This window comes from Ignavibacteriales bacterium, from assembly GCA_016709155.1.
Classification (GTDB): Bacteria; Bacteroidota; Ignavibacteria; order Ignavibacteriales; family Ignavibacteriaceae; genus JADJEI01.
Genome location: JADJEI010000001.1, coordinates 1,787,813 through 1,845,483 on the forward strand (window position 1 = coordinate 1,787,813; position 57,671 = coordinate 1,845,483).

Below are 57,671 nucleotides of genomic sequence, written 5' to 3' on the forward strand. Positions count from 1 at the left end.
AACGGAATCAAGTTTAAGCAATTCATTCTTCAGCAGTTCTTTTTGTTCGTTTATTGTTTTAAGCAGTTGTTGAAAAGAGTCTATTTCTGCCTGACGCATTGAGAGAATTCTTTCGCTTTCTTCGAGGGCTGAAATTTTTTCAAATAGCTGCTGATCTTTTTCTGCAACATCCTTATCTTTTTTCGCTGCAATTTGATCCAGGAGAGTTTTCTTTTTCATCAAGTCGTTGTATTCAATATTAAATTTCTGAAAGATTTTGGAAAAGCGGTTTTCAATTGCAGAGTTTGTTTGTTCCAACTCGGATTTTCTTTGCTCAAGCAATTGGACCATCTCGTTGATCTTCGTTTTTTGCTCTACAATTTTATTTAATTCATTTTTTGCAGAATCAAAATTGAGCTGGAAGTCAGCTTGAATATCTTCGATTCTTTTTTTCTCTTCGCGGAGAGCCGTTAGATCAATCTCTGAATTTTTAAGTTCTTCCAGTTGGTGATTCAATTTATTTTGATTGAAATCTAGTTCGGATTTAATTTTCTCAAGCTGTTTTTCAGTTGAGTCAAATTGTGATTGGATCAGTAAATAATTCTTTTCGATATCGGCTAATTGTTTTGCCTTTGTTTCATTATCTCTCATCAGGAAAATATTTTTTGATTCAAGGTTTTTATTTTCAGTTTGCAGATTGTTCAACTGCAGGCTTAAATCGGTAAGAATATTTTTCCTTGCGCGTTCAATTTCTTCAAGATCTTTTATCTTAAGTTCGGTTTCGTTCAGTTTCTGAATAGAAATTGAAAATTGTTGATTTGTATTTTTAATTTCAGATTGAAGTTGTTCAAGTTCTTTCCGTGCAAATTCAGTTTGCTTGTTGAGTTTTTGATATGATTCTTCCGTATCAGAAAAAAGCTTCAGTTTATCCTGAATGTCCCTGTCAAGCGTGCTTCTTTTTAAAGACAATCCCCCCGCCTGTTGGTTTGTAGCATTAAGTTGTCTTTCGAGCTCATCAAGAATTTGTTTTTTTGATTCTTCAGCCAATGTCAATTGGTCAATCTCTTCCTGTGAAGTAAGAAGTTTTTTGTCAAGTTCGGTAAGAATTTGTTTCTTAGATTCTTCGGCTAATTTTAGCGCATCAATTTTTTGATGCGTAGTCCCTAGTTGTTCTTCGAGATCGTCAAGAATTTGTTTTTTTGATTCCTCAGCCCGTGTTAATTGTTCAATTCTTTTTAGAAGATCAGTTTCCTGAGATTTTAACTTTGAAATTTTTAACTCAATATCACTAATAGTTTTTTGGTTTCCCGAAATGTTCTTCTGTTCAATCGAAAGCACTTCTTTATTTCTTAACTCAACACTTTCAATCAGTTCAAGTTCTTGAATGTTTAATTCATTGATTCTTTTAGTTATAAGATCAATTTTATTTTCAAGGGCAGTTTGCTCATCGCGAAGGCGTTCAACTCTTTCTTCATCGGCTTTTAATTCTTCAATATTCGGATTCTTAGTAATAGTTGAATGAGCCGCTTGATCTTTTAATTGGTTTAATTTATTTGAAAGCTCAAGTATGTCATTCTGATGAAGCTCTTTTTGTTTATTGAGTCGGCTAATATCATTTTGCAGGGAAGAGATTTGTTCTTTTTGTTTCTGTATTTTCTTTTGAGAATTATCAATTTCATCTATCAAAACACTTTTAGTTTCGTTCAATTCAGAAACACTATTTCGCAGCTTTTTAAGCACTTCCTCCAAACGGGTTTGATTATCTTCTTTTGTTTTTAAAAGAAATAACCTTGTTTTTAATTCCTCGTTTTCAATCTCGAGTGAACGTACTTTATTAAAATTAAATATTGCCACCTTCTATGACTCCTGATAAAAATTTAGTCAAATAGACTTAATACTCAAATTAAATCATTTTTACATTGTAAAACTTAGTTATTGAGCAGCTAAGATTCAAGAAATTTAATTCACGAATTACACAACGCATTGGTACAAAAATGGAAGAATAGAGGAAGGTTTTAATAAATGTTGTTAAATTTTAAGAGATGAATCCTAAATAAGATTAAAGTATTTCAAACGATTTGGATACAATTAATCAAATAAATTTTTTACATATTTCCGACACTTCGTTTCCCACTAATCTGCCATATTAAATATAGGGTAATTACTGGCAGCTTAAAATATTTTCAATATTTTAATCAGCTATTCCTTAATTTAACCCTAAGAGTAAACAAAATTTATTTGCGAATTAATTAATTCTAATCAAGTCGGAGCAAGAAATGTTTGATTCAAAAATCTACACCAAAAGAAGAAACGAACTGAAAAAGAAAATGGGTTCGGGGTTAGTGTTATTCCCGGCCAACGAAGAACCGGCAATGAACTATCCAGCCAACACATATACTTTCAGACAGGATAGTTCATTCTTATATTATTTCGGTTTGGATATGCCGGATGTTTTCGGATTGATTGACGTTGATAATAATGAAGAAATCATTTTCGGTAATGATTGCACCGTGGACGATGTTGTGTGGATGGGACCGCAAAAAACAATTAAACAAAAAGCTGAACTTGCGGGAGTGAAAAAAACATTGCTGCTCGATAAATTGGGAGAGAAATTATTATCTGCAATTAGAACAGGCAGAAGGATTCATTTCCTCCCCCAATACAGGTGGAAAATTGTTTTTGATCTTTCAAAACTTTTAGGAATCAACGCCGAATCAATTAATAAATATTCGTCGGAAAAATTAATTAAAAATGTAATTGAACAGCGCTCAATAAAAAATAAAGAAGAAATCGCTGAAACAGAATTTGCTCTTGAGATCGCTTATCAAATGCATACCTACGCAATGCGAATGACACGCCCGGGTATTTATGAAAGAGAAATTGCAGGGGCAATCGAGGGCATTGCTCTCTCAATGGGCTGCGGTGTTTCATTCTCAGTTATTTTTTCTATCAATGGACAAACACTGCATAATCATCATCACGATAACCTGATAAAAGACGGCGACCTTGTTGTTAATGATTCCGGTGCAGAATCTCTTCTGCATTATGCAAGCGATATTACAAGGACTTTTCCTGCAAGCGGAAAATTTTCTAATAAACAAAAAGAGATTTATCAAATCGTACTTGATGCGCAGATGGGTGCAATTCAGAAAATAAAACCGGGGGTAAAGTATAAAGATGTTCACTTGCATTCAGCAAAAGTGATTGTCGAAGGATTGAAAAATCTGGGATTGATGAAAGGCAGTGTTGATGAAGCTGTTGCTGCAGGCGCACATGCTTTGTTTTTTCCGCACGGACTCGGACACATGCTCGGGCTTGATGTTCACGATCTCGAAGGGCTGGGGGAAAATTTTGTCGGCTATGATAAATCTATCGAAAGAAGCAATCAATTCGGGCTTGCATATTTAAGATTAGCAAAACCACTTCAGCAAGGTTTTTTACTAACTGTTGAGCCGGGCGTATATTTTATTCCTGAACTTATTGATCAATGGCGATCAAAAAAAATGCACAACGAGTTTATCAATTATGATGCGGTTGCAAAATATAGAACCTTTGGCGGGGTAAGAATTGAAGACAATATTTTAGTTGGGAAAAATGCCGGCAAAGTACTTGGAAGACCTATTCCTAAATCAGTTGAGGAAGTCGAACAACTTTGTTCAAGCATCATTTGATTTTTTAAAGGAAAAAAAATGGAAGCGATTAAAGTACTTAAATTTAATTTTTATTCACTAATCCTTTTTTTAATGCTGCTATCGCTGCCGGCTATTGCACAACAAAATCAAATTGTTGGGAACTGGCAAGGCGCTCTTAAAATTTCATCAATCCAATTGAGAATTGTTTTTAATGTGATTGAAACCGAAAATCAAAAACTTATTGCAACATTAGACAGTCCGGATCAGGGAGCTTTTGGCATCCCCGTAGATACTGTAATTTTTAACCCCCCGTATGTAAAATTCGAAGTAACTTCTATAGTTGGATTCTTCGAGGGAAGTTTGAATGAGACAGCTCAATCTATTTCCGGCAAATGGAATCAGGGCAGACAATCATTTGACCTCGAACTCTCTCGCTCAGATTCTGTCATTACCATCAATAGACCGCAAGAACCCAAGCCGCCTTTTCCATATATTGAAGAAGAAGTTGTGTTTGAAAATAAAAATGCAAATATAACACTTGCAGGTACCTTGACTTATCCGAAGGAAGGGGAAAACTTTCCCGTTGTAATTCTTGTTTCCGGCTCGGGTCCGCAAAACAGAAACGAAGAATTACTCGGTCACAAACCTTTTCTTGTAATCGCTGATTTCCTGACAAGAAATGGTATTGCAGTTTTAAGATATGATGACAGGGGTGTGGGAAAATCTACGGGTGATTTTTCATCTGCAACAACATTAGATTTTGTTGGTGATGCTCTTTCGGCAGTGGGTTTTCTCAAATCAAAAGATCAAATAAATAAAAATCAAATTGGAATCATCGGACACAGCGAAGGTGGATTGATCGCTCCACTTGCTGCTGTCCAATCGGAAGATGTCGCTTTTATTATTATGATGGCTGGACCGGGATTGCGCGGAAAAGAAATTTTAGTTTTACAAACAGAATTAATTTTAAGAGCGAACGGAGAACCAGAAGATGAAATAAAAAAAGGTGCCGGGTTAAATGAACAGCTTTATGGAATACTCCTTTCGGAAAAAGATTCTGCCTCTGTTTCATCGCAACTGCGTGATGTGTTTGAAAGAGCCTATATTGAAATGACTGATAAAGAAAAAACTCAAATCGGTGATAAGGATATTTTTATGGAGAGACAGTTTAGTATGATGCAAAGTCCCTGGTTTAAATATTTTTTGGCTTACGATCCATATGAAACTTTAACAAAAGTTAGCTGCCCCATCCTTGCAATAAATGGAGAAAAAGATTTGCAGGTCCCTCCGAAAGAAAATCTGGCAATGATTCAAAAAGCATTTAAAGAAGCAGGAAAAGAAAATTATAAATTAGTTGAATTGCCCGGCTTGAATCATTTATTTCAAACTGCTAAAACAGGCTCACCCATGGAATATTCAACAATTGAAGAAACAATTTCACCTTCTGCATTGAATGTGATCAAGGATTGGATTCTTGAAACCACAAAATAATTCTGCCTCAAATAAATTTTAATAGCTTTAAAAATTTATTTCTTTGCCCTTTTCAACCGCGAATAATTTCACGGCTGGATTTTGCTTTAAAATATTTGCCCCCATCCAATCAATTGCCGGCACATCACCGTGAACAAGAATTACAGTTGAAGGATTCAGCAATTCAACAATCTGCAAAAGATCTTCCCGTTTTGAATGCGCCGAAAATCTGAAATGTTGAACTTCGCATTTTACCTCCTCCTCTTCAAAAAACTCGCTCAGTTTGATTTTATCTCCCTTTCGGGCATTGGCAATTTGATAACCGGGAGTTTGTGAATCCATATAACCAACTGTAAAAATAGCCGACTTACTTTGCTTCAACCATTGTTGTGCAAATTTGTACGAGGCAGTTTTTTCAATTACCATCCCGCTTGATGCAAGCACAATGCAGGGTGAGTTAAAAAAATCATTATGGTTTTTAACTTCAAAATAATTTATTTGCGGGATTTGACTAAGTTCAAAAGTCGGATCATTCTCATTAATCACGAACCGGTTATAGTCATAAATACGACTGATTTTATTAGCGATTCCACCGGTGTAGATATCAACTTGTGGAATTTTATTACTCCTCATCAGTTTATAAATCATCGAAAGCATTTCCTGCATCTTGCCCAAAGCAAATACAGGAATCAGCACAGAGCCATTATTATTTAAAATTTTATTCAGTGATTTAGCAAGTCTTTCTGCCTCTTTTTGCCATTCAAGAATTTTAGAGGAATCAGTCGAGCCGTAAGTTGATTCTGTGATCAGCAAATCAATTTTCTGTTTTGGTAAATACGCTCCGGAAAGCAGTGATTGTTTTTGAAGATTAATATCGCCCGTATAAAATATTTTTTTTCCGTCATGCTCGATAAAAATTCCTGCTGAACCAATAATATGTCCTGCATCGTGGAAGGAAATATTTATTTCAGATTTACTTTCGTGCTTGTAACCCCGGAGTGAAAATTTTTCTTCATAAGATTTATATTGAATTGACTGAATCAGTAAATCAATCTCTTCATGCGAGTAGAGTTGGTATTTTTCCTCAGAGATTTGTTCTCGCAGAATTGAAATTGTATTTTGAAGCGTCAACTCTGCAACGGCACGCGTTTGGGGAGTGGTAAATATTTGAAGGTAGGGAAATCGCTTAATTAAAAACGGTAATGCATCAAGATGATCCTGATGAGCGTGAGTAATTAATACGAAGTCAATATTTTCGTTTTGAATTAAGTCAAAATCTGGAAGTGCATCCAGCCCTTTCTTTTGAGGGTGCATTCCACAGTCCAAAATTATTCCCGTGCCTGCAATATTCAGATAGAAGCAGCTTGCACCAATTTCACCCGCACCGCCCAATGGAATAAATTTAATCATACGTCATTTCTATTTTCATCATCAGCAATTTAATAATTTGAATCGTTGAAAATAAAAATAGTTTAGTCAATTTTGACTAAAGTCCTATTTTCTGAAAAGCCATTTTGCTATTTTGCGAATGGATATTTCAAGTATGAAAAAAGAAACAAAAAATATTGCAGTTATTGCCGTAAGCGGAGGAATGGATAGCTGTGTTACTGCTGCAATTGCAAATATGGAATACAATCTTGCGTTTGCACATTTTAATTATGGGCAGCGAACAGAGAAGCGGGAGTTGAAAGCCTTCAATGAAATTGCAGATCATTTTAGAGTAAAAGAAAGATTAATAATTGATTACACACACCTTGCAAAAATCGGCGGCTCATCGCTTACTGATAAAAATATTGAAGTGACTAAAGCAGACTTAGAAAATAAAAACATTCCTTCTTCTTACGTTCCATTTAGAAATGCGAACATACTTTCCGCCTGCGTAAGCTGGGCTGAAGTTTTAAACGCAAGTGCTGTTTTTATCGGAGCAGTTTATGAAGATTCTTCCGGATATCCTGATTGCAGACCGGATTTTTTTTCTGCTTACGAAAAAATGATTGATCTTGGAACAAAACCGGAGACAAAAATTAAAATTGTTACTCCTATTATAAATTTATCTAAAGCAGAAATTGTTAAAAAAGGAATTGAACTTGATGCACCGCTTCACTTAACTTGGAGCTGCTATCAAAATGAAGATGAAGCATGCGGAGTTTGTGATAGTTGTGCATTACGTTTACGCGGTTTTCAGCAAGCAGGATTTGAAGACACAATAAAATATAAAGTTAGACCAAAGTATTAGAAATTATTAGTGCGAAAAAGAATATTCAGATTAACTCAGGTTCAGAAAATATAAAGGCCAATATATGAGCACAAAACTAAAACTCGTAAACAACAAACTAAGTTTATTAGAAACATTTGAAAACAAATATCCAAACAGGGATTACGAAATAAAACACATTGCACCGGAGTTTACTTCGCTCTGCCCCAAAACCGGGCAGCCGGATTTTGCTACTATAACTCTTGAATACATTCCTGATAAACTTTGTGTGGAATTAAAATCTTACAAGTTTTATCTTCAATCCTATAGAAATGAAGGGATTTTTTTTGAAAGTGTTACTAATAAAATTCTTGATGATCTTGTTGAAGTTACAAAGCCCCGCTATATGAAAATCACTGCGGAGTTTAACACACGCGGCGGTATTTCATCTGTAATTGAAGCTGAATATGAGGATGAAGATTACAGGAATTTTGATGATGAAGATATTGATGATTTGCTTAAATAATTATTTTTAATATGACCGATTTAACCGAACTAAAAAAAGAATTTCTTACTGCACGCGACCATCTTCTCCGATCCAAGAAAAAACAAGTTGATGCTTTTAAATTCAGTATGGAGCTGAGTCATCTCGTCGAGGAGTACATAAGAAATATCGCCGGCGCAAATAAATTTAACTTTGCTCTGGCTTCTGCAGGAAGTTTCAGCAGACGAGAGCTTTCTCCTTTCTCCGATATTGACATTATGTTTATTGCCTCTTCCGTTGAAGAATCAAAAGATGAAATTGCTTCACTCGTTACAAAATTTTGGGACAGCGGTATGGAAGTTTCGCATACAATCAGAGATTTTTCCGATATACAAAAATTTGCGGTTGAAGACCTTCACACATTTACTCAGTTTTTTGAAACACGATTTTTACTCGGCTCTGCAAAAATTTATGACCAGTGGAATCAAGATCTTATTAATTCTCTAACGGAAAAATTACAAGTTGATATCCTCAAAAAGTTGATTGTTGATGTTCAAATTCGATATGATAAATATGGCGATTCGCCGAAGCTTCTCGAACCGAATGTCAAACTTTCCGCCGGCTCGCTTCGTGATCTTCAGAGCATCGAATGGATGTATATCATTGCTAATAAAGTTTTACTAAATAAACAAACGGAACTTACACAGGTGGAGGCATTCATTTCAATCTTAAAGGAAAATGCTTTAACAACGTGTACAGAATGTTCGAGACTTCTGGAAAGCTATAGACTTATTCTTGGTGTTAGAAACCTGCTTCATTTAATTTCTGATCAGCGCACAGATCGTTTTGAATTCACTTATCAAAATAAAATTTCTAAAATGTTTAGTCATCAGACTAATGCACTTGAAATTTTTATGCAAAGTTATTTTAATGCTTCAAATACAATTTATAGATTTACAAAATCAATGATTAAAAAATTTCAGGATGAAATTACAAATCCTTTGCCCGACTCTCTTTCAATGGATTTGGATGACGATTTTGTTTTGAAAGGTAAAACAATTTTTTATAAAGGAACAAAGTCTCCAACATTATCAATTATCCTTCGGGGATTTTTTTATCGCGGTGAACACAGTGCAAGGTTTGATGAAACCTTTCGCTCGAATATAATTGAGTATGCTGAAAGTCATAACGACTCTGATTCCATTAAAAATGAATCCTCCGTTTTCTTCCGGGAAATTTTAAAAATGCCGAAAAATGTTGGTCAAACTTTATCCGTTATGAATGAACTTGGATTGCTCGGTACATTTCTTCCTGAGTTTAAAGAGCTTAACGGTTTTATGCAGCATGGCGTTTATCATTGTTACACGGCAGATGTTCATACTTTAATAACTATTCAAAATCTTGAAAAACTTGAACGCGATAGTTCTATTCTCGGGAAAATTTATTCTTCATTCAGGACTAAAGAAATTCTTTTTTTAGCAATGCTTTTCCATGACATCGCCAAACCAATTAATATTTCCGGACACGAAATTATTGGATCGGAAATGGCTTCTTCTATTATGCAGCGGCTTGGATACAGTGAGTTAGAGATGAATAAAGTTTGCTTCCTTGTAAAAAATCATTTATTAATGGAACAGGTGGCTTTCAGAAGAAACCTTAATGACCCCGGCACTCTAAATAATTTTGTTTCTAATTTTAATACCGTCGAAGAACTTGACCTGCTTTACCTTGTTACTTATGCAGATCTTTCTGCTGTTAATTCTGCTGTATGGACTGTTTGGAAAAGTGAACTCCTTTCAGAACTTTACCGCAAATCTAAAGAGATGATTGAACAGCAAATTACCGGTGAAGATCTCCTAATCAATAATACCTATGTTGTCCCAAAGCAAATTACAAAGCATTCCTCTGAAATTTCAGAAGAAAATGTAAAAGAACATATTGATGCGTTAAATGATTCGGCTTATATGCAGCAATTTTCTGATGAAGAAATAGCACTGCATATCGAAAAAATTAATCGCGGTGAGCAAGTCTCGGTTATTTTTAAACAACTTGAACATTTTACCAATGTAACAATTATCACTCGGGATTTTCCCTCGCTGCTTTCTAAACTGTGCGGAGTTTTATCTATCAATGATGCAAACATCTATGATGCAAAAATCTTTACACGAAAAGACGGCATCGTGATAGATACTTTTAATGTCGCCGATTTCCGAACGGAGAAGAAAATTGAAGTTGCACGGTTTGCGAAAATTGAAAAGGATTTTGAACGTGTTGTAAACGGATTGCTTCAACTAAATCAGGAAATGACTAAACTAAAATCCCGCTGGTGGCGAATCGAAAGTAAATTTTTTAATCGAAGCGGCAAAGTTAAAATCAGTTTTGAAAAGCATGAACGCTATACTATTATAGATGTGTTCTCGCCGGATAGACTTGGGTTTCTTTATCATCTTACGCACAAAATGAATGAGTTGGGTTTGATGATCTACTTTGCGAAAATCTCTACTAAGGGTGATGATATAGTTGATTCATTTTATGTACTTGATCGAAATAATAAAAAAATTTCTGAGAGTGATCTTAATTTTATTACCGAAGCGCTGCTTGAAACTATTAAACAAATAATCTGAAAGATTTATTTTGAACTTCATGGAAAAAGAAAAACCCATTGGTGTGTTTGATTCCGGTATTGGCGGGCTTACTGTCGTAAAAAGATTGTCATCAATGCTGCCTGCCGAAAATCTAATATACTTTGGAGATACTGCACGCGTACCTTACGGATCAAAATCCAATTCAACGGTGATTGAATATTCTTTACAAAATGCGCACTTCCTGATGGAGAAAAATGTTAAAGCAATTGTGGTCGCATGCAACACTGCCTCATCTGTAGCCATTCAGGAATTGAAGAATAATTTTAAAGTGCCGATCATCGGGATGATTGAGCCGGGGGCAAAATATGCACTTAGTAATTCTTCCTCCGGAAGAATAGGAGTTATTGGAACGCGCGCTACAATTGCCAATCAAGCTTATTCGAAAGAAATCAAAAAATTAAATCCTGACGTGGAAGTATTTGAAAAAGCCTGCCCCCTTTTTGTTCCGCTTGCCGAAGAAGGATGGATTGAACACTCAGCCACTTATGAAATAGCCGAAGAATATCTAAAGGAGCTTCGTGATTTGAAGATTGATACGTTAGTGCTTGGCTGCACCCACTACCCGATACTTGCAAATGTAATTCAGAAAGTAATTGGCGAAAATGTAAAGCTAATTGATTCAGGAATTGCGTCTGCAGAAGTTGTTCGCAGTGAAATTTCCAGAATTGGATTTGAAACAAATTCATTCGGAATGGGTAACCATCAGTTTTATGTGAGTGATATCCCGGCAAAATTTCAGGAGGTGGCAGAATTATTTTTGGGCAGACAAATTAGCCATGTGCAAAAAGTTGATCTCGAATATTTGACCGCGTTTAATATTCACAAGCCTCTTCAATAATTTTTTATTAACCCTTCTTCAGCATTATTTTCCAACAAGCTCATCCTTCGACAAGCTCAGGATGACAGATATGAGTTTTTCAATTCGCAACGAGATTTATTTTCCGCATTTTTTTGCTGGCATTAAAAAAATAACCTATAGCTGTTTTAAGAAAACTTCATTAATAGAAAGACCAGACTTGCGGAATTATTATTATTGAAATAATCCACATCATCAAATTCAGCGGTATTCCTATTTTAAAGTAGTCATTAAATTTATACCCACCCGGTCCATAAACCATAAGATTCGTTTGGTAACCGATTGGAGTTGAGAAGCTTGCTGAGGCAGCCATAGTTATTGCGATTGCAAACGGCATAAAATTCAATCCAAGCGAATTTGCAGTTGCAAAAGCAATTGGAAACATAATTATTGCGGCTGCATTGTTAGTAATCATCTCTGTCATAACCATCGTCAAAAAATAAACGCAGGCTAAAACGAATATGGGATTATCTCCAACAATCGAAAGAAATGATTGAGAAATAACCTGAGCAGCCCCCGTGAGTTCCAATGCTTTGCCAATTCCGAACGATGCCCCAATCACAATGAGTACTTGTAGCTCAATACTCCGTCGGGCAGTATTTGAATTCACACATTTAGTCATCAGCATTGCCCCAACTGCCAGTAATGCTGCTGTTAAAATATTAATTACCTCGAAGCTTGCAAGTAAAATCATTAATAATAGAATTGACCATGCAATCCATCCTTTTTTATGATCGCGCGGTGAAGAATCTTCAATTTGTCTAATCAATAAAAAATCCCTTGTGTTTTTGTACCGGCTGATAAATGAATCGTGTGTTTCAAGCAGCAAGGTATCTGCTATTTTTAATTCTATGTCCCCAATTTTTTCTTTTAACCTTTCGCCATCACGCGCAACACCAATAACAACTGCATTATAAACAGATCTGAACTCACCTTCTTTAATTGTTTTACCTATTAAAGGATTACGCCCCGAAACAACCGCCTCGATTAAACATCTATCCTGTCTTGGCGTATCTAATTTAAATATTTGATCGGTGGATGGAGTTAACCCTTTGATTTTTTGAAGGTCAACAATGGATTCGGTGACACCGGTAAATATTAGCCTGTCATTTTCGAGTAAAATTTCATCCGGGGTAGGGGCAGCAATAATTTTTCCCTTTCGATCAATTTCAATTAAAAATAAACCGGGCAGATGTCTTAACCCGGCAGCTTCAATTGTAGTATTAATTAAAGAGCCTGCCGGTTCAACTATCATTTCTATTGTGTATTCTTTTGGGTTTGAAAATGCTTCAATAGCAGATTTCCTTCCGGGTAAAAGCCATTTGCCAAAGGCAAGTACATACAAGAAACCGGCTGCCGCGCATGGAATTCCTACCCAGGCAATTTCAAAAAAACCAAAGCCTTTTCCTGTTTCTGAAGTAAGTAATCCATTTACAACAAGGTTTGTACTCGTTCCGATTATCGTAATCGTTCCGCCAAGTATGGCTGCATAGCTTAAAGGGATCATCAATTTGGATGGTGAAATTCCATTCTTCTTTGACCAATCAGAAATTGCTGGAATAAATGCAGCAACCAATGGAGTATTATTAAGGAATCCACTCAATGCCATAATAGGCGCCATAATCCTTGCCTGTGCTTTTCTTACAGAGTTTGTGCGCCCGAATAATTTAACACTGAATAACTCCATTGCGCCGGTATCGCGTAAACCTGCGGCGATAATAAACATTACGCCAACCGTTAATAATCCTTCATTAGAAAAACCAGCGACAGCGTCTTTAATGGGGATAACTCCTGCTACAACCAAAACCGTTAACCCTGCCATCATAACAACTTCGGGCGATATCTTTGTAAACATCAGAAAAGCAAGGCATCCGAGGGCAACAAGTACAGCCAGAATTGCAGCAATGGTCATTTATACTCCAGATTAATTCGTCCGATAAAAATTTCAATTTGCAGGCTTAAGATAAAAAAAATATTTATTCGTTTAACTTTTAATTCTTTTGAACGTCTTATCATTAGTATTCATTTCATCTTAAAACAGGATTGCTTATTTTGACAAGCATAAAAAATACTTTTATCAATATTTATTGATGGAGTTTATATGTATTCTTTTAGAGATCAGAAAAAGTTTATCGAAGCTCTTAAGAGATTTGAAAGAAACTTCGATAGAAAAGAATTAGAGGATTATAAAATGTTTGTTAAAATGGATAAGGATGAAGAGGATTTTGATACTGTTTCGATGAGCCGGCTAAAAGAAATTCACGATAAATATGTAAAGCCGGTTGATACAAGCAAGTATGACTCATTTTTTAAAAAGAAAGAATGAGTATTTATTTAACTAATTTTTGTGTAAGACCTCTGTCATAGCTATTTTCGCACACGATTTTTCACTTTGAGGTACATTGATGAACTTTAAATTATATCACAGAATAATTGCAGCATTCGTATTTATAATTACAGCAATTGTTCTTTTCTCAACCTTACAACCATCGGTTTCCTTTTGGGATTGCGGCGAGTTTATCGCATCAAGCTACTATTTACAAGTACCCCACCCACCGGGAACTCCTTTCTTTCTCCTTCTCGGAAGAATCTTTGCAATGATTCCATTTGCAGAGAATATTGGACTAAGAATAAACACTATTTCGGTATTATCAAGTGCGGCGGCAATCCTGCTTTTATATTTGGTTGCTGTCAAACTGATTCAGAATTATCGCGGCAAACAACCGGCAAATCTTTTTGAAGCTTTGGCGATTTATATTTCTTCGGCAATTGGCGCTTTATCTTTTGCTTTTAGTGATACTTTTTGGTTCAACGGTTCCGAAGCAGAAGTTTATGCCTTTAGTACTTTTTTATTTGCAGGAGTTACATATTTAATTATTCGATGGAATGAACGAGCCGATAATGCGGACAGCGGAAAATATTTAATCATGATCGCTTACCTGCTTGGCATTTCTACCGGAGTACATTTGATGAGTGTGCTTGCGATGGTGCCTGTTGTGATGGTTATCCTTTTTAGAAAGTATCTCGAAGATGAAACAATTACAAAACAAACCGGGTATATTTTTCTTGTGCACATTGCTATTATTTTAATTCTTGCTGTTGCCTGGTGGTCGGGTCAAAAAGATACAACCCCGCCCATGCAGGAAGCTTACGAAGCATTCGACAGTAAATTTAAAATGTTCATACTCGGAATCAGTCTTGCTATCTTTTTAATTTTTTGGAAGAAGATTTTTAATAGAAGCTCTTTTTATTTGCCAATTATTATCGGCAGTCTTGCTTTGTTTTTTGTTTATCCCGGCGTTGTAAAATTGCTCCCTGCTATTATGACTTCCATTGCTGGAAATGATTTGACAATTGAAATGTTTTTACTTGCTCTTATTTTTATCGGGCTTGGTTACGGAATGTACTATGCAACGAAGAATAACAAGCCAACAATGCACCTGGTTTTTACTTCAATGCTGTTTGTTATGCTTGGCTTCACCTCTTTTGCAATGGTTATAATCCGCTCCAATCAAAACCCTCCGATGAATGAAAATGAGCCGAATGATTTCACAGAATTAGTCTCATATCTTAACCGCGAACAGTACGGCGACTTTCCAATATTCAAAAGAAGATTTTCCAGCGAACCTCATCAAATGGGTATTTATACAAATTACTCCAGTGATTTTGATTTCTTTTATTCCTTTCAGATGAATCACATGATGACTCGATACTTGTTCTGGAATTATGCCGGACGCGAAGGATGGACTCAGGATGATGGTGCAAACATTGCCCCATTTAATGATATTGGAAATATATTCGGAAAAATACTTGCTATTAATTTTGCCGGTGATATGAAAGATTCACTTTTTGGCATTCCATTGTTAATAGGATTGCTCGGAATTTATTTTCACTTCCGGCGAGATTGGAAAATGGCTTCCATCTTTATGATTATGTTTATAATGATGGGATACCTGACTGCGTTTTATCAAAATCAGCAGCAGCCCCAGCCAAGGGAGAGGGATTATTTTTACGTTGGCGCATTCTTTGTCTTTTCAATATGGATCGCAATAGGAGTGATTGAACTTTTTTATCTTGTTCGCGAAAAGATAAAAAGTGAACAGCTAAAAAATGCTGCAGCAATTACAGTGCTCGCTGTAGCTATTATTTTAATCCCGGTCAAAATGGTAATAGCGAATTATCACACACACGATAGAAGCAACAACTGGGTTCCATGGGATTATTCATATAACCTTCTGCAAAGCTGTGCACCTAATGCTGTTCTTTTTACAAATGGGGACAACGATACATTCCCTCTTTGGTATTTGCAGGATGTTGAAGGAGTTCGCAGGGATGTAAGAATTGTCAATCTCAGTTTGTTGAATACTAATTGGTACATAAAGCAATTAAAAAACAATGACCCTTACAATGTTGGCAAAGTTGAAATGCGGCTGACAGATGTTCAAATAGATCAGATGAGACCGATTGAATGGAAACCAAAAGAAGTTACAATCCCGCTGCCGGGAGATTTGACTTCACATACTTTATCTGGAGATTTTCTGAAGCAGTTCAGCATAACTGATTCATCGGTTGCCAGGATGGGGGCAGTTAAATTTATGATGAACAACACTCTTACTTTCGGCGAAATCAAAGCTATCCGTGTTCAGGATTTAATGGTGAGAGAAATAATTGAAGCTAATAACTGGCGACGTCCGATTTACTTTGCTGTGACTTGCTCGGAGGACAGTAAAATTGGAATTGGTGACTACCTGCGGATGGAAGGAATGGCTTTAAGATTAGTGCCTGAAAAACGTCAGCAAGGTAAAGAGTTTGTTCAGCAGGAACTGCTCGCTGCCCAACTGATCGAGAATAAAGGATACAGCAAAGATTTCAAACCCGGGTTTAAATTCAGAGGTATCAGCGACCCGAATATTTTCTTTGATGATAACCAAACACGGATGATACAAAATTATCGAAATTCATTCCTGCGGCTTGCGATCAGTTATGTTTATTCCAATCAAAACGATAAAGCTCTTGCTACCCTTGATCAGATGGAACGGCAGGTTCCTCGAAAAATACGCGGTATGGATTTCGGATTGAAGTTTGAACTTTCAAATATTTATCTGAATGCAGGTGGAATGAATCAGTATAAAGAAATTGCTGCTGAACTCGAAAAAGAAGCACTCCAAAAGCTTGATGATAATGTTCAGGATACCCAAACATATTACAATCCTTACAGAGTGCTTGTCGAAATTTATCAGAACTTAAAAGAGTACGGAAAGCTGATTGATGTATATCAACGTTTGTCTGCATTATATCCTGACGATCAAAATCTTAAACAGCAAATTGAGAATTATAAAAAATTGGCTGCCGGAAAGAGAAAAGAATCCGAATAGTCTTGGTGTATAAACAAAATTAAAGTAACCTAAACTTAATTTTAATGACTGTCTTTCTCTCATTTATCAATGTTGAAAGACAGTCTTTTTTTTATCAAGAATATTTTTTATGAAGATTTTAGTAATAGCTCTTTCCGGTATTGGCGATGCGTTGATGTTTACTCCCGCCTTGAAGCTGCTAAAAAAATCTTCGCCTGATTCAAGTATTGATGCGCTGGTTATGTTCGGAGCGGTTAAAGAGATATATGATAAAAACCCTTTCATAGATAGTGTTCTTCATTTTAATTTTTTAAGAGAAAATATTTTTGTCTCATTAAAGTTTGTTCTTCATTTGAGGAAAAAATATGATTCAATAATCTCTATTTATCCTTCCAACCGCAAAGAATATAATCTAATCAGCTTTTTAATTGGTGCAAAGAAAAGGGCTGCTGTTGAGTATCTCCGTGACAATAAAATGAATCTCGGCTGGTTAAATAATATTACTGTTAAAGAAGATGATTCTGTCCATAACGTCCAAACAAATATTAAGCTTATCGAAAAGCTTCTTAACAAAAATTTTGATGATGAACCTCCAATGGAAATTTATCTTTCAAATGAAGAAGAAGAGTTTGCTGAAAAATACTTGAATGAATTAAACATTAATAAATCTGATTTAGTAATCGGATTTCACCCCGGCTGTGCAACATTAAAAAATCATATCAAACGAAGGTGGGAAGCAGAAAAGTTTGCTGCGCTTGCAGGGAAATTAATAACTAAGAAATACGCTAAAATATTTTTATTCGGCGGGCCGGAAGAAGAAGAATTAAAATCTTTAATCAATTCAATGATTGATTCAGAGAATTCACTCATAATAAAAACAGAAACGTTTCTTCAAAGCATTGCAGTAATGAAACGATGTAATTTATTTATCACCAATGATTCAGCATTGATGCATGTTGCTTCAGCATTAAAGTTAAAAGTCGTTGCCATTATTGGACCCACAAACACAAACTATATTCATCCGTGGAAAACAGAATACAGAATTGCTTCGCTAAATCTTGAATGCTCGCCGTGTTTTTTTTATTCCCCAAAACCACTGAGTTGTTCGAGAACAGATATTAAGTTTAAATGTATTAAAGAGCTTGAAGTGGATTTAGTTTATGCAAAAGCAGAAGAATTATTAGAACAATAATATTATTTTCCATTTAACTCATTAGAAAGAAACTCTACAATTTCTTCAACTGTGTCAAATGGTTTTATCAATCCGGTCTTACGTTTTTCTTTCAACATTTGCTTGTCCATTGTTGAAGTAATTTCGCTCCAAACACTTGAATGGCAGGCGGCAGGTTTTAAAGGAGACAAATCCTTATTCATAAATTCCCAAACAGCGGCAAGCTCCAGCAAGGTGCCGGTCCCCCCCTGAAGAATAACGTAAGCATCACCGGCAGAAATTAATTTTTCAATTCGTTCGAAGAGAGTATCGCATTCAATTTTTTTTGTAAGATATTTGCTCGGTGTGGAATTCCAGAAATCTACCATAATTCCGATTGCTTCTCCCTGATTTTCATAAGCACCTTTTGAAACTGCGTTCATTATACCTTGATAACCGCCGGTGCAAACATTAAACCCTTTTTGCGCGAGCAAGCTGCCAAGCCGATAAGCTGTCTCAAACTCTACCTCTCCCTCAATCGGAAGAGAACTTCCAAATACTGTAATTGTTTTTTTCATCTATTTTCCATAAAAAACTTTGTAAAGATAATGAAATGAATCGTTTAGTTGAACTCAATCCTGAAAACGGCAAAGCTCTGAACTTTTAAATGAAGGATAATTTGAAAGGTGTAAAAGACGGCAGGGCATTAAGTAAAGGAGATCAGCGGGCTGCGAAAATTATTTTCACAAAGATTCATCCCGGTTAATAGATTGTGTTTGCGTTACTTCTTTTAATGCTTCAACAAGCTCATTTTTAGTGAAAGGCTTAATAAGATATTTATCGGCGCCGGCTTCCATAAATTTAGAAATTCTTTCTTCCATAAATTCGCTTGAAATAATAATCACTGGCCGCCTCATCGGATCGTTGGTTTTAATATCTTTACAAATAATAATTCCCTGCTGCCAGAAGTTTTTGCTTACATTAAAAATCACAACTCCAAAGTTGGTCTCCTTCAGGAAATCTATTTTAAAGTTGCGAAGGTCGTGGGTGACGATTGCGAATTCTTTTTTGAGAAAAGCTTTTATTAAATCGGATATTTCACCGGTTTCATCAAGTATTAAAATATCGGATTGATTAAAAGCAAAATCTGCAGCTATGACAGGCTTTTTCATAGTGGAAGAAAGCGGCAAAGTGAAGGTGAAAGTTGTACCCACCCCTTTAATACTATCAACCAAAAGTGAACCGCCGAGCTTCTCGATGCATTTTTTCGCCAAGGCTAATCCTAAACCATTTCCTTCGTAATTTCTGCCAATGTTCAGATCTTCCTGGGAAAATGGCTGGAAGATATGATCCAGGTATTCAGTTGAAATGCCAATACCGGTATCTCTGATTTTACAAATTGCAAGGTCGCGTTCTTCAAGAACATTTGTTTCAATTTCAACGAAGCCTCTGTTTGTAAACTTCACGGCATTAGCCAGGATATTATTTATTGCATTCTCAAGGCAATGCGTATCAACCTCAACAAGAATAGGCTTTGCGGGGAAATCACTTTTGATGTCTATATTCTTTTCGGAGGCTTGCTTTTTGATTAAGTTGATAGAATTGTGAAGTGTGGAAATTAAATCAAGCACTTCAACATGGAGGGTGTAGCTGCCTGCTTCAATTTGAGCAAATTCAAGCATGTGAGTTATGCTTTTATTAAGACGATCGCTGCCGCTGTAAAGATTATCGAGATATATTTTATCTTCGACACTCATTTTATCGCGCATATTTTCACGAATGATTGAGGTATAACCCAGAATAATATTTAGTGGAGTTCTCAATTCATGTGACAGAACATTTAAGAAAGTATTTTTCAATCGCTCGGCTTCTTTGCCTGCATCTCTTGCTTTCGTAACTTCCTCTTCAGCAAGAATTCTTTCAGTCTGGTCTTCATGAAAAAGCACAGCAAATTTTTCACCCGATAATTGCGAACCAAAAATTCCCGTGCGTAAGAGAGGAACAGCCTCTTCTTTATTCTTCAAAAGAGAATCTGAAAAATTATCGCAGCTTCCGAATTTATTTTCATTCAATGATTTTTTAATAATTAAGTCAAAACTATTCTGTTTAATTTCCGGGTCATCGAAAATGGAGTACTCTTTCAATTCTTCAATAGAATATCCCCACTGAAGCGAGAAGGCTTCGTTGATATATATAATTTTGCCTTGTTCATTTACAACCTCGATTGGAAATCTGAGCTGGTCATAAAGTTGTTGGAAATATTTTAATTCATTTTCAAGCATATTAGTTAACAGGAATTGAAAATTGAATACCGGCACCTTGAGTTAAATTCATTATACCAATTTGACCTCTGTGGCGGTCAATAATACTTTTACAGAGGAACAGTCCATACTGAGTTCGCTTTGAGGAGAAAGGTTCTTCGAAAATATTTTTCTTTTCATCCGGGATGCCGGGGCCATTATCTGTAACCTCTACGAACACGGAATTAAATTTTGAATATGTTTTAATAACTATAGTCGCATCTTTTCTTGCATCTGCAGAATTTGTAAACAACTGCACAAGCAGATGCTGAATTTGTTCGGAGTCATAATTGCAAAGAGGCAGGGGGTTAAGCTCGGTTTTAAATATGACACGTGTAAATTTTTTCATCGGGGATATATATTTAATCACTGATTGGATTGTTCTATTCAGATCACCGCTATCCTTATTCAAATTCATAATAGAAGTTTCAAGTAATACCTGGGCATACTTCTGGATATTACGAATGCTGTCAGTTGCAACTTTTGATTTTAATTTCAATCTGTCAATCAGTAAAGCTTCCTCATTATCTTCTTTGAAGCGAGGATTTTTTTGAAGTATTTCAATGCTGCGCATCATACTTTCATTTTCGAGAAGAGCAAGATGGACAAGTCCTTGCAATGATTGACCAATTTCAGAATCAATACTTGATTTAAGAGCTTTCCTTTCTGCTTGAATTAATTGTGAATTGGCTTCCTGCAGAGCATTAAACGCATTTAACTGGCCGGCATAAAGCTGAGCATTTCGGATTGCAGTTGCAGCCTGCCCGGCAAGAATTTCAAAAGTATCTGTTATTTCGCGGGCGTTAATTTTTTCGAGATGTTTGTTGTCAACATAAATCACTCCTATCTTTTTCTCCTCGGTAATGAGGGGGGAGCAAAGAATAGTGCGAAGGTCTAGTCTTAAAATACTTTTGCTGGGATCAAAATTTGTGTCGCTTTGTGCATCTTCAATAAATTTTGATTGCCCCGTATCAAAAACATCTTTAACAACGGATGTGCTGATATTAAAAAGTTCTTCGGGAAGCGTTTTGCCATTTGAGTCTAAGCCCAACTTGAATTCAAGTTTACCGGTTGAATTTTTTAATACAATAAATCCTCTTTCCGATCTGGTCAGCTTGATTGCATTATTTAAAACAAGCTGCAGAACATCTTCAAGAATAAGCGTGTGATTAATTGATTTTACGATATCTAAAATTATCTCTAAGTTTTTTGCTTTTTCAGACGAGTCAGAAGAAGCAGAAAGTTCTTCATCGATCTTTTTTTTAAATTCAGAGAATTTCATTTTTCAGATGTATAGAATTGTTGGGTCAATTAGATATAAACACAGTTCTAAAATAATAATTAAAAATTATTATTAAAAAGGGTTTATTTCTTAAATCAAAATTAGTTAAAAAGCAGCAGTTAATTTTTTAAAATCTTAAATGATAAAAACCACTCCCAGTCATCAATATTCTTGGACCAGGCTTTTGCTATTCCAGCAGAAAAAGTTGATTCAAGATTATACCAATGTTTAAAAATAAAATTAACCTGTCCACCAATATCAATCCATTGATCAGGCATGGGAGATTTGATCAGCAGCCCTTGGGTGAACAATGAAAAATCAATGTGGTTAAGAAATTGATGTGCGAAAGATGCATCGGCAAACCGAATAGGCGGAAAATTATTTTCAAACATGATTTTCAGAAACTGCTCAGCCACGATGCTGTAAATCGGAACGCCTGGAAATCTATAAACTTTTCTAAACTGTTTTACATCTTCATTTTCTACTTCTCTGTTTCCAAAGCCGCCAAAGAAATATTGTGCCTGGAAAAGATTTTTATTTATGTAGTGATATCCGGCAGAAAATTTGGAGTGAAAAACATTATTTGGGGCGATGTAGGTTGAGAAATGATCCCACTCCCCATGACCTTCCGCAGCAAAATTCGGATTGTTCGGATCAGAGCCAAATGCCATAATAGTAAAATTGAATTCGTTGCCAAATTCAAAATCAGTGCTTCCTATGCTTCTTCGTAAATTTTTTATATTCAGATTGGTTTGTGCAACTGCAAAATCCGGTTCGGTAACTCTAACCTGGTTATCATTAATAAATTCAGTGTTTGTGTAAAGAGCAATTTCGGAGTTTTGTTTAATTTTTATCGGGTTGTCAAACAGCCAATAATTTGAATAGCCTAATCTTAATTTTGTACCAATTGTCGCTCGTTTTCTTTCGTTAAAAAGATCATAAAAATCTGTTGCATTGTGATCAATAGCGAGAGTAATTCTTTGTTTATAATCATATTTAAATCGAAGGTGAAAATTTGGAGCTGCAATTTGTTCGTTAAAAGGGGAGTAGCCGATTTCCAAAGAAAAATCGTGAATTAATAAAGGATCGGCTATTCTTAAGTATAAACCAAGTACTTTCTTTTTTTGAAATCCTGAAATAACAGGGATAATAGTATTAATGGAAAGATTGCCAAGTGCGCTGTAAGATTGCTCATTAGTAAACCGTGATTGATCAATAACTACATCCGAAGGACGAAGCACCCAATCAAAAAGTTTTGATTCTTTGTTAAGAATTTTTTGACCAAAATAATTTATAGCAGGGAGTTTTAGAGCCTCAGAATTTTTTAAGATAACAGGTATAAAACCTGCTGCAGAAAATTCAAATGCGAAGATTGAGTCAGCATTGATTTCAATTGGTTTGAATAACCCTTTCAAAGTATTAGAAAGAGGAGTGATTCGCGAAACTGACCTGGCAAATTTATAAATATTAGAAACTCCATTGGTGAAAGCATTCCAAAAAATAAAATTATCGTCCCAGCTCCAGGATGGATTTTCAGGAGAACCGTTCTCGCTGATTATCTGATAATTAAGCTGTCCGGATTTCAATATTTCTTCGCAGGATGCTGCTGTAAGTAACTGCTGTCCATTTGCTTTATGAATCACTGCTGATAAAAATTTTCCATCGTGACTAACAGCAAGCTGTAAAATATCATTACCCGGGTCCATCAACACCAACGGCACCATTTCGGAATATGGATACGGCGAAAACATAAGAAATGTTTTACCATCATTATGCTGAACGCCCCAAAGATCGTGTGTAGTTGGTGAAACGGTGATTTGCCCCACCCTATAATCTTCAAACAGTAATTTTTTATCATTAGTTTTCGTATCAATCACCCAGATATCTCTATAAAGCAAATTGTTGTTGGTCGTATAAAACAGAAACCCGTTAGATGGGTCATAAGCAGTAGATGAAACTTGCAGCATACTTGGAGTAGGCAGAGAAGTAATTTCTTTAGTGCTTCTGCTTTGAATATTGAAGCTTAAAATTCCTGCTAAATGATGCGAGTTATGATTCCCCCAAAAAAGAGTCTGAGTAATCGGATCATAATGTGGCTGAGTCACCCAGCCGAATGAGTTTGAGGATAGATAATATAATTGTGTAACGGCAGCAGATTTTATTGAGGCTATGTTTTCTTTTTGAAAATTTTTTTCATCCTCAATAAATTTATCCCATTCGTCCAACATTTCAGTTCCAAAAACATTTTCAAATTTAGATTCGAAGTTTGAATAAAATGAACCCGGCGCAGTTTTATACCATTCAATTACCTTAGCAGAGCCAAATCTATAAGCGAGGTGAGCAATGAACCGCGCACCATAGGTATAAAATATTGATTCGACCAGAATTGAATTGTGGCTTGTGAAAGCCTCTAATTCTATCGGTTCAGAAAATTCGACGCTATCAACAACAAGTGAACGGAAATACATTTCGTCAAAGTTTCCTAAAATTCTTCCGTAGCCGCCGGAAAGCCATGTTTCCATGAATACTGCAATTGCTTCCTGATGCCAGCGGGGGGTGTATCTGTTGTAGCTTGTTAATAAACTGTAAAAAACTGTCAACGGCTGAATTTGTTCAGGGGAAACTTTCCCAAACATACTTCGCAGAATTTTTTCAAAATTTCCAGATTGTTCATTAACAACAACATGCAAAAGTTCGTGGCTGATCGTCCATTGAAATTTCTCATTGTGCGGAACCATTTCATAACCAGGTTCAAACGGTTCAATTTCCAATCGTATAAAATTATGCGGAACAGTTGAAGTGGCACCAAAACCGTAATCGCTAGCGTCGTAAGTGTTGATGAAAATTTTTTCGTTTGGAGTAAAGTCAAAAATATTAGATAATACTTTAAGCGCATTTTCAGCGTCACTTAAAATTCCATTTACCAGGTAAGAGTGATCTTCGCGATAAATAATTTTAAAATTATCACTCTCTTTCACCAACCAATCGGATTCACTTCTAGAACTTATTTTTATTATTAATTCTTTGTCCTTAAAGTTTTTTAATGTTTGAATTTTTAAAGAATCCTCGGTGAGGTTAAACTTAATAGCCAAAACAGAGTTTTGTTGTAACGACTCATAATCAATTACAAAGCCTTTCGTAGAATCGCTCTCCAGTTCAACACTTTGATAAGTATTTTTTAGGTATATGGAAAAGGCACCCTTCCAAAGAAAATTATCTACACGGGGAAGTTTCTCACTAAAGTTTAGTCTGATTGTAGTAATATCTTCTGAAGATTCGATCATGATTTTATTAAGCTGAATTTTCTCCTCTGTGTAATCTTTGAATTCATTTAGTAAGATTAACTCATCTTCTACAGGCGGTTCATTCAAAACTATTATTCGGTTAGGATTTTCTCTTACAATTTTTTTGTTTAATGCCTTTCTAAAAATTGGCAAAGAATAGTTAAGTGGAATGAGTAAATCATTAGCAGTTGGAATAGTAGAGGTTGGAAATTGATATGTCTGCTCTTCCCCGGTGGATTTATTCAGTAATATCAAGTATGGATTTTTAGCAGTCAATGATAGGACATAATCAGGGAAATATATTTTTATCTTTTGATTACCCGCTTCAATTATATTTTTTAACCCAAGCAAATTTGAGAATTGATTTACGGCTATATACTCCACACCATTCTGCGTTACAACCTGAATTAAGTCTGTACGATTATTCTGGACCAATGTAAAGTTTGATAACTCCTGTGCGAACAGAGAGGAACCAAAAATAATTATGAAGAAAAATTTGCAAACATTCATTTTTATAATTAAAATATTTTCACAATGCTTAAAATCACGAAGCAAAAATAAGAACTAACCGTAATAAAATTTTGATAAGATTTTTTGAAGATTAATTAAGTATCCCGAAGATTTTTTAATGAAAATAAAAAAGCCTTCAAAATTAATTGAAGGCTTCTTATAGAAGATCTACAAGGGAGAATCGCTGGATTATTTCAACCAACCAAACGGCCGCAACCTGAGAATTAGATTTTAACCAACCATAACGGCTGCCCAATTCGTCAATTTGAGAATTAGATTTCAACCAACCATAACGGCTGCCCAATTCGTCAATTTGAGAATTAGATTTCAGCCAACCATAGCGGCTGCCCAATTCGTCAACCTGAGAATCAGATTTCAACCAACCATAGCGGCTGCCCAATTCGTCAACCTGAGAATTAGATTTCAACCAACCATAACGGCTGCCCAATTCGTCAATTTGAGAATTAGATTTCAGCCAACCATAGACGCTGCCCAATTCGTCAACCTGAGAATTAGATTTCAACCAACCATAGCGGCTGCCCAATTCGTCAATTTGAGAATTAGATTTCAGCCAACCATAGACGCTGCCCAATTCATCAATTTGAGAATTAGATTTCAGCCAACCATAGACGCTGCCCAATTCATCAACCTGAGAATTAGATTTCAACCAACCATAACGGCTGCCGAGCTCTTCCAACTGTGCGTTAGAACGATTCTCGAGAACTGGAGTAACCAATTCTTCCCCTCGTAACACAGAGACATCTGTGTTTTGAACGGTAGAATTAACTGTGGCTTCTGTATTAACACGGAAGCGAACAGCTTGTTCTACATTCTCAGAAACTTGTGCGTAACCAGCAATTACTACACAGCTCAAAAGAACGAAAGATAGAGTTAGTTTGCGCATAACATGCACCTATTTGTGATTAAATGACACTTAAGTGTTATAACAATCACCACTATTTAACAAGTGGAAATAGTTAAGCTTAGGCGTTATTTAGAACAATGAATATGCCATTATTGAGGCTCCTAATTCATGTGTTAAAAGGAAGAATAGATTTTGGGATCGGTATTTTTTACTCGGTTGCCAAATCAAAAATATTGAATTGTAAAGATATATTACAATTAATAATGTTGAAAATGTGTGGATAAAGCGAAAGAAGTAATAAAACTATTTAAACAATCCATCTAATCGTGGACGAGAAATACCGAGAAATTTAGCAGCCCGCGATTTATTGCCATGAGTTTTTTTCATTACTTCCTCTGCAAAAATTCTATTAAGTTTCTTTAAATCAACTGCTGTAAAATTTAAATCAAGTCGAATAATTTGTTGTGGAATTAGTTCGTTGTTATTTGAATTGGAGATATTAACCGAGATACTGTTTAAAAGATTTTGAAAGTCATTCATCGTTAACTTATTATCATCACACAGTAAAACAGCCCTCTCAATTGAATTTTTTAATTCGCGTACATTTCCGGGCCAGTGATAAGCAGTTAAGAATTGTCTGGTTTCCAGGTCAATTTTTTGAATTCGTTTACCAAACTGTTTGCTAAATAATTTTACATAATAATTCGCGATAGTTATAATATCTGCGACTCTTTCTCTAAGCGGAGGTATTTCAATTGCAACAACATTTAGGCGATGATATAAGTCTCTTCTAAAAAGATTTTTTTCAACCATTCCTTCCAAATCACGATTAGTTGCTGAGATAATTCTTGCATGAATTGGTATATCCTTAGTTCCTCCTAATCTTCGAATTATTTTCTTTTCTATTGTGCGTAAAAGTTTTGATTGCATTGTATAGCTTAAATCGCCAATCTCGTCTAAAAATAAAGTGCCCTTTCCTGCAAGTTCAAATAAGCCGTATTTTCTTACGCGAGCATTTGTGAATGCCCCTGGCTCGTATCCGAAAAGTTCTGACTCCAATAAATTTTCCGGAATGGACGTACAAACTATATCAATGAATGGGTAGCCGCCTAATTTACTTTCATTATGAATCGCACGGGCAAGAAGTCCTTTGCCGACACCGGTCTCGCCTAAGATCAGAATATTTGAAGTACTTTTCTCAGCAACTCTTCTGCTTAGAGAGATAGTTCTTTTCATAATTTCAGAATTTCCAATCATCGAATGAAATGAGTGCTCGCTTAATCCAAAGCCCCTATGAAATCTATCTTCAGTGATGTACGAGTTATTTGAAATTATCTCGTTTAAATAGTCAATAAATTTGTAAAGCTCATAGGGAAGTAGATAAATTGAATGAAAACCCAGCTTAATCAACGAGCTGATGACTAAAGCATTAGCGGTTGATGAGCATATAATAATTTTGTTAGTGATAGTGTTTTTAATCTTTAGTAGGCTTCTAAATAAAGTTGATTCTGTCGAGGAAATATTAAATATCAGTATATCGTTTGCTTCCGGTATGAGTGCCCCCGGTACAGAGGAAATGAGTTCAACGCCTGGCAAAGATACTTGCATGATCGCTGAACGCACAGATGAGTAATCATCAGTATCGGAAAATATTTTAATCTTTACTTCTTTATCCGCCATTTTGAAGAATTGATTTTGTTATCTCAAAAGCATTTGACACAGATTTTTTTTGGTAGTAAAAATTTCTTATGCGCTGATTAGAAATGTTTTCGAGTAAATATTTTAAAGTAGAATAAGCATATTTTGAATAATGAATTGCTTTTGAAATCTGTCCTAATTCTTTGTAGCAAAGTGCTATTTCAATAAGGATTTTCCACGTAAGTTCCAAAATTTTTTCATCATTTAATAAACTTAATGCAGATTCAAAATAGTTTAATGCTAATGCTGGTTTTGCCGCATTTAAGTTTTTAGTTATTCTTCCTAAAAAATACTCTTTTTCAGCATTAAAGAAAATATTATTTGCAATTATACCAATATATTTTTGATCCTTTTGCTGGGATAGTGCAGATTCGCTTTGATTACACTTGATTAAGTTTTCAACACTAAAATTCCAGGCTCGCAGATAATTTTTCTTATCTCCATTTTCAAAATACCAGTTGGCAACTTCTGAAAATGCAGGGATTAAATTATTTTCTTCATTGGAAAAACCTTCTAATGCTTTTAGAAATTTTAAATGATTTATACTCCTATTTGAAAAATCTTTATCCTTGATAAAATTCTCGTATTCCAAAATCTTTCTTGAAAGCCCGTTTCGATCGCCAAGAATATAATTCAAATAACCGTCAAGGAATCGGGCCTCACATACCTCTTCCTCCATACTTGCCTCTTTAAATGTAATGATGATTTCATTCAACCACCTATCTATTACGTTAAATTCATTGAGATCGATATATAATTCACTGAGATTAAGTTTCGCAATTGCATCCCCCACGTTATCGCCAAGGCTAAGAAAAATTTTTCGTGCTCCTTCAAATTTTTCAAGAGCATTTTGATGATCAAACATATCGTGATAATAAACGCCATAATTCAACATCTGATTCGCTTCTTGCACTAAACTTCCAATTGATGAATTAATATTTAAAGCTTCATTCCAGGCTAATTCTGCTTCTTTAGTATTTCCCGTGAGATTATGCAAATTGCCAATGTTATTTAATGTATTTGCTAATCGGCTTACAATTTTTGACTTATTAAAATATTTTGCGGCAGATAAGAACTGATTCATTGCCTCTTGAAAATTATTCTTGAAGTTTACATGAATAAGAGCAATTAGATTATGAGCCTTTCCTTTATTTTCATTACTTGTGCTTGGGTCTTGAATTATTTCCTGGCAGATTTCCAGCGAGGACTCAAAATTGTTTAACTCATATTCTGCATTAGCTAGTTCAACATGTATTATTTGCCTCGTTTGTTTTTCGTTGATGATGTTCAACATAGAAAGAAGAACGTCTTTACCTTCTTGAGCTTTATTTGTTTCCGTAAGTGATTTAGCTTTCATTAGCCATAAATACGAGAACTTTGCTTTCTCAGAAATGTCTTTTTCTAATTTCTCAATCGAATCTAATGTAGCAGAATAATTTAGCAGCAAATAATTTTTTTCTGCAAGCAACGAAAAGACATAAAATTGATCTTCATTAGTTAGATGCAATTCGCTCAATTTATTAAGCAACTTTACCTGGTAAGAAAATGCAGAAATAGATTCAGCATTTTCAATTTCATCTTTATAGAGAGAAAAAACAGCGGGGGTATCTCCAGCTAATTCGAAATGGCGGGCTGTTTCCAACTTATTAAAATCCGAAAGTCTTTCTCTGATTTTATTTCCGATATTTTTGTGAAAAGCTTTTTTATCTTGAATGGTCTCATAAACGAATTTTTTTATTCCCGCAGTAGTAAAAGCAATGTAATTGATAACCTGATAATTTTGAATGACGTTTTGATAAAATAATTCTGTAAGGATATTTTCAACCACCTTTTCGGACATCCCGGTTAGTGCCTGCATTGATTGCACATCAAGATTTATTTCAAATGATGCAAGAATCTGTGCGAAGTTTTTTTCCTCCTCACTCAGTGAGGCAATCCTTAATTTAAATATTTCGGATTGAGAGCCATTTAGAATTTTATCAACTTCATCATCTGCCTGAATGCTTATCCCTTCAGCGGAGAACTTTAGTACCCCCAGAAATATTGAATCACTTATAAAATTATTTAAGCTCCCGGGTAATAAATCTGCATATCTGAGAATAATTTTTTCCAGCTCAGTTTTAGGAAATAAACTGAAAAAACTTTGATCTATAAACTCGTGAAGCTGAACTGAAGTAAAAGAAGACAAATCAAGTTCAGTAATATTATAAAGTTTTTTAACTTTTGAATCAATGCCCGAGTTATCAGTGAGAATTATTTTTGCACCATTCACCTGCAAAAATGGAATAACTTCCTGGAAAAATTCTAAGTTGAATTCATCCAGTTGATTATAATCATCAATCACAAGCATCAGTTGAGTTGACTTTGCAATAGATACTAACAAAGTACGCAGTTCAGAAGTATTCTTTCTATTTTCTTTGCCAATGAATTTTGCCAGCTCAGATTTTAATGAATCACCAATAGACGAATAAACATTAGGGCTGTATAAAATTCTATTAAACACAAATCTTAGAAATTCTTCGCCGGTTTTAGTAATACCTGCTCTAATTACAACAGCATTTTCAAATAGATACTCTAATTCACTGACAACAGAACTTTTACCAGCTCCATCAAAACCATGCAAAGAGTATGTCTCCGATATCTGGCTGTTACTTAAAAAATTTCGGATAATATTTATTATATCGCTTCTTCCGGTAAAAATTGATGCCGGTTGAAAATCTTTTGCCATTAAAGAGTCAACCTGAATATTAAGTTTACCCAAAATTTGTAATGAATTTTCGAATCTTTTATCCGGATCTTTTTCAAGTAAACGAGATATTACTTTTGAAAGCCCGGGAATAATTTCTGTTTGTCCAATTGTAAAATCCTCTTCGATATGTGCTTTGTATATTTCAATCTCTGATAACTTGCTAAAGGGAAAATTTTTAAAGACAAGCTTATAAAAAAGCATGCCCAGTGAGTAAAGATCAACCCGGTGATCAAATGGTTTGTTCTGCAGAAGTTCCGGAGCGATATACTCTGCAGAACCCCTGCGTTCCTGCAAATTGACTTCAGACTGTTTTGCAGCGAAGCCCATATCTATTAGTATTATTTTTGCAGTGCGATCTTCAATCCTGCAAAGTATATTTTCAGTTTTCAAATCAAAATAGATATAGTTTGAAAGGTGAAGGTAAAACAATGTTGAACATATTTGCTTTATTATTTCTTTAAGCAGGGTGGGATCATCTGAAAAGTCTATATCACCAATTGTATTCCCGGGAAAATATTCTAATGTAAAAAATATACTTCCTGTTTCGACATCAAAATCTGTCGGGTCGCAGTTCAATATAGTTGAGAATTCAAATGCTTTAATTATTCCCGGATGGTTAAGTTTTTTCAAAGTAAAAAATTCATTTCTAAAAATCCTTCGTTCACCCTCGTCGGCATCTTTTGATAATACTTTTAATGCGATATCTTTTTCAGAAAATTCAAGATCGGTGCAAAGAAATACCCGGCTCCTGCCCCTTCCTAATTCTTGCTTAAGTACATATCGTTGATTGATCATAATTCTAATTTCTTTTTAAGCGATGAATTTATTTTGCCTGCGATATCATTCGCTGAATAAAGTGTCAAGATTAACATTAACGACGGAAAAACTATCATCCACCAGGCGTGAGATAAATAGCCTTGTCCATCTTCTATCATTTTCCCCCATGATGGATAACTGTTCCCCGCACCAAGACCCAAATAGCTAAGCGCCGATTCTGCAAGTATGACATTCCCGAATTGAAAAACAAGATTTACAATCACAGAGGTTAAAATAATTGGAAATATTTCTTCTTTCATTAAGGCAGGGGCAGATAATCCAATCAGCTTTGCAGAAAGAAAGTAATCTTTATTTTTGATTGCAATCACTTCGGATCGAACTATTTTAAAGAGACTCATCCATCCCGAAATACCGAGCACAACTATAACGGACAGGATTGATCCGCCAAACAAAGATAGAATTAATATGATTAAAAAAATTACCGGGAAAGCTAAAAACATATCGGTTGTATGATTTAATATTAAATTAATAACTCCTCCTTTATAACCGGCAATAAAGCCGAGTGTAATCCCCAGTACAAAAGTAATAAGGACGGCGGTTAATCCGATAAATAAAGAAATTCTCGTTCCATAAATTATCCTTGAGAAAATATCCCTCCCATATTCGTCAGTGCCTAATAAAAACAAAGTGGATGAAACAGCACAAAAATCATCTAACTTTTTCCCTGGTATATCAATAACTATTTTACTTGCTGATTGATAGCAAAGAAGCTGTCCTTCGATTTTAATACTGTCGGCGTAAATAATATTCGAATCAAAGGAATTCATAATTGATTTGTTCTTTAGAGAAATAAATTTTTCATTTGGATTTTGCCCGGGTTCTTCCTGATTGAAAATATGAATTTTGATTTTAGATTCTAAAGGTTTTAAAAGTTTGGTGACTGAAATGTTTTTTTGAAAATCAGGATGGAAGGGAGCAATAATGGGAGCGAAAATAAAAAATGAAAGTATCACAACTACAACAACTCTGCTTAATGAAATATTTAGATTCAGCCAAACAAGCTTTTTTCTTTTAATTATAAAAAAGAATAAGATAACAATTATCATAATTGAAGAAATGAAAACATCAACCATTGAAAAGCTTAATTGATTGAATGCAAAATCAACATCATAAAAAAACAGCTCAATAAATTTATAAAAAAGAATCAACCCCGCACCGATTTTTCCAATTGCAAAAAAAATGATTACTGATAAGTATAATATTGTAAAATGATAAAGCTTCAAATTCATTTTAACCAAGCATTTCTTTAATCATACGTTTATCCAGCTTGCCTTTTATCAGGTCAGCTAAAAAATTACTTAGAATAATTAGCACACCCGAAATAAAGACGCAGCCAATTACTAATGGATAATCTCTTTGAAGAATAGCATTTACTGTTAACCTCCCCATTCCCGGAAGAGAAAAAATAACTTCAGTAATTAAAGTGCCTCCAAGCAATATTCCGAGTTCTACACCCGCTGCAGAAATTAATGGTGAAATAGAATTGGGAATGATGTGTTTTAGAATTATTGTTTTTTCCCCAACACCATTTGCACGTAAGTTCGTGATAAAATATTTTGTTGATATTTCCTTCATATTATCCGAGGCATATTTATAAAAAAGCGCTGTGCCTCCTAATGAAATTGTGAACACGGGAAGAACTAAATGATGAAGATAATCAAGCAGCTTTCCTATAAAATTATATTGGTCGAAATCGAATGATTTGATTCCCGAGGAGGGAAATAGTCCTGTTAGGTCTGAAAATATCATCAGTAAAAAAACACCCACCACAAATGAGGGGAGAGCAAAAATGAAAATACTTGCAGAAGAAAAAAACTTATCAAGCTTTACTCTGCTTTTCTTTAATACAAAACTTGCGAGAAGTATTCCGATAAAGATTTGAATTAGAAAGCTTAAAAATGCGATCACCGCTGTTAAGGGGAGATGCCTGAAAATAACAGTTGAAACGGGTTCACGAAAACTGTATGATACTCCGAAATCTCCCCTGATTAAATTCGTTAGGAAATTTTTATACTGCAGCAGGATGGGCTCATTCAATCCAAATGAAGTGTTTACCTGCTCGGCAAGGGCGGGGTTTAGATCGGGGGAAATGAATTTTTGTGTAAAACTTCCGGGCGATATTCTTAAAAGTATGAAGATCATCGTAATCAATAAAAACATTACCGTGATTGATGATAACAATCTTTTAAGCACTAATTTCACCGGAGTGTTTGTCATGTTGATCTACTTTTCAAGATTCCATTCCCAGCATTGATGAATAACGCCGAGCGGATCAATGGAAAGGTTTTTGATCCTTGAATTGTAAACGACAACATTATCAATCCAGTAAAGGAATATAACAGGCTGATCTTCGTGCATTATCATTTCAAATCTGTGAAGTAAATCAATATATTTTTTTTCGCTCATTGAAAAACCAAGAGCGTCTAATATTTGATCTGCCTCCTTATTTGAATAACCGACTATATTTAAAGGACTTTCATCAAGATCAGAATACCAATAGGGCTTTAATTCAATTGGAATTGGAACTGACCAACCCGCCATGAATGCATCAATTTTTCTTGACATAACATTTTCAATGAACACTCCTAATTCCAAAGTTTGAATTTGAACATCTACCCCTGCCTCACGAAGATTATTCTTTATAACAGTTCCCGCGAATTCCCGAAGAGGGTTACCCGCCGGTACAAATAATTTAATTGAAAATTCTTTACCGTTTTTTTCAATGATCCCATTATTATCCGAATCTTTCCATCCCTGTTTTTTCAAAATATTTTTTGCCTCTGATAAATTATATTGGTAGGGTGAAATAGACGAATCGGATGAAGTATTAAAAATATTTGTAACAGGGCTGTAAGCAAGCTGACCATAACCACCAAGAAATTCAGTTAATATTTCCTGCCTGTTTACAGCCATAGTCAAAGCTTTTCGGATTTCTTTATCTCCCCAAAGCGGGTGGGGTTTAATTTTTTTAGTGCGGTTATATTCTTCATTGTCTATGTTGCTTAAACCAATAAAATCATACTGCCTCCCTTTGATTGGTCCAACAGAAAAACCTTTTAACTTTTTAAAATTATTTGCGTCCTCACTTTTTATGTCTTCCAGCAAATCTACTTCTCCGCTGCGTAGCTGACTTATTCTGTTGTTGTAATCAGGGATAATTTTAAAAATAAGATCACTAATATTTTTTTTATCGTATAAAAATGAAGTGGAATCCGAAGTCAGTATTATAGCTGAGTTTCTATCCCAGTTTTTTAACTTAAAGGGTCCATTGCTTACGGGCTTGAAATTAAATTCTGCAGTCGGCAGATCGCCTCTTTTATATTTTTCTAAAATATGTTTTGGAAGAAGAGGAATACCAATGTCAAATAAATTCGGATTTGAATGAGGTTTAAATCTGACAATCATTTTATAGGGAGAAATTATTTCAAATGATTTATTTATATCAATGTGTTGGTTTTCTTCGGTATAAAAATTATCGAACGTTCCGAACAGTCTGCTCTCAACTGCAGGATCGGAATAAAGATCAAAAGAATAAATAACATCTTCAGTTGTGAGCATCTCATTGTCGGTCCACAAGATATCATTGCGTAATTCAATTGTCAGCTCGGTACTGTCGTTATTCCAACTCCAGCTTTCTGCTGCCATCGGATAAGAAACAATATTCGATTTTGAATTATCCCATCGGTGCTGAACTAAGGATAAAAAAAGAAGTTCGACTATATTTGATTCTGTGCCGGAAAATGAATAGAGAGGGTTTAAGGATTCGATGTCTTCTCCAACCGCAATAACTACACGATCGTTTATTACAACAGATTCATTTTGACAAGATGAAAAACCAACCAACAATGCTGCAATAAAAATCAAGATGTATTTCACGGTGGATACAATCCTTTAAAAGTAAAGTTTATATGTTTACTGTTAATTTATTATTTTGTTGAACAAAACCAAAAATCAATTCTATTTTCAGAATGCTTAAAGTCGCTCTTGATAAAATATTTCTAAAGGGCAGCAGCCAAAAAAAACTGCTCCTTCAGAATATTAATTTTACCTTACCTGCAAATCATATTTTTACAATCATTGGTAAGAATGGAAGCGGAAAAACTACTTTAGTAAAGGCATTGACAAAATTACTGGATGAAATATATTTTGAAGTAAACGGTAAAATCATTTTTGAGAATGAAAATCTTTTTTTAGCTGCCGATGATAAAATGAATGTGCTTCGGCTCAGTAAAATAAAATATGTTTTTCAGGATGCTATAAATTGCTTTGACCCGCTGAAAAAATTAGGATATTATTTTTCGTTAATTGATTGCGATAACTTTGAAACTGAAAAAACTTTAGAATACTTTCGACTTCCTTCCCGTAATAAAATTAGTTCAATGTTTCCTTATGAATTAAGCGGCGGAATGGCGCAAAGACTAATGTTTGTGCTGGCTTTAATCGCTAATCCTTCGCTGATAATTATGGACGAACCTACTTCCGGGATAGATGTCGGCGTTGCAAATCTTTTTTTGCTCAAGATGAAGGAGTTCATCTCTCAAGCTGATCATTCGATTTTAATGATTACACAGGATATTGATTTTGCCGTAAAGGCTGGGGGAAAAATTGCGTTATTAAAAGATAACAGTTTATCTGAATTTGTACCGGCAGAATCGTTACTCAATGAAGTAAGTATTAACGAGGACAATTTATTATCAGCATACAGAGAGTTGCTGTGAAAACTATATTATCCGTTAAAGAATTGACTTACACTGTGAATGATATTTCTGAAAAGAAAATTATTCTCGATAATATTTCTTTCACTCTGGACGAAGGAAAAATACTCGGCATCGCCGGAGAATCCGGAAGCGGTAAAACTACGCTTGCTAAAATTTTATGCGGCTTAAATATTCCTGATTCAGGCGAAATTATTTTTAATACTTCTGCAGAAGGAATAAAAAACCGCATTCAGATTTTATTTCAAAATAACGGCGAGTTATTAAATCCTTACCGTAAAGTAGAAAATATTTTAAGCGAGGCATTAGCGATTGGAAGAAAGAAAAACAATCAATCATTAGAATTGAAAGGGCTGATGCAAATAGTGGATATTGAAGAAAACCTTTTGCAGCGCAGATGTTATCAGCTAAGCGGGGGGCAGCAGCAGCGCGTGGCGCTTGCAAGAATACTTGCCGTAAACCCAAAACTCATTATACTCGATGAACCATTCTCCGCACAGGATCCTGAATCTCAATTAAACTTTCTAAATCTCTTTAAAAAGATTAATAAGGAATTAGGCACTACGCTAATTTGCATTGCACACAGTCTTAAAATTTTAAGAAAACTTGCCGACGAAGTAATTATTCTTTACAAAGGCAAAATAGTTGAACAGGGAAAAACAGAAATAGTTTTTTCTTCACCGCAGCATAAGTACACAAAGTTCCTGCTGAAAGCCGAATCCTACGATTTGAAGTATGAAGATATTTTGAATGATACCCTTAAACGGGAACTTCAGTGACTAAATAACGAAAATTATTTTAACACCATCATTTTTTTAACGGTTGTATTAAAAGCCTCAAGCTTGCAGAAATAAACCCCCGAAGCCAAACCTGCAGCGTCAAAATTAACTTCATATAAACCTTTTTCCTGATTTTCATTTACCAAAACTTTTACTTCCTCGCCAAGTATATTTAAAATAGAAAGTTTAACTTGATGATAAGCTAATATTTCATAAACAATTTTTGTCGTTGGATTAAAAGGGTTGGGGAAATTGTTATACAAGAAGTCTGTTTTGGGCGGGGTGAAAAAAAATTCCTCCCCCATATTCAAGGAATCAACTTTTACGATGCTTGACCAGATATCTTCACCGGTGTAACTAACAGCAGTTTCGTAAGACAAAATAAAATTATCGTCATAACAATCAACGCTGATCGGACGTGATTCGAAAGTATAGTTATCTTCAGGATAATTATACAAATGATAAAACTGGTTCTGGCGATAGTTATCATTTGCATAAAATGCGAATGCTTTTGACTCTTCATTAATAGCCAGCAAGGTTTTTTTGTTCTCAAATTTCAGAATGTTGTACTTTAAAAAGGATGAAGTAGAATTTATGGGATCAGTGAATTTATATATGCCGCCGTCATTGTATCTCCTTACCAAATTGTACTGGTTATAATCTTTTTGAAATAAAATAACTGCATTTAATCCATCATTTTTGCAAACAAGGTTTAAATAATATGAATCTAAATAAGAGTAATCAATTGTAAATTGACTTTCAACTAAATCACCATATTTGTTATAAGATTCTCCGTAAATAGCCTTATCTGTAGTTATAAGCGAATCGTAATAGTATTTCCATGTTAATAATATATTTAAAGAAGTGTCTATCGAAACTTTAATGGGATTAAAGGATATATTGCCGGGAGTTTGTTTTATCGTTTTGGAAGAAGAAATAAAAGTTAGTTCTGAGTTAATGCGCCTTATTGCTGCATAATCATTATCATACCAGCAGAATAATAATTCATCGTTATTATTTATACCAAAAGAAAAATCATCTTCCGGATAGGAGGTGTTAGTTTTTACAAATACATTACTTCCTACTTTTTCTCCCGTTGTACTTACACGCTGCAGATAAAAATTTGAAATGTAGCTTTCGTCCTGGCTATTAAAACCAATGACAAAAGTTCCATCTGAAAATGAACCAATAGATTTTTTTATCTCTAAAGTTTCTGTGTTCGTCCCTTCATTTATCCGGATGTTTCCCCCGATTGGATTGAACAATGGATCATAAACCTGTGCATATAAATCTTTGCCGCCGTTGCGCTGATCTTCCCAAACTATAATAGATTCTCCTTTGTTATTGAATTTTACTAAAGAGTTTTTTTGATCGGCGTTTGATGTATCATCATTTATTTTTTCAAATTCATTTGAGGAATAAAAATTACTTGCAAATTTTTGAAAGCCAAGATCATAATTACCCACGTTCGAATAAACTGCTGCAAGATAAAAAGAATCATTTACTACATTGGTTAAACAATGACTGAATGGCAGGATCGGATAATCCGTATTAAAATGAAATATAAAAAAGGAATACTTAAGCTCTCCCAAGATGTTGATCTCTACAGAAAGAGCATTTTGGTAATCCCCAAAAACCATATAGAAAGTACTATCCCGATCCGTAGATATATCTATTACTTTCAATCCAGAACTTGTGTATGTAATATTAGAAATATTAGAAAATGAATTTGTATTTGAATTGAAAATCCTAAATTTTATTTTACTAAAATTTTCTGATGAAAGTCTTTCGAACCAGGCAATTAAATAGTTTCCATTATTTAAAGCTTTTATTTGTAGATCACCAATAAATGAAGTTACACTACCGGCGGTGAAAATAATATTGCTTCCTTCTCTACTGCCATTAGAATTTATCTTCTGAAGAATTATTTGTATAGAATCGCTTTTTGATGAATTCCAGGCAACATAATAATTACCGCCCCCATCCACATCAATTGAGTTTCGCCATTCAAACAAAGGAAATAAAATCGAAGAATCATTAATAATAGTATTATTATATGACAGATTATTTGAGGCACTAACAAACCTCGAATAAATTCTGTAAGAGGATGTACTGTATGCTACCCAGGTGATTACAAATGATCCATCAGAATTAACAGCAACATCGGGTGAAGAGGCTATACTATTTTCACCCAAATTAATATTGATACTTGAACCTATTTTCTGTCCAATGTTGTTAAATCTCTGTACCTCTATATTATAAGCATCCCGAACCCAGGCAATTACAAAATCGCCATTAACATTCGCATCTATTGCCGGAGTGAATAAGGAAGTTTGGGTGCTATCATTAACCTTAATATTATCTCCGATCCTTTCTTTATTTTGGTTATAGAATTGACAGTAAATACTATAATCATTATGGCGTTGATCAATCCACACAAATGCAAAGTTACCCTCTCCATCAATTGCAGTTCTTATTCCGGACTGATCAGCCCCATATTCGCCCTCGGAAGAATTAACCCGGAAAGCATCTTTTACAATTACGGCTTCAGATGTATCGCTTAATATTGTGTCCTGCTTGTTCGTCGGTAAACTTTGAGATAAACTTACATCTGAAAGCGAAATAATTATAAAGGTAATATTCAGTATGATGATAAAATTTATTTTCCTCATAATAAATGTCCCTTTCAATTTATGGACAAGTTAAAAATAAAAATTCAATCCCAGACCAACACGGGTAGCAAATTCCGACATCGAAATATCTGTGACATCTGTAATCGTCTGATACTCGCTGACATATCTATAATCATAGTTAGAACTTAAAGATGAATATATGAACCTGATGTTTGAAGTTAGTGATAAAGATTCGTTAAAGAAGTACTCGGCGCCAAATCCAAAATTAAAATGCCAGGGGGAATTCAATCCCTTGAGGTATTCTTCAATATTATCTTCTGAAGTATAACCCGGATCTACAGGCGGGAAAAAATTTTCAATTTTATCTTCAACTATTGAAAATTGTTTGCCGGCACCTGCAAGTACGAACGCACTGACTTTGCCTTTTATAATATCTTTAAAATAATATTTTAAGCCTATGCTGAAATCAAACAGTTTTAATCCCATTGTAGATATATTTCCATAACTATATGTAGTGTCTGAATAGCCATTGTGTGTCTCATATCTTGATTCAGCAAACGAAGAAGAGTAAGATACATCTAAAGTTACCCGTAAATTTTTTATAAGGAGATAAGTAAGCTGCGCCTCCATATTCGTTTCGTTTCTTGAATTAATATATGTGTATAAATAATCGTCGGGCTGTACTTTTCGAATAACGGTATAGTAATTCCCCGAATAATACGGCACATACAAAACACCAAAAGACCAGTCATTTTCTATCGGACTTATTTTTTTATCAAAGACTTCTTCAATTTCAATTACTCTATCCTTCTGATCAGTATTCTTTTCTTTAATCATTGATAATCTTTTTAATTCATCGCTTGCTTGTCTCTCATTATCTAATCTATCCATCCTTTCAGAAATATAATTTTCTATCTCATTCATATCATTTTTATAACCGCCATCTTTAGAGTAAATATCGCCCATATTCTGCAAACTAATTTTATCTATTGCAAGAAGAATAACAGACTCGGTCTGTTCATTCATATAAATAAATTCAACCTTCGACTCATTAGCTTTTGTGATAAGGCAGGGATAACTTCTCCCATCCATTAAAAAGATTGTATCAGGGTAGGGATTTTGTGCATAGACAAAGAAAGGAAGCAATACCAACAATAATGTTTTCATTAGAGACTCCTCTGAAAAGTGTAGAAATGATTTTTTAGAAATAAATAGATTAAAAGAGAAAACAGGCTGCGTGATGAAGTAAAATGAGGAAAGAAATAACCCGGCGATTTTTTTAACGGAGGCTTAAACCATAACATAGAAACAAACAAAACAAAACTCACATATTCCAAATTACGCCCACAAATAAATTGCCCAATAAATAATTAAACCCGAAAATATCGCAACTGCCAAAAGTTGTTAATTATTTTCCACTTCAAACTTAGACTTATCATTCTAAAATCCAAAAAGCAAATAATAAAAAATTGTGGTAGAAATTAATCCCCATTAGACCGAGCCAAAAACATACTCTTTTATTTTTTACCCGCCCGCAATAGATGATGAAGATGAAACTCCGGTTAAGTTCACACTTGAGCAGAATTATCCCAATCCTTTTAATCCAACTACAAAAATTCGCTATTCAATTCCATCTGTCATCCTGAGCTTGTCGAAGGATGAGCATGCCTGTGGCTTTGCCATCGAAGGATGAGCATGCTTGTGGCTTTGCCATCGAAGGGTGAGCATGCCTGTGGCTTTGCCATCGAAGGGTGAGCATGCCTGTGGCTTTGCCATCGAAGGATGACGCTCTCGTACAACTCAAAGTTTAGTTTTAAATTCAATAGTACGCTGATCAGACTGATTATTTATGATTCATTAAGATCATAAAAAATCATGAGCATCATGGCAATGCCATCAGTGAACCATTGTACTGCTGTGTTTTTCTCCCATTCTTAATTAATAATTTTTTACTGTTAATTAAAAAGGCGATCAGCTTTTTATAACTGACCGCCTTTTAGGTGATTGAACTGTTGTTCATTTTTAACTTAAGTTTTTTTTAGGGGGGTTATTTTATCCGACTATTACTATTAGAGTGGGGGAGACGATACCTATTTCCTGATTCTTAATTACAAGTACATTAAAATACTCGCGTCTTTCAGGAGCGCCATTTAGATTGGCACGTTCATCCAGATACCACGGGGTAACAGATGTAGCAATAAGCACAGGATTTGTTTCAGTGCCGCGTTTACAATAGATATTGTAAGCATCAGCTCCCTGCAGCTTGCAATGGATTTTTACCTTATTAAGAGGCAAGCTTTGTGCTTTTATAGTAGCCTGCAAATCATTAGGATTAGGCTCAGGATTAGAATTTTCGATACCGAGATCCTCACCAATTGCTAATGTGTAATTGGGGCTTGCCTTCATCAAATTCACCATTTTCCTAACACCGCCCGGTTGATTTAATGCGATCGCTCTTTTAGCAATTGCATCTTGAACACTTGAATGAAAGGATGTTTCGGTTGATTTTTGTGTGGCGTAAGCAGTGCGCATATTCGTTATTGCTGTTAATAATGCTGTCTGCTGTGCCGGAGAAAGACCCAGCGCTGCTGAGTGTGAGGGCAGCTTCGTTGCGAAGTTTTCTGCCCATGTATCTTGCCCGTCATAAGTAGGGGGCAAGTAAGTTGAGTGTGACATTTTATAACCTTTTTTTTATTATTAAATTATTTAGTCCCTCAAATTAAATTTCATTGCTAGCATTATGATCTTTAATTGACGAACAATTTAGAAGCACCAATAACTGTGCCAAACCAATTTTTAGTAAAATTTAACTCTTAATAAATCTGTATATTACAATATTAGAAATTAATTAGGGTATAAAAACTGATAAAAATCGAATAATTTCAAAAAATAATACAATTTAATGATCAAGAAATTCAATTAAATACGGCTGAAACCCAAGTAAACACCACTGAAACCCAAGTAAACACCGCTGAAACTTAAATAAATGCTTCTGAAACTCAAATAAACGTGGCTGAAACCCAAATAAAAGCTGCTGAAACTCAAATAAACGCGGCTGAAACCCAAATAAATATTCATAAAATTGCAATAAATCTATTTGCAGCGGGAAAAAACAAAATTATTTCTAAAAAAAACCAGGATTATTTCTTTTAAAAATAATGGCTTGTGCAAAAATTACCTGTAAATATTTAACTAATAGCAATGCCAAAGCAAAAAAATTAGAAAAATATCTTAACCAACCAACAACCACCACAAACAACCCACCACCACCAACCCACCACCACCAACCCACCACCACCAACCCACCACCATCAACCTATAAAATAATCAAATAAGTTTTAAGAATTATTTGACATTGGCAAAAGCAGTTAATAAATTAAACCAAACAAATGAGGATGTTTTTGTGGAATTGGAAAATAGTATAGAAAATTTAGGTAAACTTGTTTTGAAGACAAGAACGGGAGTAAAAAGTCCTCTTGATAACATTCTCTAAATATGGAATGATATCCTGCAAAAAGATTAGAAAACAGAATGAAAATTAAATTTTTAACGGTAGATAACATTCCCCCCGTCGGAATGTTATTAAGCAATTAGGCGGGTTAAGTAAGAATTATATAGCCAGAGGTATTATGGAAACAATTAAAGCATTTATCGGTCATAGTTTTGATGATAGTGACAAAACAATCGTTACAAAATTTCTTGAAATATTTAATACTATAAGAGATCTGAATATATCTTTCAGTTGGGATCATGCAGAAAAAGCTGAAGTTGATATTTTATCAAATAAAGTGTTGCAAAAGATGAAAGAGGCTAACACATTTATTGGTATATGTACTAAAAAAGAAAGAGTGATAAAGAATTTGCAGCTGAAGAAGTCTATTTTTAATCAGAACCATTTTCATTTAAAAAATGAAGACTATGAGTGGAAAACATCTGATTGGATAATACAAGAAATTGGTTGTGCTTTTGGTCGAGAAATGAAAATAATATTATTAGTTGAAACTGGTTTACGGCAACCTGGTGGTCTACAAGGTAATTTAGAATACATCGAATTTGAGAGAGAAAATCCTGAAAAGGTGTTCAAGAAAATTTTGGAAATGATACAAAATTTATTACCCAAAGTAGATAAAGAAATAGTTACTGTTTCTGATAAAAAGGAACAGCCATTAGTTATGAAGGAAACAGAATCCATTGAAGAATCGAAAGAAAAATATCAAATAGAAATAAAAAATGATTGGAGTAAAGATGAATTTTTGAAAGGTTTGATCGGTACAATATTACTCAAGGATGACGATAGAGTAAAAGAAATAATTGAAAAATATACTATCAAATATTGTCAAGATAATAGAGAAGACATGCAAGTTTTTAAAGCTAAATCACTTTATTATTATTATGTCTTGGGGAACAAAAAAGATAGTTTAGAAGAAATGAAACAGATACTTAAAGAATATCCAAATAGTCATGAAATTAATGAAATGATTGGAGAAATATATCAAAGATGTGAACAATATGATTTTGCTTACAATCATTTTTATGCAGCCTATCAAAATTGTGAAGAAACTAAAAAAAAGATTAAAAATTTATCTTCAGCAATAATAAGTTATCAGAAAAGTGAAAAAAAAGATTATAAAGATTTTGTTGCAACTTTGCTTTCTCTAGATGAAAATGGAACATTTAGAGAAATATTCTATAGCACTATTTCTCAACTTGCTAAGTTGCAAAAGGATGATTATTTGTATTTTCTTATTCTGGAAGCCGCTTTAAATGATTTTCCATTAAATAGCACTTTTAGATTTGATCTTGCTTATAGATATTCTGAAGTAAATAATAATGAAATGGCATACTATCATTATAATTTTCTCACAAAACATTTTGATGAAGGATCATCTTATTGGAATAATTATGGCGTAACTGCTTCTCAGTTAAAGTTTCCTAATAAGGCAATCAGTGCCTACCGTAAATCAGAAGAACTTGGCGAGACTCTGGCTATGAGCAATATTGCCTACAAATTTATAACAGAAGGTTTTTTTTCTGAAGCCGAACTAATCTGTAGAAAAGCATTAGAAATTAAAAATTATGACAAACATGTTCTTAGTGCTTTATCACAAATTGAAACTAACAAAACAAATGAAATTGAAAAAGAGAACAAATTGCTTGAAAATGCTAGATTAAAAAGAATTAATATGTTACAAATATCAAAAGGATTATTACTAAAACAAGTTAAAGAAATTAATAAATATTATCAGCATCCAGATTGCATATTAGATGTTATTATAAGGAACGATAGTATAAAATTTAGTGGTACTTATAGTCAAAAAGATCTAATTTCCACTTTAATTTTTCAGAATACTAATCCAAGTATTAATTGGAAATTATATACGAATATAAAATTGAAATTGAGGGGACCATATTTTGCCATTTAATTGATGGTAAGTATTCAAACAGCAAATCCGATGTAAAATCAGAAGACAAAGTTAAAAATATGAAAGATGTAATAATGGTCATTAGTTCAGATATGAAAATAATTGAAGTATTTGAAAAATATAAATATGAAAAATTATTTGAATTGATTCTTAAAGAATAATTATGGCAATATAACCAGACTGTCGAAAAAGTATAGAATCGGTAGTTAAAAGATTGCAATGGTTCGAAAGTTTAAATAATTTCCTGAAGTCAAAATTGTAAATAATTATTAGCGTTCGTTTTCAAAGCTAGATTGCAGTTATGGGCGGCGGCTTAAAAACAACTACGTTAGCCCGCAAATTGTATACTAAAAGGTTATAAAGTTGATAAGTCAAAAGAAAATAGATGACATCGAAACCCAGATTAATCAAAATGGATATTGGGAGATGAAGAATGAATGGCGAATATCAACTGTAACAGTGATGCGAATTGAACAAATAAAAACGAATAACATAATTTAATTACAAAGTATCCGTAAAATGTGATCAGGAATTTATTTGCATTTGCCCTGTCTTATCGCGTGCAATCGAGTTTTTAGAATTGTATGAAGATTTAATCCAAAAGATTTGGGCTTCAAATGGTTGGCCATCGTGGTCAACAAAAAAACAATTATAATTTGGGTTTGCGGGCTAACCCGTGGCTATTGACGACCAATAGATAGTGAATACAAAAGAAAAAAGATTATTTGATGTTTGGTATTTTGGGAAAGAGCATAAAAATCCAATGCTCAAAAAGAGTTATTAAAAAAAAGAAAATGGAAATCTTTCTTCACTAAAGGCGGGGTTAAAAAAATAATTTATTCAGTGGTATTGCCATCAGAAGTCTATTAAAATTACTTTCATTCCTGATCAACTAATTTCTTTACATTACAAATCATTTCTTCGGTTTATATGCAGCACACAATTATTGAAATAAAAGCGCGATCAGATAATCATTCTGAAATCAGAAAAATATTAAAGGACAATCATGCTGATTTTATTGGTACGGATCATCAGATTGATACTTATTTCAAAGTGAACTCCGGAAGACTTAAACTCAGGGAGGGTGAAATAGAAAATCATTTGATCCATTATCAAAGAGAAAACAAATCCGGTCCGAAAGAATCTGATGTAACTCTGTTTAACTCAAATCCCAAATCTTCTTTAAAAGAAATTTTGACTAATGCTTTAGGTATACTTACTGTTGTAGATAAAACAAGAGAAATTTATTTTATTGATAATGTGAAATTTCATTTAGACAGCGTAAAAGATTTAGGAACTTTTGTCGAAATTGAAGCTATCAATAAAGAAGGAACTATTGAGAAAGATAAACTTTTTGAACAGTGTAAATTTTATCTTGATCTTTTTAAAATTGCCGAAGATGAATTGATAAAAGTTTCTTATAGCGATATGTTAATTCAAAAGTAATTTTTTTCATAAAGGATAATCAAAATGGATGATGACATTTTTGAGGATGGTGCAATTTTCGATGAAGAGGGCAACCCGATAAATCCGGATTTAATTCCCAAACCGGGGCTATGCCTGCTTTGCAAATTCAATGATGTTGATGATGCAGAAGAAAATATCCTTTGTAATCTCACCAGATACGATCAAAGAAACGAAGAAGAATTTAACTGCGGCGCATTTGAATCTAAATAAGATGGAGTGAGCTAAATGAACGAACTTAATTTTATGCACGAAAATATTTCCGGCATCTATAATTACTGCGATCGCTGGTGTGAAAAGTGTAAGTACACAAATCGCTGTCTGCTTTTTAAACAGGAAGCCGAAAGGGAAATAAAACACATTTTAAAAGATGAAGATAACCCCGACGTGTGGGTGAAAGATGCTGCAGATGATTTTCAGGAAGCATCCGAACAGGTAAATAAATTTATGGATGAAGAAGATGAGGAATATGAAGAGTTTGGAAAAGATGATTTTGATTTTGATGATGAGAATGACGATGACTTTGAGAGAAACTTTCTTAAAGAAGAAATTGCTGATGATGCGCGACCCTCAACATTTTTGAAGAGTGCTGATAATCCTTTAATCTTACTATCGGAAAATTTGTTTAAAGACTTTTATAATTATTATGATCGTTTAAAATTAAAATTTCCCGATGAGCTTGAAGAAAAAAATCCCCAAAGTCCTTTGCAGCAAAATTTAGATATACTCGGCTGGTACACCCCCCAAATACATGTAAAAATAAGAATGTCTTATTGGAACAAACATAAATTTTTAAAATCAAAAGATCCTGAAATTGCAGAGATAGATAAAGATATATTCAATGTAAGTGCACGAATTGCTTTTATTGGAATTGAAAATTGCATGACAGCTTTACAATTTCTTTATCAACAAAAACCCGAATTTCAATCGGAGACTAAATTCATTCTAAATACTGTTCTTCAAATTAAAAATATTTTCATTGAAGAGTTTCCCGCTGCACAAACTTATAAACGACCTTACTTTGATTGATTAGCTGTTTTGAACAAAGCACATCTGTCCAAAATAATTTTTTTGAAAAAATATTGAATGTTTTTGCCTAATTCTAAATGCCATGGTTTACTAATTGAACTATGAAACCGTTGAAACGGTTAATCATTCTTCGATTTACATTCTCAACGGGATTTCCCAAGGGGATGGCAAGCCAAATCCCGTTGAGAACTTAAAAAATATTTAACTGCCAACCGTTTTAACGGTTTGCTCTTCTGTATAATCAACTTGACCTATGGGTAATAGGGATTGATTTTAGTTATATAAAAATCCTTCTCAATACAATTCGATTTTAATTTATTTTACTGATATTAAAATTATTTTGACAGCAGTGGAACAAAGCATTTTTTTCAATTATTAGAAAAAAATCATTACGTTTGAACTGTTAATCGTCCGAAATATTTTTCCGGAGTATTTGGAAGCATTAAAATCAGGAGAGACAGAATGCCCGCCACAAAAGAAAACCTCAACGAAGCTTTCGCAGGTGAAAGCCAGGCTAACCAAAAATATCGCGCCTTTGCTAAAAAAGCTGAGCGCGATGGCTACCCAAACATCGCAAAACTTTTTAACACAGCCGCAGAGGCAGAAAGGATCCATGCCGAAGGACATTTCACTGCTTTAGATGGAATCGGTTCAACAGTTGAAAATATTAAAGCAGCAATTGACGGCGAAACTTACGAATACACAACTATGTATCCGCCAATGCTTGAGCAAGCCGAAAAAGAAAATCACAAAGCAAAGCGAATGTTTAAATATGCCGTTGGTGCCGAAGATGTTCATGCCCAACTTTACAAACTTGCACTTGTCGCAGCAGAACAAGGCAAAGATTTAGATGTAACAGAATTTTATCTTTGTCCTGTTTGCGGGCATATTGAATTTGGCAAGCCTGAAAAAAACTGTCCGATTTGCGGAACGCTTGCCTCTAAGTACATAAAAGTTGCTTAAGAAATAATAGGAGTTATAAACTTAAAATCTAACCACAATATTTTAATAATTTAAAAGGGGTCCAAGATGAAAAAACTATATTTTGTTTTTTTCTTAATACTTGCTATCGGATTTACACAAACTACTCAAGCCCAATTTTTAGATAAACTTAAAAAAAAGACAGAAGAAAAAATTAAAAGCGAAGGCGAGAAAAGAGTTGATACGAAAATAGATGAAGGGGTAGAAAAAGGATACGATGAGGTTGAAAAAGGAATTGAAAATACTGATGAAGAACAAACACAGGAGGTTGATAATTCTAAAACCGATCAGCAAAATCAAAATGAACAGAAAATTGATAACGTAAAAACTACTGACAACAAAGAACCACAAGAAGATCCAAAGTTCTCAAGCTCAACTCAATATGATTTTGTACCCGGAGACAGAGTAATACTATTTGATGATTTCAGTCAGGATGCAGTTGGAGATTTTCCTGCATTGTGGACGACAAATGCGCCGGGAGAAATAAATACTATAAATATTGCTCCGGGAAACTGGTTTAATCTAAACAGTACTGACGGAAATTATTTTCTTTTAAAGAATATAGAATTCCCAAAGAACTTTATAATTGAGTTTGATATAGTTCCGAAAAAAACTGGTGGAAGAATTGCTGCCGGGCTTTTGCTTTACGGTGAAGATAAGTATAAGGAAATGGACAATGATCCTCATCCCGGGCTAGGCGGTGTTATGCTTTCAATTGAAAGAGAGAACTGGAATACGTGGGGGTACAAAAAAGGTGAAAAGGATATGATAATCGGCAAATCTGCTGTTAAACCGGTTGTCGCTGAAAAAGTGAATCATGTTATAGTTTGGGTTCAGGGAAGAAGACTTAGAGTTTATCATGAGGGAGCCAAAGTTATTGATATGCCTACCAATATTTACGATGGCGTTAAACTAAGCCGACTTTGTTTCAGATTAAGCCGTGGCGCTTCTTCCGGATCGTACATTTCTAATTTAAGAATTACTGATGCCGCACCCGATATTCGAAACAAGCTTCTTACCGAAGGCAAACTGGTTAGTTATGGAATTTACTTTGATGTAAATAAAGATGTTGTAAAATCAGAATCTTATGGAACCATAAAAGAAATAGCAAAAGTTCTTACAGACAACCCCAATGTTAACATTAAAATTGTCGGGCACACTGATTCTGATGGTGATGATAAATCAAATTTAGATTTATCAAAACGCAGATCTGCTGCTGTAAAAAATGTTTTGGTAAAAGAGTTTGGAATTGATGCATCAAGAATTGAAACCGATGGTAAGGGTGAGGGTGAACCTGTTGCTAAAAATGATTCTGCTATAAACAAAGCTCTTAACAGAAGAGTTGAGTTTATCAAATTGTAATACTAATTTATTTGAGGGGGTTGTTTAATAACAGCCTCCTAAATGAATATGAAAAATCTTTACAAACACATTCTTTGGTGGTTCGCTTTTCCTTTTCTCGCAATATTTAATGCAGCTTTACGCGAGCTTATTTATAAAAAGCCACTGGGCGATTTAGCTGCTCATCAAATTTCAACAGTAACAGGAATTCTTTTCTTTGGAATAATTTTTTATTTCATCTTCAAAAAATGGAAAATTGAATCTGTAAAACACGCTATTCTTATTGGGCTAATCTGGTTAGGATTAACTATACTTTTTGAGTTTGGATTTGGGCATTACGTTATGGCCAATTCCTGGCAAAAACTTTTTCACGATTATAATCTTGCAGAAGGAAGAGTTTGGAGTTTGTTTTTGCTGTGGATAACAATAGCTCCTTTAGTTTTTTATTTTCTGCTTAAAAAGGAACCCGAGAAATAATATATTAGCATCATATCATTATAAATCCAACCTGCCTAATTTTATTTTTTAATGTTCATTATAGTTTCGACTTTTAGACTGAAAATAATTTATTTTAATTCATCTGGTCAATAAATGAAAAAATTAATTCTGATTCTGTATTTATTTCTGTTATCGAACATCGCCTTTCCGCAGCAAAAATTTATTGATTTTGTAAATCCCATGATCGGGACTGATGATATGGGGCATACATATCCGGGCGCAACAGTGCCGTTTGGTATGGTGCAGCTTAGTCCTGAAACCGATACAATACCTTATTCACTTGGGCAGGGGTACAACAAAGATGTTTACCGATATTGTTCCGGCTATCAATTCAAAGATAAAACGATTGTTGGATTTAGTCACACACATTTTTCCGGAACCGGGCATTCTGATCTTGGTGATTTTCTTATTATGCCGACCACCGGCGAATTGAAATTAAACCCCGGAACAAAAGACAATCCAGATTCCGGTTATCGAAGCCGGTTCAATCATCAGACTGAAATAAGTACACCGGGTTATTATTCTGTTTTTCTTGATGATTATAAAATTAAAGCTGAATTAACGGCAAGCGAACGAGTCGGTTTTCATAAATATACTTTTTCAGATTCTTCATCTGCAAATATTATTCTTGATATGCTTTCCGGAATTTATAATTACGATGGAAAGGTAATATGGTCGGGTATTCGTGTTGAAAATGATACTCTGGTAACAGGCTTCCGTCAAACACGGGGATGGGCACGTACAAAGTATATTTACTTTGCTATGATTTTTTCAAAGCCAATTAAAAACTACGGCTATAAAAATGATGAGAAAATAATTTACAATGGCTTTTACCGCAAGTGGAATGAGCAGGAAAACTTTCCTGAAATGGCGGGGGCAAAAGTTAGAGCTTATTTTAATTTTGATATGAATAAAGATGAACCCCTTCAAATAAAATTTGCTGTCTCAGGAGTTAGTACGGATGGCGCATTGAATAATTTGCTTACCGAAATACCTCATTGGAGTTTTAATAAAACAAAACTTGAAGCCGAAAATAAGTGGGAAAAAGAATTAAGTAAAATTGAAATCACATCTGATGACAATCAAAAAACTATTTTTTATACGGCTCTTTATCATTCATTCTTAAGTCCAACTTTATATATGGATGTTGATAGTACCTATCGCGGCATTGATCAGAATATCCACAAAGCAAATAACTTCTCTAACTATTCAACTTTTTCTTTGTGGGATACTTATCGGGCACTTCATCCTCTATTTACAATTATTCAACAGCAGCGAACTAATGATATAATTAATTCAATGCTTCAGCATCAACAGCAAAGTGTTCATAAAATTCTTCCCGTGTGGTCGCATCACGCAAACGAAAACTGGTGCATGATCGGTTATCACGCCGTTCCGGTTATTGTTGACGCATTTATGAAAGGCATTAGAAATTTTGATGTCAATAATGCTCTTGATGCGTGCAATCTCAGTGCGACTTACAATAAGTATGATGGTATCGGTGAATACTTAAAATACGGCTATGTCCCATTCGACTTAAATTCAAATTCTGCATCGAAAACTTTAGAGTATGCTTACGACGATTGGACAATTTTTAAAATGGCTGAAAGTCTTGGCAAGAATTCTTTGGCTGCCGAATTTAAAATTCGTGCAAAGTCTTTTGAAAATATTTTTGATCCTAACATTAAATTTATTCGTCCGAAAAATTCCGACGGATCCTGGTTCTCTCCATTCGATCCGCTGAGCACCGAAGGGCAGGGGTTTATAGAAGGTAACTCGTGGAATTATTCTTTATACATTCCCCACGATGTAAAAAAGCTAATCCGGTTTTACGGCGGTAACAATAATTTTATCGGGCATCTTGATTCATTATTCACCTTCGGTTTAGATGAATCACATTTTCAGCATTCCGAGGACATAAGCGCTGCAGGAATTATGGGCAATTATGTTCACGGCAATGAGCCGAGTCATCATGTTGCTTATTTGTATAATTATGCCGGCGCTCCCTGGAAAACTCAGGAAAGAGTTCATCAGATTGTGAAAAGATTTTATAGAAATACCAACGATGGGCTTTGCGGTAATGATGATTGCGGACAAATGTCAGCGTGGTATGTTTTTCAGTGCAATGGGTTTTTATCCTGTTTGCCCCGGCACAAATGAATATGTTATCGGCAGTCCTGTCTTAACTGAAGCAGTTATCAATTTAGAAAATGGAAATATTTTCAAAATTAAATCTGAAAATCTGAACGATAAAAATATTTATATTCAGTCAATGCTATTAAATGGAGAAAAGTATGATAAACTATTCCTCCGGCATGAAGATATAATCAATGGCGGTGAGTTCATTTTTATTATGGGACCGGAACCAAACAAAAAATTAGGACAGGATGAAGAGTCAATGCCTTATTCATTGAGTGATGAATTTTAATATTCTATTCGGCATAAGTAACCGATAGCATACTAAAAGGGGGGTTACTTCCTGTAGTCTTAATTGTGTTCGTTTTGAAATTGACTTTTGCTTTTGCGGGAATATTTTCTATTTGCGCTTCAACTTCTTTCCCCTGTATTTTATATGTGATTATTATTCCCGTAACTTCTTCGTCCGAAATATTTTCAGCCGTTATCTACGAACGAATCTGAAAATCCTTCTGTTACTTGCGGTGCATTAATATCAAAACTGTTATAAGTTGCCGTGTTTAGATTTCCATTCACGACAATTTTTTCTTCATTTGAAAAAATTAAAAAGTATGCCCCGGCAATTAAAGCTGCGGCAATGAACAAAAACGATAGGGCTTTCATAATTATCCTTTCTTAGTTTTGTCAAAATTACTTCTTGTTATTCATAAAGACAATTATTTTTAATGTTGAAGTTCTTTGCAGGAAGCATTAGCTTGTAAACAAATAATTCAAAATTAATTGAAATCAATATGAACAGAAGTTTTCGCAATTCATTTACTCAATTATTATTTCTCTATTTAATCGTGCCCATCTTGTTTATTGCCTACAACTGTACAAACGATGAACCCGTACAAAAAGGCGATCCGAAATATCTTGCCGAAATTGAACAATGGCACTCAAAAAGAATTGAAAGATTAAAAGGCGAAAATAGCTGGCTGAATCTCGCCGGACTATTCTGGCTGAAGGAGGGTGAAAATAAATTCGGCTCTGCTTCATCAAATGATTTGATTTTCCCCAAAGATAAATCCCCTGATTTTATCGGCACGCTTATTTTAAAAGATAGTATTGTCTCTATAAAAGTTACCGAAGGTTTAAACGTAACTGCCAATGATAAGCCCGTTACAGAGCTTCAACTAAAAGACGATCTTTCCGATAACCCCACCATACTAAAACTTGGCTCGTTAAAGTGGTACGCTGTCAAACGCGGCGATAGATTTGGAATTAGGCTGCGCGATCTCGAATCGGATTTGGTAAAAAATTTCACCGGTATCGAAAGATTTCCTGTTAATGACAAATGGAAAATCTCCGCTTCGTTTGTTCCATTTGAAAAACCAAAAATTATTTCCATTCCTACAATTATCGGAACTCCCGATGAAATGACTTGCAAAGGAAAACTTCATTTCAAAATTGATGGAAAAGATTATTCCATTCTCCCTGTTGATGAAGACGGCAAATTATTTATAATCTTTGCAGATGAAACAAACGGTGAAGAAACTTACGGCGCAGGCAGATTTGTTTATGCTGATCCACCCGACTCAACAGGAAAAGTGATTGTTGATTTCAACAAAGCTTACAACCCCCTTGCATCTTCACACCTTTTGCTACGTGTCCATTGCCGCCGAAGGAAAATGTGATCCGAACAAAAATTACCGCCGGTGAAAAACTCTGGGGGAAAGGTCATTAAATAATCACCTGTCATCCTGAGCTTGTCGAAGGGTGAGCTTGTCGAAGGGTGAGCTTGTCGAAGGGTGAGCTTGTCGAAGGGTGACCCTCCCTTACGCTAAAAGTAAAAACGCACGGACATCCATTTTGTCCGGGACTTAAATATTTTCTATCGCTTCAAGCCCTTCAGCCACAGGGATAAAATAACGCAGCGGAATTACAGCTCCGCTTTTGTTCATTACCTTTTTGATTTTCTTTTTAATAATAACGCTGTGTTCTATCTGAACATCGTCCTCTATTACTGAGCCAAAAACATAGCTTGTTCCTTTGATCAAAACATTTTTCCCTATTCGAATAGGGAACTCATCACTCCCTGTCATATTAACGCTCGATTCAATTCGCGAGCCTTCGCCAATCACAATATTTCCCTTAATTATATCTCCCCACAAAATCTGAACATTATCACCAATAATAAATCTCTGATCCTTAAAACAAGACAAATACACATTGTGATATACTTTAACATTCTTTCCAAAAACTACATTGCCATGTACATATACATCTTTTTTGAACTCAACATTATAATTAAGTTTTACTCCCCTCCCGATATAAACACCCTTGCCGATTACAATATCAAGCGGCTCGCCTTTTTTATCCAGCTCAAGAATATCATTAACAACTTCTTCGTGAATAAAAAAATCATCCGGGTCATCAATTTCAATAATGTCTTTCAACATTTCATAAACCTGTTTGTTGCGGATTTCTTCCATTTCTTTTAATACAGATTTATTATTGAATCCCATCACCGCATAATTATTTGATGGACTGCTTGCTGTTACTGTTAAATTATTTTGATTGAAAAGAGAAATAAGATCAGTTATGTAAATTTCATTCTGAACATTGTTGCTTTCAAGTTTGCCGATCAATTCCTTTAAATATTTATAACGAAAAGCATAAACACCGGAATTAAACTCATCTATTTCAAGCAGTTCATTTTTAGTGAATGAAAAATTCTGTGAATTATATTTTAATAAATATGATTCTTCCTCCCTTAATGCAAGAATATCTTTGTACTCTTTTATTTCAATCACATTTCCCAAATGATTTCCGGAAGATTTACCATTTACATCTTTTTCTTTCGCTCTGATAATCCTTCCATAATAATTACTCATTGGATCGCCAGTATATTTTCCTGTCATCACCATCATATCAGCTTTAGACTCAATAAATTTTTCTCTAAACTCCGCCATTGTCTTAGCATCAATCAATCCCATGTCGCCGGGGAGGATGTAAACAATTCCATCATCAGGAAAATCTTCTATTCTATTTAAGGCAACCTGGACAGCATCCTGGTTCCGTTTTGTTCTTCCTGGTATGCAAATAAAGTTGAATTTCGTTTACCAATTACTTGCATTACATCTTCGGCTTTAATCCCAACAACAATCACTGCATTAATATTTTTTATCCCCTGCCTGCAGGCATTAAACACCCGTTCAACTGTCGGCACCTCCCATATTTTATGCAGCATTTTCGAACGATGAGATTTAATTCTTTTACCATGTCCCGCTGCAAGTATTACTGCCGCTTCAGTAAAGTGCGGATTAAATTTTGATGAAAGATCATTAAGTAATTTGTAAACGCCGCTGTTATTTTTTTCTGTCATTAACTCTTCCGTTCTTATACTAATTAGAATAAATGTATCCTTAATTCACAATTTCAAAATTAGTGGATTTTTGAATACGCTCTAAATATTTATCTTTGTATAAAATATTTTCATCAAAAGGATTCAAAATGAAATTACATCTTTTAGTATTATCAATTTTAGTTTTAGTAATCAGTTCCTCAATCTATTCGCAGGAAAAAGGATTTGGATTAGGCATTATTATTGGTGAACCTACCGGGCTTAGTGCAAAATACTGGACTAGTTCAACAAACGCTTTTGACTTTGGGCTTGGATATTCTTTCTCACCAAAGAACAGCAGGCTGCACCTTCACGCTGACTATCTTTTTCATTCATCACTAACAAACACATCGGAAAAATTTTATTTGTACTATGGACCGGGAGTAAGAATTAAAACCCGCGAAGATGACGATTCAGTTCTGGGTATAAGGGGTGCGCTTGGAATTACATGGGTTCCAAGAAATACTCCTTTGGATTTTTTCTTTGAAGTTGTTCCCGTTTTTACTTTAATACCTGCAACAAGTTTTGATATTAATGCCGGGCTCGGTGCACGCTACTATTTTTAATTTCTTGTAAAAGCATTAATAGAGAATGCCACTCCCTTAGTGCTATCCTTTGTGTTTTCAAACCTTAGCGGCAAGTAAATGACATCGTAGGAAATATGAAATTAGGATGCTGTCTCAAAAATATATTTTTGTCAGTCTGAGCTTGTCGAAGACTGACGGCAATACTATAATGAATTCACACTTCGATGGTGGCAATGCCACCACTCCAGTGTGACAGTAAAAAAATACTTATGAGACAGCCTCAGGGGATGAGTTCAAATAACAATACACGAAAAAATAATTACATCCTAACTGATGTTACGGACTTTGTGATTTCTTAGTGCCTGCGTGACTTTGTGGCAGAAGAATAAGTAAGAAATTAAGGCACAAAGGTACTAAGTCACCATGTTTCACTAAGGAGAATTCTTGAAAATTCAATTTATGCGTAACATAAGATTCTAAGTTGTCTTTAGCACCGCCGACTGAACACCCACCAATAAAGCAAACACTAGCGACAACACCGGCGAGTTTATAAATCCCGCCGCCAAAGCAGACAAAAAACAATCCTGCCGTTGCAAACATAACAGCATAAATAATTGTTCTTGCATCCCCCCTATCTTTTCCCTTCTCAGAAATCTTATTTGATAAAAGAATACGAAGAAAATTAAAAGCAGGTAAGCGGCTAATCCAAGTAAACCGCTTTCAAAATAAACTTCGAGCAAATCATTGTGCCAGCTTCCAATTCCTTTATCCGCAAACTCTCTCTGTGAGGAAAAATTTCCGAAAATGTTTTCGGTCCATATCCAAGCAGAGGGTGGGTGAACAATATCTCGCCTGCTCCTTTATAAATTATGTCGCGGTCTGATAATTGCGTCGGCGCTTCAATCCTTTGATTAATCTGAATCGAATTATTCTGAAATGATAAGTATGATAGTGCAGCAGCGATAAGAATAATATAAATGAATTGCAGCAGTTTCATTCTTTTCAGAAGTAAAGAAGCTATAAGCATTGCAGCCGCAATTACAGCGTTTGTCCTCCCCAGCGAAGTGACGATTCCAACGAGAATAATAGCAGCAGCAAATATTCTTAACAATTGAAAGTATTTTATCTTTTTAACATTTTCTGCAAGCGCAAGCATGCAGCCAAGCCCGGTTAAAAGATAAGACGAGAAAGTAGAATAACCGGAAGAAAAAGATTCCGCTCTTTCAACAATGCTGAGATTAAACCGTACAATTCCAATCAGTGCAATTACAGCAGACGCAAATGAAAAATAATAAACGATAGTTTTTATCTTTTCAACATCGAGCGCTTTGAGATAAAAACTAAATGAGAAAAAACATAAAAAGAATAAAATTTCTTTGTAAAGAATCTGCACACTCACTTCCGGAAACTCTGAAAAGACTAATGCCGCAAGCCTGACAACTAAATAAATCAAAAATACTTTAGAAAAAAT

42 protein-coding genes and 3 pseudogenes (2 of these 45 running past the window's edge) are annotated in these 57,671 nt (G+C 34.6%); 24 read left to right on the forward strand and 21 right to left on the reverse strand.

Going from position 1 to position 57,671, the window contains the following annotated elements; translation table 11 throughout:
- Positions 1-1,833, reverse strand: partial view of a hypothetical protein gene (locus tag IPH11_08575; GenBank protein MBK6913710.1) — the 5' portion only. Its footprint begins 501 nt before the window's first position; the window shows 1,833 of its 2,334 coding nt (coding positions 1-1,833); the start codon lies at positions 1,831-1,833; its stop codon lies off the left edge, out of view.
- A gap of 422 nt (positions 1,834-2,255) precedes the next feature.
- Between IPH11_08575 and IPH11_08580 the strand changes: the two genes are divergently transcribed.
- On the forward strand, positions 2,256-3,650 hold the full coding sequence (locus IPH11_08580) for an aminopeptidase P family protein (protein MBK6913711.1): 1,395 nt from the start codon (positions 2,256-2,258) through the stop codon (positions 3,648-3,650).
- A 72-nt stretch (positions 3,651-3,722) separates the two neighbouring features.
- Positions 3,723-5,102 (forward strand): alpha/beta hydrolase, encoded by a 1,380-nt coding sequence (locus IPH11_08585; protein ID MBK6913712.1) that lies wholly within the window; start codon positions 3,723-3,725, stop codon positions 5,100-5,102.
- Between the two features lie 27 nt (positions 5,103-5,129).
- Here the strand turns inward: IPH11_08585 and IPH11_08590 are convergent, their stop codons facing one another.
- A complete protein-coding gene (locus tag IPH11_08590) occupies positions 5,130-6,491 on the reverse strand; it encodes an MBL fold metallo-hydrolase (protein MBK6913713.1) in 1,362 nt (453 codons plus the stop codon).
- 133 nt (positions 6,492-6,624) lie between these two features.
- On the opposite strand from IPH11_08590, the gene queC reads away from it, so the two are divergent.
- The 4 genes from queC to IPH11_08610 all read left to right on the forward strand — a co-directional run bounded on the left by queC (position 6,625) and on the right by IPH11_08610 (position 11,242).
- Positions 6,625-7,317 (forward strand): 7-cyano-7-deazaguanine synthase QueC, encoded by a 693-nt coding sequence (gene queC / locus IPH11_08595; GenBank protein ID MBK6913714.1) that lies wholly within the window; start codon positions 6,625-6,627, stop codon positions 7,315-7,317.
- A 64-nt stretch (positions 7,318-7,381) separates the two neighbouring features.
- Positions 7,382-7,801, forward strand: coding sequence for an NADPH-dependent 7-cyano-7-deazaguanine reductase QueF (gene queF / locus IPH11_08600; GenBank protein MBK6913715.1), 420 nt, complete (start codon positions 7,382-7,384; stop codon positions 7,799-7,801).
- Between the two features lie 11 nt (positions 7,802-7,812).
- Positions 7,813-10,383 carry an HD domain-containing protein gene (locus IPH11_08605; protein MBK6913716.1) on the forward strand — a complete coding sequence of 857 codons (2,571 nt, stop codon included), beginning with the start codon at positions 7,813-7,815 and terminating at the stop codon, positions 10,381-10,383.
- 19 nt (positions 10,384-10,402) lie between these two features.
- The gene (locus tag IPH11_08610; GenBank protein MBK6913717.1) at positions 10,403-11,242 is read left to right on the forward strand and encodes a glutamate racemase; all 840 of its coding nucleotides are present in this window, start codon (positions 10,403-10,405) and stop codon (positions 11,240-11,242) included.
- Positions 11,243-11,402: 160 nt separating this feature from the next.
- Here the strand turns inward: IPH11_08610 and IPH11_08615 are convergent, their stop codons facing one another.
- Positions 11,403-13,172 (reverse strand): SLC13 family permease, encoded by a 1,770-nt coding sequence (locus IPH11_08615; protein MBK6913718.1) that lies wholly within the window; start codon positions 13,170-13,172, stop codon positions 11,403-11,405.
- 189 nt (positions 13,173-13,361) lie between these two features.
- On the opposite strand from IPH11_08615, the gene IPH11_08620 reads away from it, so the two are divergent.
- The 3 genes from IPH11_08620 (at position 13,362) to IPH11_08630 (ending at position 17,806) form a co-directional block, all read left to right on the forward strand.
- A complete protein-coding gene (locus IPH11_08620) occupies positions 13,362-13,586 on the forward strand; it encodes a hypothetical protein (GenBank protein ID MBK6913719.1) in 225 nt (74 codons plus the stop codon).
- 79 nt (positions 13,587-13,665) lie between these two features.
- Entirely contained in the window at positions 13,666-16,635 is a 2,970-nt protein-coding gene (locus IPH11_08625; protein MBK6913720.1) for a DUF2723 domain-containing protein, read from the forward strand.
- Positions 16,636-16,744: 109 nt separating this feature from the next.
- Positions 16,745-17,806 (forward strand): glycosyltransferase family 9 protein, encoded by a 1,062-nt coding sequence (locus tag IPH11_08630; GenBank protein MBK6913721.1) that lies wholly within the window; start codon positions 16,745-16,747, stop codon positions 17,804-17,806.
- A gap of 2 nt (positions 17,807-17,808) precedes the next feature.
- Here the strand turns inward: IPH11_08630 and IPH11_08635 are convergent, their stop codons facing one another.
- The 10 genes from IPH11_08635 to IPH11_08680 all read right to left on the reverse strand — a co-directional run bounded on the left by IPH11_08635 (position 17,809) and on the right by IPH11_08680 (position 35,165).
- Positions 17,809-18,342, reverse strand: a complete 534-nt coding sequence (locus tag IPH11_08635) for an LOG family protein (protein MBK6913722.1) — start codon at positions 18,340-18,342, stop codon at positions 17,809-17,811.
- 165 nt (positions 18,343-18,507) lie between these two features.
- Positions 18,508-20,046, reverse strand: coding sequence for a response regulator (locus IPH11_08640; GenBank protein MBK6913723.1), 1,539 nt, complete (start codon positions 20,044-20,046; stop codon positions 18,508-18,510).
- 1 nt (position 20,047) lies between these two features.
- A complete protein-coding gene (locus tag IPH11_08645; GenBank protein MBK6913724.1) occupies positions 20,048-21,346 on the reverse strand; it encodes a GAF domain-containing sensor histidine kinase in 1,299 nt (432 codons plus the stop codon).
- Between the two features lie 119 nt (positions 21,347-21,465).
- The gene (locus IPH11_08650) at positions 21,466-25,140 is read right to left on the reverse strand and encodes a hypothetical protein (protein ID MBK6913725.1); all 3,675 of its coding nucleotides are present in this window, start codon (positions 25,138-25,140) and stop codon (positions 21,466-21,468) included.
- A 157-nt stretch (positions 25,141-25,297) separates the two neighbouring features.
- Positions 25,298-26,044 carry a hypothetical protein gene (locus tag IPH11_08655; protein MBK6913726.1) on the reverse strand — a complete coding sequence of 249 codons (747 nt, stop codon included), beginning with the start codon at positions 26,042-26,044 and terminating at the stop codon, positions 25,298-25,300.
- 264 nt (positions 26,045-26,308) lie between these two features.
- On the reverse strand, positions 26,309-27,685 hold the full coding sequence (locus tag IPH11_08660; GenBank protein ID MBK6913727.1) for a sigma-54-dependent Fis family transcriptional regulator: 1,377 nt from the start codon (positions 27,683-27,685) through the stop codon (positions 26,309-26,311).
- Complete coding sequence (locus IPH11_08665; protein MBK6913728.1) at positions 27,675-31,247, reverse strand: protein kinase; 3,573 nt, start codon at positions 31,245-31,247, stop codon at positions 27,675-27,677. Before IPH11_08665 ends, IPH11_08660 begins: the two co-directional genes overlap by 11 nt.
- Positions 31,244-32,518, reverse strand: coding sequence for an ABC transporter permease (locus IPH11_08670; protein MBK6913729.1), 1,275 nt, complete (start codon positions 32,516-32,518; stop codon positions 31,244-31,246). Before IPH11_08670 ends, IPH11_08665 begins: the two co-directional genes overlap by 4 nt.
- A gap of 1 nt (position 32,519) precedes the next feature.
- On the reverse strand, positions 32,520-33,506 hold the full coding sequence (locus IPH11_08675; GenBank protein ID MBK6913730.1) for an ABC transporter permease: 987 nt from the start codon (positions 33,504-33,506) through the stop codon (positions 32,520-32,522).
- 6 nt (positions 33,507-33,512) lie between these two features.
- Positions 33,513-35,165: a hypothetical protein gene (locus tag IPH11_08680; GenBank protein ID MBK6913731.1), complete on the reverse strand. Its 1,653-nt coding sequence runs from the start codon at positions 35,163-35,165 to the stop codon at positions 33,513-33,515.
- Between the two features lie 92 nt (positions 35,166-35,257).
- On the opposite strand from IPH11_08680, the gene IPH11_08685 reads away from it, so the two are divergent.
- Together IPH11_08685 and IPH11_08690 are read left to right on the forward strand one after the other, a co-directional pair.
- Complete coding sequence (locus IPH11_08685) at positions 35,258-36,007, forward strand: ABC transporter ATP-binding protein (GenBank protein ID MBK6913732.1); 750 nt, start codon at positions 35,258-35,260, stop codon at positions 36,005-36,007.
- Entirely contained in the window at positions 36,004-36,783 is a 780-nt protein-coding gene (locus IPH11_08690) for an ABC transporter ATP-binding protein (GenBank protein MBK6913733.1), read from the forward strand. Before IPH11_08685 ends, IPH11_08690 begins: the two co-directional genes overlap by 4 nt.
- A 14-nt stretch (positions 36,784-36,797) precedes the next feature.
- Here IPH11_08690 and IPH11_08695 read toward each other — a convergent pair whose 3' ends face one another.
- The 4 genes from IPH11_08695 to IPH11_08710 form a co-directional block, all read right to left on the reverse strand.
- On the reverse strand, positions 36,798-39,455 hold the full coding sequence (locus IPH11_08695) for a T9SS type A sorting domain-containing protein (GenBank protein ID MBK6913734.1): 2,658 nt from the start codon (positions 39,453-39,455) through the stop codon (positions 36,798-36,800).
- Positions 39,456-39,485: 30 nt separating this feature from the next.
- Positions 39,486-40,583 carry a hypothetical protein gene (locus IPH11_08700; protein ID MBK6913735.1) on the reverse strand — a complete coding sequence of 366 codons (1,098 nt, stop codon included), beginning with the start codon at positions 40,581-40,583 and terminating at the stop codon, positions 39,486-39,488.
- A gap of 453 nt (positions 40,584-41,036) precedes the next feature.
- Positions 41,037-41,192, reverse strand: coding sequence for a hypothetical protein (locus IPH11_08705; GenBank protein ID MBK6913736.1), 156 nt, complete (start codon positions 41,190-41,192; stop codon positions 41,037-41,039).
- 276 nt (positions 41,193-41,468) lie between these two features.
- The gene (locus tag IPH11_08710; protein MBK6913737.1) at positions 41,469-42,092 is read right to left on the reverse strand and encodes a hypothetical protein; all 624 of its coding nucleotides are present in this window, start codon (positions 42,090-42,092) and stop codon (positions 41,469-41,471) included.
- Positions 42,093-42,574: 482 nt separating this feature from the next.
- Between IPH11_08710 and IPH11_08715 the strand changes: the two genes are divergently transcribed.
- From IPH11_08715 to IPH11_08765, 11 genes and pseudogenes are all read left to right on the forward strand, one after another.
- The gene (locus IPH11_08715; protein MBK6913738.1) at positions 42,575-42,751 is read left to right on the forward strand and encodes a hypothetical protein; all 177 of its coding nucleotides are present in this window, start codon (positions 42,575-42,577) and stop codon (positions 42,749-42,751) included.
- Positions 42,752-42,771: 20 nt separating this feature from the next.
- Positions 42,772-42,909: a hypothetical protein gene (locus tag IPH11_08720; GenBank protein ID MBK6913739.1), complete on the forward strand. Its 138-nt coding sequence runs from the start codon at positions 42,772-42,774 to the stop codon at positions 42,907-42,909.
- Between the two features lie 136 nt (positions 42,910-43,045).
- A complete protein-coding gene (locus tag IPH11_08725; GenBank protein MBK6913740.1) occupies positions 43,046-44,839 on the forward strand; it encodes a hypothetical protein in 1,794 nt (597 codons plus the stop codon).
- 363 nt (positions 44,840-45,202) lie between these two features.
- Positions 45,203-45,340 (forward strand): hypothetical protein, encoded by a 138-nt coding sequence (locus tag IPH11_08730; protein MBK6913741.1) that lies wholly within the window; start codon positions 45,203-45,205, stop codon positions 45,338-45,340.
- A 429-nt stretch (positions 45,341-45,769) separates the two neighbouring features.
- Positions 45,770-46,285, forward strand: coding sequence for a class IV adenylate cyclase (locus tag IPH11_08735; GenBank protein MBK6913742.1), 516 nt, complete (start codon positions 45,770-45,772; stop codon positions 46,283-46,285).
- Between the two features lie 24 nt (positions 46,286-46,309).
- Positions 46,310-46,516, forward strand: coding sequence for a hypothetical protein (locus tag IPH11_08740; GenBank protein ID MBK6913743.1), 207 nt, complete (start codon positions 46,310-46,312; stop codon positions 46,514-46,516).
- 15 nt (positions 46,517-46,531) lie between these two features.
- Entirely contained in the window at positions 46,532-47,332 is an 801-nt protein-coding gene (locus tag IPH11_08745; protein MBK6913744.1) for a hypothetical protein, read from the forward strand.
- A 462-nt stretch (positions 47,333-47,794) separates the two neighbouring features.
- Positions 47,795-48,295 (forward strand): rubrerythrin family protein, encoded by a 501-nt coding sequence (locus tag IPH11_08750; GenBank protein MBK6913745.1) that lies wholly within the window; start codon positions 47,795-47,797, stop codon positions 48,293-48,295.
- Positions 48,296-48,361: 66 nt separating this feature from the next.
- On the forward strand, positions 48,362-49,675 hold the full coding sequence (locus tag IPH11_08755) for an OmpA family protein (protein ID MBK6913746.1): 1,314 nt from the start codon (positions 48,362-48,364) through the stop codon (positions 49,673-49,675).
- A gap of 48 nt (positions 49,676-49,723) precedes the next feature.
- The gene (locus tag IPH11_08760; GenBank protein ID MBK6913747.1) at positions 49,724-50,131 is read left to right on the forward strand and encodes a hypothetical protein; all 408 of its coding nucleotides are present in this window, start codon (positions 49,724-49,726) and stop codon (positions 50,129-50,131) included.
- A gap of 114 nt (positions 50,132-50,245) precedes the next feature.
- Positions 50,246-52,580 (forward strand): annotated as a pseudogene (locus IPH11_08765) (GH92 family glycosyl hydrolase).
- 185 nt (positions 52,581-52,765) lie between these two features.
- On the opposite strand, the gene IPH11_08770 reads toward IPH11_08765, so the two are convergent.
- Positions 52,766-52,951 carry a hypothetical protein gene (locus tag IPH11_08770; protein MBK6913748.1) on the reverse strand — a complete coding sequence of 62 codons (186 nt, stop codon included), beginning with the start codon at positions 52,949-52,951 and terminating at the stop codon, positions 52,766-52,768.
- Positions 52,952-53,079: 128 nt separating this feature from the next.
- Between IPH11_08770 and IPH11_08775 the strand changes: the two are divergent.
- Positions 53,080-54,014: pseudogene (locus IPH11_08775) on the forward strand (DUF1684 domain-containing protein).
- 136 nt (positions 54,015-54,150) lie between these two features.
- On the opposite strand, the pseudogene IPH11_08780 reads toward IPH11_08775, so the two are convergent.
- A pseudogene (locus tag IPH11_08780) lies at positions 54,151-55,655 on the reverse strand (NTP transferase domain-containing protein).
- Between the two features lie 128 nt (positions 55,656-55,783).
- On the opposite strand from IPH11_08780, the gene IPH11_08785 reads away from it, so the two are divergent.
- Positions 55,784-56,239: an outer membrane beta-barrel protein gene (locus tag IPH11_08785; protein MBK6913749.1), complete on the forward strand. Its 456-nt coding sequence runs from the start codon at positions 55,784-55,786 to the stop codon at positions 56,237-56,239.
- 297 nt (positions 56,240-56,536) lie between these two features.
- Here IPH11_08785 and IPH11_08790 read toward each other — a convergent pair whose 3' ends face one another.
- Together IPH11_08790 and IPH11_08795 are read right to left on the reverse strand one after the other, a co-directional pair.
- Positions 56,537-56,800, reverse strand: coding sequence for a hypothetical protein (locus tag IPH11_08790; protein ID MBK6913750.1), 264 nt, complete (start codon positions 56,798-56,800; stop codon positions 56,537-56,539).
- A 100-nt stretch (positions 56,801-56,900) separates the two neighbouring features.
- A protein-coding gene (locus tag IPH11_08795; protein ID MBK6913751.1) for a hypothetical protein crosses the window boundary here: on the reverse strand, positions 56,901-57,671 show its 3' portion. The gene runs 162 nt beyond the window's last position; only the last 771 of its 933 coding nucleotides appear in the window; the start codon falls outside the window, past its right edge; its stop codon occupies positions 56,901-56,903.

Excerpts from the sequence above, each read along its gene's own strand:
- IPH11_08590 (MBK6913713.1), bottom strand. The coding sequence starts at position 6,491 with ATGATTAAATTTATTCCATTGGGCGGTGCGGGTGAAATTGGTGCAAGC.
- IPH11_08620 (MBK6913719.1), top strand. The coding sequence starts at position 13,362 with ATGTATTCTTTTAGAGATCAGAAAAAGTTTATCGAAGCTCTTAAGAGA.
- IPH11_08755 (MBK6913746.1), top strand. The coding sequence starts at position 48,362 with ATGAAAAAACTATATTTTGTTTTTTTCTTAATACTTGCTATCGGATTT.
- IPH11_08700 (MBK6913735.1), bottom strand. The coding sequence starts at position 40,583 with ATGAAAACATTATTGTTGGTATTGCTTCCTTTCTTTGTCTATGCACAA.
- IPH11_08580 (MBK6913711.1), top strand. The coding sequence starts at position 2,256 with ATGTTTGATTCAAAAATCTACACCAAAAGAAGAAACGAACTGAAAAAG.
- IPH11_08760 (MBK6913747.1), top strand. The coding sequence starts at position 49,724 with ATGAAAAATCTTTACAAACACATTCTTTGGTGGTTCGCTTTTCCTTTT.
- IPH11_08645 (MBK6913724.1), bottom strand. The coding sequence starts at position 21,346 with ATGAAATTCTCTGAATTTAAAAAAAAGATCGATGAAGAACTTTCTGCT.
- IPH11_08630 (MBK6913721.1), top strand. The coding sequence starts at position 16,745 with ATGAAGATTTTAGTAATAGCTCTTTCCGGTATTGGCGATGCGTTGATG.
- IPH11_08665 (MBK6913728.1), bottom strand. The coding sequence starts at position 31,247 with ATGATCAATCAACGATATGTACTTAAGCAAGAATTAGGAAGGGGCAGG.
- IPH11_08640 (MBK6913723.1), bottom strand. The coding sequence starts at position 20,046 with ATGCTTGAAAATGAATTAAAATATTTCCAACAACTTTATGACCAGCTC.
- IPH11_08635 (MBK6913722.1), bottom strand. The coding sequence starts at position 18,342 with ATGAAAAAAACAATTACAGTATTTGGAAGTTCTCTTCCGATTGAGGGA.
- IPH11_08650 (MBK6913725.1), bottom strand. The coding sequence starts at position 25,140 with ATGAATGTTTGCAAATTTTTCTTCATAATTATTTTTGGTTCCTCTCTG.
- IPH11_08745 (MBK6913744.1), top strand. The coding sequence starts at position 46,532 with ATGAACGAACTTAATTTTATGCACGAAAATATTTCCGGCATCTATAAT.
- IPH11_08610 (MBK6913717.1), top strand. The coding sequence starts at position 10,403 with ATGGAAAAAGAAAAACCCATTGGTGTGTTTGATTCCGGTATTGGCGGG.
- IPH11_08750 (MBK6913745.1), top strand. The coding sequence starts at position 47,795 with ATGCCCGCCACAAAAGAAAACCTCAACGAAGCTTTCGCAGGTGAAAGC.
- IPH11_08770 (MBK6913748.1), bottom strand. The coding sequence starts at position 52,951 with ATGAAAGCCCTATCGTTTTTGTTCATTGCCGCAGCTTTAATTGCCGGG.
- IPH11_08660 (MBK6913727.1), bottom strand. The coding sequence starts at position 27,685 with ATGGCGGATAAAGAAGTAAAGATTAAAATATTTTCCGATACTGATGAT.
- IPH11_08725 (MBK6913740.1), top strand. The coding sequence starts at position 43,046 with ATGGAAACAATTAAAGCATTTATCGGTCATAGTTTTGATGATAGTGAC.
- IPH11_08790 (MBK6913750.1), bottom strand. The coding sequence starts at position 56,800 with ATGTTTGCAACGGCAGGATTGTTTTTTGTCTGCTTTGGCGGCGGGATT.
- IPH11_08675 (MBK6913730.1), bottom strand. The coding sequence starts at position 33,506 with ATGACAAACACTCCGGTGAAATTAGTGCTTAAAAGATTGTTATCATCA.
- IPH11_08695 (MBK6913734.1), bottom strand. The coding sequence starts at position 39,455 with ATGAGGAAAATAAATTTTATCATCATACTGAATATTACCTTTATAATT.
- IPH11_08685 (MBK6913732.1), top strand. The coding sequence starts at position 35,258 with ATGCTTAAAGTCGCTCTTGATAAAATATTTCTAAAGGGCAGCAGCCAA.
- queF (MBK6913715.1), top strand. The coding sequence starts at position 7,382 with ATGAGCACAAAACTAAAACTCGTAAACAACAAACTAAGTTTATTAGAA.
- IPH11_08705 (MBK6913736.1), bottom strand. The coding sequence starts at position 41,192 with ATGGCAAAGCCACAGGCATGCTCACCCTTCGATGGCAAAGCCACAGGC.
- IPH11_08625 (MBK6913720.1), top strand. The coding sequence starts at position 13,666 with ATGAACTTTAAATTATATCACAGAATAATTGCAGCATTCGTATTTATA.
- IPH11_08715 (MBK6913738.1), top strand. The coding sequence starts at position 42,575 with ATGGCTTGTGCAAAAATTACCTGTAAATATTTAACTAATAGCAATGCC.
- IPH11_08605 (MBK6913716.1), top strand. The coding sequence starts at position 7,813 with ATGACCGATTTAACCGAACTAAAAAAAGAATTTCTTACTGCACGCGAC.
- IPH11_08670 (MBK6913729.1), bottom strand. The coding sequence starts at position 32,518 with ATGAATTTGAAGCTTTATCATTTTACAATATTATACTTATCAGTAATC.
- IPH11_08655 (MBK6913726.1), bottom strand. The coding sequence starts at position 26,044 with ATGCGCAAACTAACTCTATCTTTCGTTCTTTTGAGCTGTGTAGTAATT.
- IPH11_08785 (MBK6913749.1), top strand. The coding sequence starts at position 55,784 with ATGAAATTACATCTTTTAGTATTATCAATTTTAGTTTTAGTAATCAGT.
- IPH11_08585 (MBK6913712.1), top strand. The coding sequence starts at position 3,723 with ATGCTGCTATCGCTGCCGGCTATTGCACAACAAAATCAAATTGTTGGG.
- IPH11_08735 (MBK6913742.1), top strand. The coding sequence starts at position 45,770 with ATGCAGCACACAATTATTGAAATAAAAGCGCGATCAGATAATCATTCT.
- queC (MBK6913714.1), top strand. The coding sequence starts at position 6,625 with ATGAAAAAAGAAACAAAAAATATTGCAGTTATTGCCGTAAGCGGAGGA.
- IPH11_08710 (MBK6913737.1), bottom strand. The coding sequence starts at position 42,092 with ATGTCACACTCAACTTACTTGCCCCCTACTTATGACGGGCAAGATACA.
- IPH11_08740 (MBK6913743.1), top strand. The coding sequence starts at position 46,310 with ATGGATGATGACATTTTTGAGGATGGTGCAATTTTCGATGAAGAGGGC.
- IPH11_08615 (MBK6913718.1), bottom strand. The coding sequence starts at position 13,172 with ATGACCATTGCTGCAATTCTGGCTGTACTTGTTGCCCTCGGATGCCTT.